General features: G+C 63.7%; 57 protein-coding genes (2 of these 57 cut by a window edge). 17 read left to right on the top strand and 40 right to left on the bottom strand.

Annotation, left to right across the window (positions count from 1 at the left end; all coding sequences use genetic code 11):
• The 4 genes from MU516_RS13880 to MU516_RS13865 form a co-directional block, all read left to right on the top strand.
• On the top strand, positions 1 to 24 hold the final stretch of the coding sequence (locus MU516_RS13880) for a L,D-transpeptidase (protein ID WP_260277834.1). Its footprint begins 783 nt before the window's first position; only the last 24 of its 807 coding nucleotides appear in the window; the start codon falls outside the window, past its left edge; it ends in the stop codon at positions 22 to 24.
• A 93-nt stretch (positions 25 to 117) separates the two neighbouring features.
• Entirely contained in the window at positions 118 to 954 is an 837-nt protein-coding gene (locus MU516_RS13875) for a hypothetical protein (protein ID WP_260277832.1), read from the top strand.
• A gap of 46 nt (positions 955 to 1000) precedes the next feature.
• Positions 1001 to 1924 (top strand): lytic transglycosylase domain-containing protein, encoded by a 924-nt coding sequence (locus MU516_RS13870; protein WP_260277831.1) that lies wholly within the window; start codon positions 1001 to 1003, stop codon positions 1922 to 1924.
• A 257-nt stretch (positions 1925 to 2181) separates the two neighbouring features.
• The gene (locus MU516_RS13865; protein WP_311319111.1) at positions 2182 to 4413 is read left to right on the top strand and encodes a calcium-binding protein; all 2232 of its coding nucleotides are present in this window, start codon (positions 2182 to 2184) and stop codon (positions 4411 to 4413) included.
• 63 nt (positions 4414 to 4476) lie between these two features.
• Here the strand turns inward: MU516_RS13865 and MU516_RS13855 are convergent, their stop codons facing one another.
• Positions 4477 to 5349, bottom strand: coding sequence for a 50S ribosomal protein L11 methyltransferase (locus tag MU516_RS13855; RefSeq protein WP_260277829.1), 873 nt, complete (start codon positions 5347 to 5349; stop codon positions 4477 to 4479).
• Positions 5349 to 5927 carry a peptide-methionine (S)-S-oxide reductase MsrA gene (gene msrA, locus MU516_RS13850; RefSeq protein ID WP_260277828.1) on the bottom strand — a complete coding sequence of 193 codons (579 nt, stop codon included), beginning with the start codon at positions 5925 to 5927 and terminating at the stop codon, positions 5349 to 5351. Before msrA ends, MU516_RS13855 begins: the two co-directional genes overlap by 1 nt.
• A gap of 115 nt (positions 5928 to 6042) precedes the next feature.
• Here msrA and MU516_RS13845 point away from each other — a divergent pair, with 115 nt between their 5' ends.
• Entirely contained in the window at positions 6043 to 7134 is a 1092-nt protein-coding gene (locus MU516_RS13845; protein ID WP_260277827.1) for a YeeE/YedE family protein, read from the top strand.
• A gap of 33 nt (positions 7135 to 7167) precedes the next feature.
• Here the strand turns inward: MU516_RS13845 and MU516_RS13840 are convergent, their stop codons facing one another.
• The 4 genes from MU516_RS13840 to MU516_RS13825 all read right to left on the bottom strand — a co-directional run bounded on the left by MU516_RS13840 (position 7168) and on the right by MU516_RS13825 (position 10197).
• Complete coding sequence (locus MU516_RS13840; RefSeq protein WP_260277825.1) at positions 7168 to 8103, bottom strand: tyrosine recombinase XerC; 936 nt, start codon at positions 8101 to 8103, stop codon at positions 7168 to 7170.
• Complete coding sequence (locus MU516_RS13835; protein WP_260277824.1) at positions 8100 to 8801, bottom strand: DUF484 family protein; 702 nt, start codon at positions 8799 to 8801, stop codon at positions 8100 to 8102. The genes MU516_RS13840 and MU516_RS13835 overlap by 4 nt, the downstream gene beginning before the upstream one ends.
• Before the next feature lie 33 nt (positions 8802 to 8834).
• Positions 8835 to 9488, bottom strand: coding sequence for a fructose-6-phosphate aldolase (gene fsa, locus MU516_RS13830; protein ID WP_209056245.1), 654 nt, complete (start codon positions 9486 to 9488; stop codon positions 8835 to 8837).
• Positions 9489 to 9609: 121 nt separating this feature from the next.
• On the bottom strand, positions 9610 to 10197 hold the full coding sequence (locus MU516_RS13825; RefSeq protein ID WP_260277822.1) for a hypothetical protein: 588 nt from the start codon (positions 10195 to 10197) through the stop codon (positions 9610 to 9612).
• 162 nt (positions 10198 to 10359) lie between these two features.
• Between MU516_RS13825 and MU516_RS13820 the strand changes: the two genes are divergently transcribed.
• Complete coding sequence (locus MU516_RS13820) at positions 10360 to 12564, top strand: primosomal protein N' (RefSeq protein ID WP_260277820.1); 2205 nt, start codon at positions 10360 to 10362, stop codon at positions 12562 to 12564.
• 74 nt (positions 12565 to 12638) lie between these two features.
• Here the strand turns inward: MU516_RS13820 and MU516_RS13815 are convergent, their stop codons facing one another.
• The 3 genes from MU516_RS13815 to MU516_RS13805 form a co-directional block, all read right to left on the bottom strand.
• Positions 12639 to 12833 (bottom strand): DUF1127 domain-containing protein, encoded by a 195-nt coding sequence (locus MU516_RS13815; RefSeq protein WP_209056242.1) that lies wholly within the window; start codon positions 12831 to 12833, stop codon positions 12639 to 12641.
• A 280-nt stretch (positions 12834 to 13113) separates the two neighbouring features.
• Entirely contained in the window at positions 13114 to 13299 is a 186-nt protein-coding gene (locus tag MU516_RS13810) for a DUF1127 domain-containing protein (protein ID WP_260277818.1), read from the bottom strand.
• A 168-nt stretch (positions 13300 to 13467) separates the two neighbouring features.
• Complete coding sequence (locus MU516_RS13805) at positions 13468 to 14187, bottom strand: 16S rRNA (uracil(1498)-N(3))-methyltransferase (protein WP_260277817.1); 720 nt, start codon at positions 14185 to 14187, stop codon at positions 13468 to 13470.
• 45 nt (positions 14188 to 14232) lie between these two features.
• On the opposite strand from MU516_RS13805, the gene ubiA reads away from it, so the two are divergent.
• The 3 genes from ubiA to MU516_RS13790 all read left to right on the top strand — a co-directional run bounded on the left by ubiA (position 14233) and on the right by MU516_RS13790 (position 17705).
• The gene (gene ubiA, locus MU516_RS13800; RefSeq protein WP_425606859.1) at positions 14233 to 15141 is read left to right on the top strand and encodes a 4-hydroxybenzoate octaprenyltransferase; all 909 of its coding nucleotides are present in this window, start codon (positions 14233 to 14235) and stop codon (positions 15139 to 15141) included.
• 63 nt (positions 15142 to 15204) lie between these two features.
• Entirely contained in the window at positions 15205 to 17379 is a 2175-nt protein-coding gene (locus MU516_RS13795) for an OmpA family protein (RefSeq protein ID WP_260277814.1), read from the top strand.
• Positions 17376 to 17705, top strand: a complete 330-nt coding sequence (locus tag MU516_RS13790; RefSeq protein ID WP_260277812.1) for a hypothetical protein — start codon at positions 17376 to 17378, stop codon at positions 17703 to 17705. Before MU516_RS13795 ends, MU516_RS13790 begins: the two co-directional genes overlap by 4 nt.
• Positions 17706 to 17825: 120 nt before the next feature.
• Here MU516_RS13790 and MU516_RS13785 read toward each other — a convergent pair whose 3' ends face one another.
• The 5 genes from MU516_RS13785 to MU516_RS13765 form a co-directional block, all read right to left on the bottom strand.
• Positions 17826 to 19007: an amino acid aminotransferase gene (locus tag MU516_RS13785; RefSeq protein ID WP_260277811.1), complete on the bottom strand. Its 1182-nt coding sequence runs from the start codon at positions 19005 to 19007 to the stop codon at positions 17826 to 17828.
• Position 19008: 1 nt separating this feature from the next.
• Positions 19009 to 19863, bottom strand: a complete 855-nt coding sequence (sseA, locus tag MU516_RS13780; protein ID WP_260277810.1) for a 3-mercaptopyruvate sulfurtransferase — start codon at positions 19861 to 19863, stop codon at positions 19009 to 19011.
• 82 nt (positions 19864 to 19945) lie between these two features.
• The gene (gene smpB / locus MU516_RS13775) at positions 19946 to 20419 is read right to left on the bottom strand and encodes an SsrA-binding protein SmpB (RefSeq protein WP_260277809.1); all 474 of its coding nucleotides are present in this window, start codon (positions 20417 to 20419) and stop codon (positions 19946 to 19948) included.
• A gap of 39 nt (positions 20420 to 20458) precedes the next feature.
• The gene (locus MU516_RS13770) at positions 20459 to 21253 is read right to left on the bottom strand and encodes a fructosamine kinase family protein (protein ID WP_260277808.1); all 795 of its coding nucleotides are present in this window, start codon (positions 21251 to 21253) and stop codon (positions 20459 to 20461) included.
• Positions 21250 to 21744 carry a low molecular weight protein-tyrosine-phosphatase gene (locus tag MU516_RS13765; RefSeq protein WP_260277807.1) on the bottom strand — a complete coding sequence of 165 codons (495 nt, stop codon included), beginning with the start codon at positions 21742 to 21744 and terminating at the stop codon, positions 21250 to 21252. Before MU516_RS13765 ends, MU516_RS13770 begins: the two co-directional genes overlap by 4 nt.
• A 60-nt stretch (positions 21745 to 21804) precedes the next feature.
• On the opposite strand from MU516_RS13765, the gene MU516_RS13760 reads away from it, so the two are divergent.
• From MU516_RS13760 to MU516_RS13750, 3 genes are all read left to right on the top strand, one after another.
• Positions 21805 to 22797, top strand: coding sequence for a P1 family peptidase (locus MU516_RS13760; protein WP_260277806.1), 993 nt, complete (start codon positions 21805 to 21807; stop codon positions 22795 to 22797).
• Positions 22798 to 23019: 222 nt separating this feature from the next.
• A complete protein-coding gene (locus MU516_RS13755) occupies positions 23020 to 24492 on the top strand; it encodes an NAD-dependent succinate-semialdehyde dehydrogenase (protein WP_260277805.1) in 1473 nt (490 codons plus the stop codon).
• A 116-nt stretch (positions 24493 to 24608) separates the two neighbouring features.
• The gene (locus MU516_RS13750; RefSeq protein WP_260277804.1) at positions 24609 to 24863 is read left to right on the top strand and encodes a GlsB/YeaQ/YmgE family stress response membrane protein; all 255 of its coding nucleotides are present in this window, start codon (positions 24609 to 24611) and stop codon (positions 24861 to 24863) included.
• Positions 24864 to 24953: 90 nt separating this feature from the next.
• Here the strand turns inward: MU516_RS13750 and MU516_RS13745 are convergent, their stop codons facing one another.
• The gene (locus MU516_RS13745) at positions 24954 to 25709 is read right to left on the bottom strand and encodes a DUF1013 domain-containing protein (RefSeq protein ID WP_260277803.1); all 756 of its coding nucleotides are present in this window, start codon (positions 25707 to 25709) and stop codon (positions 24954 to 24956) included.
• Positions 25710 to 25896: 187 nt separating this feature from the next.
• On the opposite strand from MU516_RS13745, the gene MU516_RS13740 reads away from it, so the two are divergent.
• Positions 25897 to 26532: a ribonuclease T2 family protein gene (locus tag MU516_RS13740; RefSeq protein WP_260277802.1), complete on the top strand. Its 636-nt coding sequence runs from the start codon at positions 25897 to 25899 to the stop codon at positions 26530 to 26532.
• Between the two features lie 26 nt (positions 26533 to 26558).
• On the opposite strand, the gene MU516_RS13735 is transcribed toward MU516_RS13740, so the two are convergent.
• From MU516_RS13735 to MU516_RS13715, 5 genes are all read right to left on the bottom strand, one after another.
• On the bottom strand, positions 26559 to 27284 hold the full coding sequence (locus MU516_RS13735; RefSeq protein ID WP_260277801.1) for a proteasome-type protease: 726 nt from the start codon (positions 27282 to 27284) through the stop codon (positions 26559 to 26561).
• Positions 27285 to 27439: 155 nt separating this feature from the next.
• Positions 27440 to 28270: a transglutaminase family protein gene (locus tag MU516_RS13730; RefSeq protein ID WP_260277800.1), complete on the bottom strand. Its 831-nt coding sequence runs from the start codon at positions 28268 to 28270 to the stop codon at positions 27440 to 27442.
• A gap of 4 nt (positions 28271 to 28274) precedes the next feature.
• Positions 28275 to 29231, bottom strand: coding sequence for an alpha-E domain-containing protein (locus tag MU516_RS13725; RefSeq protein WP_260277799.1), 957 nt, complete (start codon positions 29229 to 29231; stop codon positions 28275 to 28277).
• Positions 29232 to 29246: 15 nt separating this feature from the next.
• Entirely contained in the window at positions 29247 to 30656 is a 1410-nt protein-coding gene (locus MU516_RS13720; RefSeq protein ID WP_209056224.1) for a circularly permuted type 2 ATP-grasp protein, read from the bottom strand.
• Positions 30657 to 30838: 182 nt separating this feature from the next.
• Positions 30839 to 31999, bottom strand: coding sequence for an acetyl-CoA C-acyltransferase (locus tag MU516_RS13715; protein WP_260277798.1), 1161 nt, complete (start codon positions 31997 to 31999; stop codon positions 30839 to 30841).
• A gap of 95 nt (positions 32000 to 32094) precedes the next feature.
• Between MU516_RS13715 and MU516_RS13710 the strand changes: the two genes are divergently transcribed.
• Together MU516_RS13710 and MU516_RS13705 are read left to right on the top strand one after the other, a co-directional pair.
• Positions 32095 to 32427 carry an STAS domain-containing protein gene (locus tag MU516_RS13710; RefSeq protein ID WP_260277797.1) on the top strand — a complete coding sequence of 111 codons (333 nt, stop codon included), beginning with the start codon at positions 32095 to 32097 and terminating at the stop codon, positions 32425 to 32427.
• A complete protein-coding gene (locus tag MU516_RS13705) occupies positions 32424 to 32924 on the top strand; it encodes an ATP-binding protein (protein WP_260277796.1) in 501 nt (166 codons plus the stop codon). The genes MU516_RS13710 and MU516_RS13705 overlap by 4 nt, the downstream gene beginning before the upstream one ends.
• Positions 32925 to 32985: 61 nt before the next feature.
• On the opposite strand, the gene hspQ is transcribed toward MU516_RS13705, so the two are convergent.
• From hspQ to MU516_RS13625, 16 genes are all read right to left on the bottom strand, one after another.
• On the bottom strand, positions 32986 to 33342 hold the full coding sequence (hspQ, locus tag MU516_RS13700; RefSeq protein WP_425606858.1) for a heat shock protein HspQ: 357 nt from the start codon (positions 33340 to 33342) through the stop codon (positions 32986 to 32988).
• 113 nt (positions 33343 to 33455) lie between these two features.
• Positions 33456 to 33926, bottom strand: a complete 471-nt coding sequence (locus tag MU516_RS13695; RefSeq protein ID WP_260277795.1) for a CreA family protein — start codon at positions 33924 to 33926, stop codon at positions 33456 to 33458.
• 4 nt (positions 33927 to 33930) lie between these two features.
• Entirely contained in the window at positions 33931 to 34653 is a 723-nt protein-coding gene (locus MU516_RS13690; protein ID WP_260277794.1) for a metallophosphoesterase, read from the bottom strand.
• 85 nt (positions 34654 to 34738) lie between these two features.
• Positions 34739 to 36328 carry a phosphoglycerate dehydrogenase gene (serA, locus tag MU516_RS13685; protein WP_260277793.1) on the bottom strand — a complete coding sequence of 530 codons (1590 nt, stop codon included), beginning with the start codon at positions 36326 to 36328 and terminating at the stop codon, positions 34739 to 34741.
• 120 nt (positions 36329 to 36448) lie between these two features.
• On the bottom strand, positions 36449 to 37594 hold the full coding sequence (locus MU516_RS13680) for a phosphoserine transaminase (RefSeq protein WP_260277791.1): 1146 nt from the start codon (positions 37592 to 37594) through the stop codon (positions 36449 to 36451).
• A 170-nt stretch (positions 37595 to 37764) separates the two neighbouring features.
• Positions 37765 to 39930 (bottom strand): esterase-like activity of phytase family protein, encoded by a 2166-nt coding sequence (locus MU516_RS13675; protein ID WP_260277789.1) that lies wholly within the window; start codon positions 39928 to 39930, stop codon positions 37765 to 37767.
• 117 nt (positions 39931 to 40047) lie between these two features.
• Positions 40048 to 40383 carry a hypothetical protein gene (locus MU516_RS13670; RefSeq protein ID WP_260277787.1) on the bottom strand — a complete coding sequence of 112 codons (336 nt, stop codon included), beginning with the start codon at positions 40381 to 40383 and terminating at the stop codon, positions 40048 to 40050.
• Positions 40380 to 41306: a DnaJ C-terminal domain-containing protein gene (locus MU516_RS13665; protein ID WP_260277786.1), complete on the bottom strand. Its 927-nt coding sequence runs from the start codon at positions 41304 to 41306 to the stop codon at positions 40380 to 40382. Before MU516_RS13665 ends, MU516_RS13670 begins: the two co-directional genes overlap by 4 nt.
• A 111-nt stretch (positions 41307 to 41417) precedes the next feature.
• Positions 41418 to 42473, bottom strand: coding sequence for an aldo/keto reductase (locus MU516_RS13660; RefSeq protein WP_260277785.1), 1056 nt, complete (start codon positions 42471 to 42473; stop codon positions 41418 to 41420).
• A 71-nt stretch (positions 42474 to 42544) separates the two neighbouring features.
• Positions 42545 to 43297, bottom strand: a complete 753-nt coding sequence (locus tag MU516_RS13655) for an ABC transporter ATP-binding protein (protein WP_260277784.1) — start codon at positions 43295 to 43297, stop codon at positions 42545 to 42547.
• A 67-nt stretch (positions 43298 to 43364) separates the two neighbouring features.
• A complete protein-coding gene (locus tag MU516_RS13650) occupies positions 43365 to 44249 on the bottom strand; it encodes an ABC transporter ATP-binding protein (RefSeq protein WP_260277783.1) in 885 nt (294 codons plus the stop codon).
• A complete protein-coding gene (gene nikC / locus MU516_RS13645) occupies positions 44246 to 45151 on the bottom strand; it encodes a nickel transporter permease (protein WP_260277782.1) in 906 nt (301 codons plus the stop codon). The genes MU516_RS13650 and nikC overlap by 4 nt, the downstream gene beginning before the upstream one ends.
• A complete protein-coding gene (locus MU516_RS13640; RefSeq protein ID WP_260277845.1) occupies positions 45148 to 46149 on the bottom strand; it encodes an ABC transporter permease in 1002 nt (333 codons plus the stop codon). Before MU516_RS13640 ends, nikC begins: the two co-directional genes overlap by 4 nt.
• 90 nt (positions 46150 to 46239) lie before the next feature.
• Positions 46240 to 47838, bottom strand: coding sequence for an ABC transporter substrate-binding protein (locus MU516_RS13635; protein ID WP_260277781.1), 1599 nt, complete (start codon positions 47836 to 47838; stop codon positions 46240 to 46242).
• Between the two features lie 136 nt (positions 47839 to 47974).
• A complete protein-coding gene (locus tag MU516_RS13630) occupies positions 47975 to 49117 on the bottom strand; it encodes a CaiB/BaiF CoA transferase family protein (RefSeq protein WP_260277780.1) in 1143 nt (380 codons plus the stop codon).
• Positions 49110 to 50309, bottom strand: coding sequence for an acyl-CoA dehydrogenase (locus tag MU516_RS13625; protein WP_260277779.1), 1200 nt, complete (start codon positions 50307 to 50309; stop codon positions 49110 to 49112). Before MU516_RS13625 ends, MU516_RS13630 begins: the two co-directional genes overlap by 8 nt.
• A gap of 105 nt (positions 50310 to 50414) precedes the next feature.
• On the opposite strand from MU516_RS13625, the gene MU516_RS13620 reads away from it, so the two are divergent.
• Together MU516_RS13620 and MU516_RS13615 are read left to right on the top strand one after the other, a co-directional pair.
• The gene (locus tag MU516_RS13620; RefSeq protein ID WP_260277844.1) at positions 50415 to 51320 is read left to right on the top strand and encodes a LysR family transcriptional regulator; all 906 of its coding nucleotides are present in this window, start codon (positions 50415 to 50417) and stop codon (positions 51318 to 51320) included.
• A gap of 64 nt (positions 51321 to 51384) precedes the next feature.
• Positions 51385 to 52581, top strand: coding sequence for an amidohydrolase (locus tag MU516_RS13615; protein ID WP_260277778.1), 1197 nt, complete (start codon positions 51385 to 51387; stop codon positions 52579 to 52581).
• 55 nt (positions 52582 to 52636) lie between these two features.
• On the opposite strand, the gene MU516_RS13610 is transcribed toward MU516_RS13615, so the two are convergent.
• The 4 genes in view from MU516_RS13610 to MU516_RS13595 are tightly spaced (at most 12 nt apart) and all read right to left on the bottom strand, a layout consistent with a single transcriptional unit that may run on beyond the window.
• Positions 52637 to 53542, bottom strand: coding sequence for a sugar kinase (locus MU516_RS13610; protein ID WP_260277777.1), 906 nt, complete (start codon positions 53540 to 53542; stop codon positions 52637 to 52639).
• Entirely contained in the window at positions 53542 to 54999 is a 1458-nt protein-coding gene (locus MU516_RS13605) for a mannitol dehydrogenase family protein (protein ID WP_260277776.1), read from the bottom strand. The genes MU516_RS13610 and MU516_RS13605 overlap by 1 nt, the downstream gene beginning before the upstream one ends.
• Complete coding sequence (uxuA, locus tag MU516_RS13600) at positions 54996 to 56204, bottom strand: mannonate dehydratase (RefSeq protein WP_260277775.1); 1209 nt, start codon at positions 56202 to 56204, stop codon at positions 54996 to 54998. Before uxuA ends, MU516_RS13605 begins: the two co-directional genes overlap by 4 nt.
• Positions 56205 to 56216: 12 nt before the next feature.
• A protein-coding gene (locus MU516_RS13595) for an L-idonate 5-dehydrogenase (protein WP_260277774.1) crosses the window boundary here: on the bottom strand, positions 56217 to 56240 show its 3' portion. It continues 1017 nt past the right edge of the window; 24 of the gene's 1041 nt are visible here — the last part of the coding sequence; the start codon falls outside the window, past its right edge; the stop codon is at positions 56217 to 56219.

Raw genomic sequence — 56240 nt, 5'->3', positions numbered from 1 at the left:
GAAAGCGCCGTGCCCTCTCGCTAAGCGCTTGCAAGTCGATCACCTTGCCCGACACCGAAAGGCCCCCGCATCGCTTGCGGGGGCCTTTGCAATTGCAAATCGACACAAAGTCACGCAATGTTCCGCCTGATCATCGCCAGAGACAGGAACCAGATCGGAATGCCGAACCATGCCAATCGCGAACGGGAAATTCTGAACGCGCAACAGCAGAAGCTGGCGGACGCCAGCCGCCGCCCCTCTGTTGAAGTTCTGAGCGATGCCGATCTTCTGACGCTGATAAAAGCTCTGGACGACGCGCGGGCACGGGCCTCGGCGACCACGGCGGAAGACGGATTGTCGCCCCAGGGCCTGCTGAGCACGGCATTGAATCGTGCACAGGCCGAACGCCGCCGCCGCAAGCTGCCCCCTGCAAGTGGCGCACGCCAGCGGACCGGCAAGACAGTCGTAGCGAAAGCCGACAGCGCCAGCCCCGCTGCCAAGCGCGTCCCGGCTTCCACCCGCCGCAGCCCCGCCGATCGCAAGACGGCTGAGTCGCGCAAGACCGATCTGCGCACCGGTGTGCGGCGCGTCAAGAAACCCGCCAAAGCTGCCGCGTCTGACCAGACGGTGACCGCTGCTGCGGCACAAATTGCAGTGCCCCCGGTTGGGGCCAGGACCGAAGCTGCGCCCGAGGACGGCAAGACCCGCAAGAACACCGTCAAGAAAGCTGCAAAGCTGGCCGAGAAAGCCGCCGAAAAGGAAGCCAGGAAAGCCGCTCGCAAAGCCGAGAAAGAGGCCGTACGCGCAGCCCGCAAGGCGGCGCGCGTGGCGGCGAAAGAGGCCGAGAAGGCGCTGCGGAAGGCAGAGCGAAAGGCCGAACGCAAATCAAAGACGGCGGATGATGACAGCGCCGTCACGTCCAAGGACAAGTCCAAGAAAAAGAAGAAGAAAGACAAGTCCGGCAAGGCAGACTGAGACCCATCCACATGTCGCCGCATCGCCAAGACCGAAAGGATCCGGTTTGCGCCGCGTCCTTCTGATCCTGTCACTGATCGCGGGGATGGGTATCCAGCCCGCCGTATCGCGCCCCGCGGTCGATGCGTTCATGGGCCGTCCGCCCGCACATCAAAGCGACAAGATCCGCTGCACCGATGATGGCCGGGATTGCGTCCGGCTGGATCGCTATGCGTCAGATGTCTGCAAGCTGATCGAACGCAACGCATCGGAACGAGGGCTGGACCCCAGCTTCCTGGCTCGCCTGCTGTGGAAGGAAAGCCGGTTCGAACCGGGCGCCATCAGCCCGGCGGGTGCGCAGGGCATTGCCCAGTTCATGCCGGGGACGGCGGATCTGTATGATCTGGACGATCCGTTCAACCCGGCACAGGCGATCCACAAGGCGGCCTGGTATCTGGCCTATCTGTCGCAAAATTTCGGCAATATCGGGCTTGCCGCGATTGCGTATAACGGTGGCGAAAACCGCGCGGCGCGCTTTGTCGCCCGGCAGACCACCCTGCCCTACGAGACATTGGACTATGTCGAGGCGATTACCGGCCACAACGCGCTGCGCTGGCGCGACAACCCACCCCTGGCCAAGGAACTGCGACTGGCGCTGGACCCGGACCAGCCCTTCCGTCCGTCCTGCGAGGAGATGGCGGGCAATCGCAGCCTTCGCGAATTCATGGTGCAACCGCGTGTCTTCCCCTGGGGCGTCATCGTGGCCAGCCACCCCAGCAGGTCCGGGGCCGCTCAACAGGTCGCGCGTCTGAACCGCAGCCTGCGACCGATCCTTGGCGGCAAGCGTGTCGGCTATGTGCGCAAGAAGCTGAACGGAGTTCCCAAGCCGGTCTATACCGCACAGATCGGCTACGAGACCCGCAACGAGGCCGCCGCTTTCTGCGTCCGGCTGAAGCGGGTCGGCGGCCGCTGCATCGTCCTGCGGAACTGAGCCGCACGGCAAGAGGATCCACCGCCACGGATCGGCCGGCCATGGCGCGAAATCAGGTCATCGTCGCGTCGGCAAATCGCCCCGAGTCGCCTGCAGACATAATTATTGCGGCACGCGAAATCCGTGCAATCCCCTTGAGAAAGCAAGCGGGATGAAAGGCATATCGGCGTTCACGACGCTTTCACGCCAGCGAGCCTATCAGGAAAGCGGGACTTCCCCCGAAATCGAAACCTGAGACCTCGTGAAAGGAGAGCATCATGGCCACCCTTATTGGCAACAACAGCAACAACACGATTGCCGGGACATCGGCTGCGGACCTGATCTACGGATTGGGCGGCAACGACAGTCTTGGCGGTGGTGGTGGGACCGACACGATCTATGGCGGCACCGGCAACGATACCATCCGCTCCAGCGGTTCTGGCATCTATGACGGGCAGGACGGCAATGACTACATCTATGCCGGCCTCGGCACGCCCGAAACCCTGCGCGGCGGCACCGGCACCGACTGGCTGAACACCGCCAGCTTCAGCGGCAACTACACGGTCAACCTGACGACCGGGCTGACCAATTTCGCCGGTGAAAGCTTCACCCAGTTCGAGAACCTCTATTCCGGCAGCGGCAACGACCGGCTGACCGGCACATCCAGTGCCAACCGGATCTATGGCAATAACGGCAACGACACGATCGACGGGCTGGGCGGCAACGACTATATCAGCGGCGGCGCCGGCAATGACAGCCTGATCGGCGGCGGCGGAACCGACACCATCTATGGCGGCACCGGAAACGACACGATCCGATCCAGCGGGGCGGGTGTCTATGACGGCCAGGACGGCAACGACTATGTCTATGCCGGGAATGGCACCCCCGAGACGCTTCGCGGCGGAAACGGCACCGACTGGCTGAACACCACGCTGTGGTCGGGCAATTACAACATCAACATGACCACCGGCGTGACCAACTATGCCGGGGAAAGCTTTACCCAGTTCGAAAACCTCGTGACCGGGTCGGGCAACGACAATCTACTGGGAACGACCGGCAACAACGTCATCTACAGCGGCAGCGGTAACGACACGGTCAATGGCCTCGGCGGCAACGACTATATCTACGGCGATGCAGGCAACGACAGCCTGACCGGCGGCGGCGGAACCGATACGGTTTACGGCGGCACCGGCAACGACACGATCCGGTCCAGCGGCGCAGGCATCTATGACGGGCAGGACGGCAATGACTACATCTATGCCGGCCTCGGCACGCCCGAGACCCTGCGCGGCGGCACCGGCACCGACTGGCTGAACACCGCCAGCTTCAGCGGCAACTACACGGTCAACCTGACGACCGGGCTGACCAATTTCGCCGGTGAAAGCTTCACCCAGTTCGAGAACCTCTATTCCGGCAGCGGCAACGACCGGCTGACCGGCACATCCAGTGCCAACCGGATCTATGGCAATAACGGCAACGACACGATCGACGGGCTGGGCGGCAACGACTATATCAGCGGCGGCGCCGGCAATGACAGCCTGATCGGCGGCGGCGGAACCGACACCATCTATGGCGGCACCGGAAACGACACGATCCGATCCAGCGGTGCGGGTGTCTATGACGGCCAGGACGGCAACGACTATATTTTTGCGGGTCTTGGCACGCCCGAAACCCTGCGCGGCGGCACCGGCACCGACACGCTGAACACAACCAGCTTCGGCGGAGACTACAACGTCAACCTGACGACCGGACTGACCAACTTCGCCGGCGAAAGCTTCACCCAGTTCGAAAATCTCGTCTCGGGCAGCGGCAACGACGCGCTCAGCGGCACTTCCGGCGCGAATATCATTCGTGGCGGCAATGGCAACGACCGCATCTCTGGCCTTGGCGGAAACGACTCGCTTTACGGCGACAATGGCAACGACACGGTCTATGGCGGCAGCGGCAACGACTATATCCGCGGCGGCAACAACAATGACCGGCTTTACGGCGAAAGCGGCAATGATCGTGTCTATGGCGACGCGGGCAATGACTACCTGTCGGGAAGCACCGGCAACGACCTTCTGCACGGCGGCTCAGGCAATGACACCCTGAACGGCGGCAGCGGCAACGACGTGTTGATCGGCAGCACCGGGACCGACTATCTGACTGGCAGCAGCGGCGAGGATGTCTTCCGCTTCTACAGCACGTCGGATTCGCCCTTCGGGGTCAGCTCAAGCTATGATCGGATCACCGATTTCCAGGGGGCGGGCATCAACCTGGTCTCGGCGACAGAAGACCGGATCGATCTGTCGTCGATCGATGCCAACACCAATGTCGCCGGAAACCAGGCCTTCACGTTCAATGGCACCACGGCCGGCGGAGCGGGCACGATCTGGATGCAGAATGTCGGCAACGAAACTTGGCTGCGGGTCAATACAGACGCCGACGCAACACCCGAGATGACTGTTCGGATCTCGGATGGCGCGGACGATGCCAGTGACTACTGGGCGGGGGATTTCATCCTCTGACAGCAGCTTGGATACATACCGGGGCGCGGCTGGAAACGGCCGCGCCTTTCACGTGTCGGCCGCTCAGCTGCGACGGGTCATGGTCAACGTCGTCCACTCGCCCAGATCGTCGCGGCGATCCAGGTCGAATCCCTGATCCTGATATGCCTCGATCACGTCCTGACCCTGAGTGGTCAGGATTCCCGACAGGATGATCTTGCCGCCGGCGGCGACATGCCGCGCCATATCGGGGCCAAGGTCGATCAGCGGCTGTTTCAGGATATTGGCAAGGACCAGATCGAACGGCGCGGCCCTTTCGATCATCGGGTGATCAAAGCCCGCGGCCTCGACACATTCGACACGGCCATCCAAACCATTCGCGATCACATTCGCCGCGGCGGTGTCCACCGCGACCCGATCGATATCGCCTGCCAGTACCGTGACCGGCCAGATCCGCGCCGCACCCATGGCGAGAACCGCGGTGCCGCTGCCGATATCGGCGATCCGGTGCGCCTGATATCCGTCGTTCGCCAACCGGTCCAGCGCCTCGAGGCAGCCCTTGGTGGTGCCGTGATGACCCGTCCCGAAGGCCATCGCGGCCTCGATGCACAATGCCTCGACGCCGTCAGGCACCTGATCGATGTCGTGGCTTCCATGGACATAGAACCGGCCTGCCTCGACCGGGGTCAGTTCGCGGCGCACATGCGCGACCCAGTCAACCTCGGGCAATTCAGAGATGACGAAAGGCTCTGCCCCCCATGCTGCGGCCAGCAGGGCCAGCGCAACCTCGTCGGGGGTCTCGGTGAAATAGGCCGCGACCTCCCACCGGTTGGACCCGTCTTCGATCTCGAAGATCCCGGTGCCCACGGGCTCGGGTGTCAGATCCTCGCAGGCTTCGGCCAGCGCCTGGGCGGGCGGTTGGCCTGCAAGATGGGTCAGTGCGGTGAATGTCGGCATCAGATCGGGTCCGGATTGGGCATGGACGCCTCTACCCCGGTGCCCTTCAGCCCGCAATAACCGTCAGGATTCTTTTCCAGATACTGCTGATGCGCATCGTGCGCCGGCCAGAACGGGGCCTCTTCGACGATTTGGGTGGTGATCGCCCCGAACCCCTCGACTGCAAGTCGGTTTCCGTAATCGATCTTCGACGCCTCGGCGGCCGCACGCTGACTGTGGTTGAAAACCATGATCAGGCTGCGATACTGGCTGCCTACGTCGTTTCCTTGGCGGTCCCCCTGCGTGGGATCGTGGTTTTCCCAGAACATCTGCAGAAGATGGTCATAGCTGATCAGCGAGCTGTCGAAGACCACGCGCACGACCTCGGCATGCCCGGTGTCGCCCGCACGCACCTGATCGTATGTCGGGTTTTCGGTCTGGCCGCCCGCGAAACCGACTTGGGTCAGCCAGACGCCGTGCTGCTGCCAGAACAGCCGCTCGGGCCCCCAATAGCAGCCCATTCCGAAAATCGCCTGATCCATGCCCTGCGGCATCTCCTCATCCAGCGGGCGGTTGAAGATCGCATGTGTTGTGGTCATCGTGAGATCCTTGTTTGCTTGACCATGAAACGCACGAAGCGTCGCTTGGTTCGCCTTGAGATTCAGTCCCGCAGACGACATGCTGATCACCGTCTGGACACGACGGAGTGAGGCGATGGATCTGCTGACAGTTCTGACCGGAATATCCGAGCGTGTCGGCGATCTTGCAACCGCATTGCTGGTCGGACTGCTGATCGGCGTCATCTTCGGATTTGCGGCGCAGCGTTCGGCATTCTGCCTGCGTTCGGCCGCGGTCGAATTCGCGCGAAGGCGCGCGGGCCGGGCGATGGCGATCTGGCTGCTGACGTTTTCGACCGCGATGGTCTGGGTGCAGGGCGCGCAGATGGCGGGCCTGTTCCGCCCCGACACCGCGCGCATCATGTCGGTCACCGGAAGCTGGTCGGGGGCAATCATCGGCGGGCTGGTGTTCGGCATCGGCATGGTGATGGCGCGGGGCTGTTCGGGGCGGCTGCTGGTGCTGGCGGGCACCGGCAATCTGCGGACGGTCACGGCGGGAATGGTGTTCGCGCTGACCGCGCAGATGACCCTGTCGGGGGCGCTGTCGCCGCTGCGCCAGTCACTGGCTGGGATATGGGTGACGCCGGGCGGACGCAACGTGAACCTGCTGGATGCGGCGGGCCTGCCACAACGGGCGGGTCTGGTGATCGGCCTGATCTTCGCGGTGGTGGCGATCTGGTTGGCAGTTCGGGCAAGGACCGGGGCGCGCGTGCTGATCTGGGCCTGCGGCGCGGGTTTTGCCGTCGCGCTTGGCTGGGTGCTGACCTATGCCTTGTCGCAGGTCGCGTTCGATCCGGTAACAGTGACATCGGCCACCTTCGCCGGACCGTCGGCACAGGTCGCGATGGCGGTGCTGACCACCGATGCTGGACTCAGTTTCGATATCGGCTTGATCCCGGGCGTTTTCATCGGCGCGTTTCTGGGTGCGCTGGCCGGACGCGAATTGCGGTTCGAGGGGTACCGCGACGCGCCGCAGATGTTGCGCTCGATGGGCGGTGGCGCGCTGATGGGCTTTGGCGGGATGCTGGCAGGCGGCTGCGCGATCGGTGCCGGCCTGACCGGCACCTCGGTCTTCAACGCAACGCTGTGGCTGGCTGCCGTCATGTTCTTCGTCGGCGCATGGATCGGTGATCGCATCTTCGACCGGAGCGCCGCCGAGGCCGAGGCACCAGTTCAGGTGCAACACTGAGGCGGAACACCTGCTCCTGTCGCGGCATCGCCCCTATCCGCGCGGATGCGCCGCGCGATAGACAGCCATCAGACGGACGTCGTCAACACCGGTATAGACCTGCGTCGTGGACAGGCTGGAATGACCCAGAAGTTCCTGAATGGTGCGCAGATCGCCGCCGGCGGCCAGCAGATGGGTCGCGAAGGAATGGCGCAGCGCGTGAGGGGTCGCCGAAGGCGGCAGACCCAATGCGGCGCGGGCCCGACGCAGCGCCGCGGCGATCTGATCGCCCCCCAGCCGGCCGCCGCGCATCCCGCGAAACAGCGGCTGATCCGGCGCCTGTCGCCATGGGCACTGCGCAAGATAGGCCGCGACCGCATCGCGCGCGACCGGCAGCATCGGCACATTGCGCTGTTTGCCGCCCTTGCCGGTGATCGTCAGGCTGTCGCGAAACGGCCAGTCCGCACCGTTCAGCGACAGCGCCTCGGATATCCGCAATCCGCAACCCCACAGCAGCGTCATCACCGCGACGTCGCGGGCGGCGACCCAGGGCGTGTCATGACCGACCGACACCATCTCCAACGCCTGCCGGGCCTGATCGGGGGTCAGCGGGCGGGGTAAGGACCGCGCGTATTTCGGGCTGCGCGCCGCCAGTGCGGCGCTGAGATCATGGCCCTCGCGATCTGAAAGCCAGCGCAGAAAGCTGCGCACCGCGGATTGCCGCCGGGCCAGTGACCGCGCGCCCAGACCCCGCGCGCGTTCGGCAGCCGCAAATGCGCGCATGTCGGCCTGCCGCAGGTCGCCAAGCGTTTTCGGGGTCGCGGCTTCACCGTGATGACCGCCCAGAAACGACAGAAAGGCCAGCAGGTCGGCACGATAGGCGGTGATCGTGTGGGGCGAGCGGTCGCGCGTGGCGGCCTCGACCTCCAGCCAGCGTGCCAGCGCGTCCGCCGTCGCGGGTGCAAGGGCCAGCGGGCTGGGACCGCTCATGACCGCAGTTTGGCCAGCAGCACCAGGCGAAAGACCTGCCCGAAGAAGCGCAGCAGATCGGTGCCGTGCGCGGGCGCAAAGCGGTTGCCGTCGGCACTGCCCATGACCAGCAGGGCGCGCGGATGACGCGCCCCCAGATCCAGCGGCAGCAGCGCCTCGGACGTGACCGAACGGCCATGAATCGGCTGCGTGATCGGAGAGGCAGGACGCAGCACGATGTCGTCGCCACGCGGCGCGCGACGCCCTGCTGCGATGATACGGCCCACGGCGCCTTCGGGCGCAATGACCACGTCTTCCGGAAGATTGGGGATGACGGGATCGGCCTCGATCACCAGGCGAAGCGTCTCGATCCGAAGAAGCGGCGCGATATCGGCCTGAAGGCTGTCGATGAAATCGGTCAGATCGGCGGCTTCCAGCAGACCGATCACCGCGCGATGCACCACCGCCGTTCCCGACTGATTGTCATAGGCGGCGGCGATCACGCTTTCATGCTGCGATTCCAGCCTGTCCAAGCGATGTTCAAGCGCCTCCATCGCACGGCCGCGAATGTCGATCACGTTGTCGCCGATCTCGGCCTCGCGCGCGGCAACCAGCGCGCGCATGACATCGCGATCACCAAGAATGGCCGCGGGATCGGCCAGCAGCTTTTCCCGCATTGCCGGATCAAGCCCGGTTTCTTCCTTCGGTTCGGCGGTCATCCTGCCCCTTTCCGCCGCCTGTCGCGGCTTGTGTCAGCCGATCTTCTGACCGGTCTTTGCCCAGTCCGAAGTGAACTGCTCAAGCCCCTTGTCCGTCAAGATGTGCTTTGCCATCGACTTGATGACGGCAGGGGGCGAGGTGATCACGTCGGTGCCGATCTTGCCGACCTCGATGATGTGGTTCACCGTCCGGATCGAGGCCGCAAGGATCTGCGTCTCGTAGCCGTAATTGTCATAGATCTCGCGGATATCGGCGATCAGTTCAACGCCGTCCAGATGAATGTCGTCAAGGCGGCCGATGAACGGGCTGATGAAGGTCGCACCGGCCTTGGCGGCCAGAATGGCCTGGGCGGGGCTGAAGCACAGCGTCACGTTGACCATGTGGCCGTCATTCGACAGCGCCCGGCAGGCTTTCAGTCCGTCCCAGGTCAGCGGAACCTTGACGGTGATGTTGTCGGCGATCTTCGCCAGATGCTTGCCCTCGCGGATCATGTCTTCGGCCTTGTCGGCCACGACCTCGGCGGACACGGGACCGTCGACCATTTCGCAGATCTCGCGGGTCACCTCTTCGATGTTGCGTCCGGCCTTCAGGATCAGCGATGGGTTGGTGGTCACACCGTCCACCATGCCCAGGTCGTTCAGTTCGCGGATTGCGTCCACATCGGCGGTATCGACGAAGAATTTCATGGCCCGGCTCCTCTTAGGCGGTTTCGCTGGGGTGATAGCGCAAAACATGGAACCCGGAAAGGGGTAAGCCCGGATGCGGAGGGAAGCTGCCGGGATCGGCGATCACGCGCGGATCCCGCGGTCAGGGAGACAGGTAGAAGCCGAAGCCGACGCCGATGCACCAGTCCATGCCTCCGGGGCAGTCGGTCACCCGTCCCGGCCGGCCGGTGATTCGATCCGGCTGGGTCAGGGTCGAGACGGGACCGGCGATCATGCCCGTCATGACCGGACAAACGGCCTGATTGATCCAGAAAACGATGTTGAACTTGATGTCATAGCAGTTCGGGTCGCCCGAATTGTCAAACTGGCGCACGCTGAAGGTGTTCGCCAGATTGTTGGCATCCTGATAGGTGATGCCATGCGGCGTCGCATAGCAGTTGTCCACGCCCTGATCGTAGTGCCGCTGGATGACCGTAGCAGACCAAGTCTCGCCCGGATTGACGGTGAAATAGGGTGGAGCGCCTTCAATGCAGGTATCCTCGATCAGCGCGAAGACCGCCGGCTTGTCGGTGCCGTTCTTCAGCGCCAGCCGCATCGGATAGGTCATGTTGCCATCCATGACGTTGATCACGTCGGGATCTTCGTTGGCATGTCCCGGCAGCGGCCACGCCGCAAGCCAGAACGCCAGCGCGCCTGAAGCCGACATGCATCGAAGAGCCGCAAGATCCATGGTGAAGATCCATTTCCGGTCGGGGTTCCGCAAAAAAAAGTTTAACATGCCCGGCATAACTTCCCTAGCCGTAAGTCCGCGACACAAGGGAAACAGAAAGATCTACCACCCCCACGCCGGGGGCCTTGCAACCGCGCCCGGCGCGCGTCTTTATCTGGGCCGATGCGTGACAACCTGCCCGCCTTCTTCCCTGCCCGCACCCGGATCGCCGTGCTGACCTGCGAACCCGTGGGTGTTCTGGACTATCTGGCGCCCGAACAGGGCGTCCGGCAAGGTCAGCTTGTCTTGGTGCCGCTGGGGCCGCGACGCGTGCTGGGCCTGGTCTGGGGCGACGGGACGGGCGATTTCGACCTGGCGAAGCTGCGCCCCGTGGCCAAGGTGCTTGATGCCGAACCCTTTCAGCCCGGATTTCTGGAATTCCTGACCCGCGCGGCGGACTATACGCTGACCGCGCCCCCTTTGATGCTGCGCATGGCGACCCGTGCCCCGGATCTGGACCAACCCCCGGCCGCCCGTCGCGTGATCGTTCCCGGCACCGGTGCCCCGCAGCGCATGACCGAGGCACGCCAGCGCGTGCTGGACGTGATCGCCGATCATGGCGGGGCCAGCTTTGCGCCATCGGAACTGGCCCAGCTTGCCGGCGTCGGCACCTCGGTCGTCAAGGGCCTTGTGGCGCAAGGCGCGCTGGCCGAGATCGAGGCGCCGCGCGACACGCCCTATCCGCGCCTTGATCCGTCCCTGCCCGGCAAGCCGTTGGCCCCGGATCAAGAAGCCGCCGCCAATACCCTGCGCGCCGCGATCCGCGAGGGCAGCTATGGCACGACCTTGCTGCGCGGCGTGACCGGTTCCGGCAAGACCGAGGTCTATCTGGAGGCCGTGGCGGAATGCATGGCGCGCGGCCGGCAGGCGCTGGTGCTGCTGCCTGAAATCGCGCTGTCGGCCGAATTTCTGGACAGGGTCGAGGCGCGATTCGGCGCGCGCCCCGGCGAATGGCACAGCGGCATCACCAGAACCGAACGGCGGCGCCTGTGGCACATGGCAGGCCGGGGCGAAGTCGGCCTTGTCGTCGGCGCGCGATCCGCCCTGTTTCTGCCGTTCCGCGATCTTGGGCTGATCGTCGTCGATGAAGAACATGACAGCAGCTACAAGCAGGAAGATGTCGTGTTCTACAGCGCCCGCGACATGGCAGTGCTGCGTGCCTCGATCACAAGCGCGCATGTGGTGCTGGCCTCGGCGACGCCCAGCCTTGAAAGCTGGGTAAACGCCACCAGCGGCAAATATACCCGGCTTGACCTGCGCAGCCGATACGGCGAGGCGGAACTGCCAGACATGGCCGCGATCGATTTGAGGGCCGAAGACATGCCCTCTGGTCGGTGGATTTCGCCCACACTTGAAAATGCCGTGCGGGCGCGTCTGGAGAAGGGCGAACAATCGCTTCTGTTCCTCAACCGCCGTGGCTTCGCACCTGTAACCGTGTGCCGCGCCTGCGGCGAGCAGATCGGCTGCCACCAATGCGACGCCCGGATGGTGGAACACCGGTTCCAGAACCGCCTTGTGTGCCACCAATGCGGCGAAACACGTGCGATCCCGGACGCCTGCCCGTCCTGCGGCGTGGAGGGGAAACTGGCCCCGGTCGGCCCCGGTGTGGAACGCATCGCCGAAGAGGTCGCCGCGCGATTTCCCGAAGCCAAGGCCACGGTGCTGTCGTCCGACCTGTTCCATTCGGCCCGCGCGCTGAAGGAAACCATCGCACAGATCGCGGCGGGCGATACGGACATCATAATCGGCACCCAGATCGTAGCGAAGGGTCACAATTTCCCGCGTCTGACGCTGGTGGGCGTGATCGACGCCGATCTGGGGCTGCAGGGGGCGGATCTGCGCGCCGCCGAGCGATCGTTCCAGCTGATGCGTCAGGTTGCTGGCCGCGCGGGGCGTCAGTCGGGACAGGCCCCGGGGATCGCGTTGCTGCAGACCCATCAGCCCGATCATCCGGTGATCCGTGCCATCATCTCGGGGCAGGACGAATCGTTCTGGGACGCCGAGGCCGCAGGCCGACAGGCGACCGGCATGCCACCCTTCGGAAGGCTTGCGGGGATCATCCTGTCGCATCCGGATCTGACGGTGGTCAGCGATTTCGCGCGGCACCTGGCCGCCAATGCGACCCCGTTAGAGGATGCCGGTGCCGAATTATGGGGGCCGGCGCCAGCGCCCATCGCGCGGATCAGGGGCAGGCACCGGATGCGGATGCTGATCCACGCACCGCGACAAGCCCCCGTACAATCTGCGATCGCCGACTGGCTGGCGCCGCACCGGCTGCCCGCGAACCTGCGGCTGGCGATCGACATCGATCCGCAAAGCTTCCTGTGAGGCCCGAGTCAAAAAGAAAAACCCCCGCAGCGACCGCTCGGGGGTTCGTCTCGTCTGGTCTGGTGGCGATGGCCTCAGTGGCCGCGCGCAATCCGTTCGATGTCGCCGCGGCACAGCCCGATATCATCAAGCTCGCGGTCCGACAGAACGCTCAGTTCGCGGCGGGTCCGGCGCGTATCGCTCCAGGACGCCAGCAGCGAGACAAGATTTGCAACGACGCTGCCAAGGCCTCCGACAGCAAAGCTGCGGTTCGTTTCAATGGCGGACATCTTTTCACCCATTCTCATGTTGCCCGGTTCATGGGCATGTTTCTGACAAGGCAGCATGTAGATTGTGCAGGTGCAGAAAACCACGGACATTCCAGCAAGGCCGGCATGCGTGGGATGCATGAATTCGCATTCTGTCGGGGCAAATGAAACCGGTCAGCGCGACGTCATGCTGGGACGGTCGGCGTCTCAGCCGCCAGACTGCCGCGCAGCAAAGAAAAACCCCCAGTTGCCGTGGCAAATGGGGGTTCGGTCGACTTGGGTCTTGCGTGCGTCCAACATGTCAGATGCTGGCCACAACACCGTCAATGTCGGCACGGTTCAGGCCGATATCTTCCAGCTCGCGCTCGCTCAGGCGGTTCAGTTCGGCGCGCGTCTCGCGGCGCTTGAGCCAGTCGGCGAAATCGGCGCGCAGATCGGCGAAGAATTCCTTCAGGCCAAAACCTTCGTTCAGGGCGATGGTGGTCATGTCAACGTTTCCTTTGCGTTCCGGGCGCGGCCCATCCGCGGCCCTTCCACGCAAATGAATCTAGGTCCATGCCGCACCGGATACATCCCCGGAAAAAGTCAACGCCGCATTGCAGCATCGTCATAACCCACGGCCGAGGCTGGCGTTAGCGCCAACCTTGATCCCGGATCATGACCAATCACCCAAGGCAGCCTGCCACAATGTCAGCGCGGCGACAGCGGCCGTATCGGCGCGCAGGACGCGCGGACCAAGGCTTATGCGCGTCACATGGCGCAGCCGCGAAAGACGGTTGCGCTCTGCATCCGAGAAACCGCCTTCCGGCCCGATCAGAATCGCCCATCGTCCTCGGGACAGGCCCGCCAGGGTCTGGGCCGGTCCGGCCATCGCCTCGTCCGCCCAGAGGATCGAGCGAGACGGATCCCAGCCATCCAGCAGACGCGACAGCGGCGACAGATCCTCGACCGGCGGGACGAAGGTGCCGCCACATTGTTCCGCGGCCTCGACGGCATGCGCCTGCAACCGGTCCTGACGAATGCGTTCCGCGTTGGTAAAATCGGTCTGCACCGGCACGATACGCGCAGCCCCCATCTCGGTCGCCTTCTCGACGATGAAATCCGTCCTCGCCTTCTTGATCGGTGCGAAGATCAGCCAAAGATCGGGCGGGTCACGCTGCGGCGCGGTCTGTTCCTGAACCTCGATATGGCCGCCGCGCTTGCCGGCAGACGTGATCAGTGCGGACCATTCGCCATCCCTGCCGTTGAAGATCGTGATTCCGTCGCCCGGCTTCAGCCGCATGACGCCCGATAGATAATGTGCCTGCGCCGGAATCAGGAGCACGTCTTGTCCCGACGCCAAGGGGTGATCTATGAACAGTCTGATCTTCGCCATGATGGGCACGACGCTATGCAAAGCCGGACCGAAAGGCCAGATACCGTGATTGACGCACCCAGGGGCAATTGGGTGGACCGATATGCGCCGCATGGCTGGCGGCCTTTTCTGCACATGTCCCGCGCCGACCGTCCGATCGGTACCTGGTTGCTGCTTCTGCCATGCTGGTGGGGGATAGGGCTTGCGATGATGGCGGATGGACCCCGCCCCTTCGATCTGTGGATCGCGGTCGCCTGCGCCATTGGCGCCCTTGTGATGCGCGGCGCGGGCTGCACCTGGAACGACATCACCGATCGCGACATCGACGCCCAGGTTGCGCGGACCAGATCGCGGCCCCTGCCATCGGGCCGGATCGGCCTGCGGGCCGCATATCTGTGGCTGGTCGCGCAGGGGATGACGGGATTGGTGATCCTGCTGACGCTGGGACAGGCCGCGACCTGGATGGGGGTGGCATCGTTGGCGTTGGTCGCGATCTACCCGTTCGCCAAACGCTTCACCTGGTGGCCGCAGATCTTTCTGGGCTTCGCCTTCAACTGGGGCGTCATGCTGGCCTATGCCGCGCATATGGGCCGGGTGGATCTGGCGCCGGTCGTTGCATGGCTTGCGGGGATCGCCTGGACGATCTTTTACGACACGATCTATGCCCATCAGGACGCCGAAGACGACGCACTTATCGGTGTGAAATCCACAGCGCTTCTGTTCGGCGACAACAGCCCGCGCATCCTTGCCGGGTTCGCGGCGCTGGCGGTCGCACTGCTGGCCATCGCGATCTCACTGACCGGTCGCAATCTGTTGATAGGGGGGGCAGGGCTGGCCGGTTTCGCCGCTCACCTGATCTGGCAATTGCGTTTATTCCAACCGGATCAGAATGATAGCTGCCTTCGCCTGTTTCGGTCGAACCGGGATGCCGGGCTGATCCTTGCGCTGTTTCTTGCCATCGCGGGGCTGGCATGATTGCGCGGCCCGCACCGCACGGCTAGACCGGCGCGACTTGCCACAGACGAGGATCCCGCACGCATGGCACAGTCCCGCCGCCGCATTTCCACCGCATTCGCATCGGTCATCGTTTTGGGCGCCGCGGGCGGTCTGTGCTGGTGGGGCGCACAATCCGCCGCACAGTTCATCGAGAACCGGGCGCGTCAGGATGTGCAACTGGCCTTCAGCACCAGCGGCCAGGACTGGGTGCGCGTCACCACCGACGGGCTTCGGGTGCATCTTTCAGGGACCGCCCCCAGCGAGGTCGAGCGATTTCGTGCGAAGACGCGCGCAGAGACGGCCGTTGATCCGTCCAGGGTCATCGACGACATGACCGTGGCTTCAACCGAGACTCTGACCCCCCCCGATTTCAAGGTTGAATTGCTGCGCGACGACGACGGCATTTCGCTGATCGGGCTGGTGCCATCGAAGACGGACAGGGCCAGCCTTGTCCGTGGATTGAAGGACGAGACCGCAGCCCCGCAGATCACCGATCTTCTGGAAAGCGCCGATTACCCGGTGCCCAAGGACTGGGATCAAGCGATCGCCTTCGGGCTTCGCGCCGCGCAGATGGCCGCCAGCGCAAAGATCTCGGTCAGTCCGGGACAGGTGACGGTGACGGCGATCACCGACAGTCGCGCGGAAAAGGGGCGGCTGGAGACGGAACTGAAGCGCGCCGTGCCCGAGAATGTGCGCCTTACGACGCGGGTATCGGCACCGCGTCCGGTCATCGCGCCGTTCACGCTGCGGTTCCTGATCGACGAGGATGGTCCCCGCTTCGATGCGTGCTCTGCCGATAACGAGGACGGTCGCGCACGGATTCTGGATGCGGCGGTAAAGGCAGGTGTCAGCGGCAAGCCCGGCTGCACGCTGGGTCTGGGTGCGCCGACACCCGACTGGGCCGATGCCGCTGTTCCGGCCATCGAGGCGGTCGCGGCGATCGGCGAAGGGGCGGTCACGATTTCGGACGCTGATATCGCGTTGATCGCGCCTGCCTCGGTCGATCAGGCGCTGTTCGATCAGGCTGTGGGACGGCTGGAACAGGCCGTTCCGCGTGTCTTTTCCATCCAGGCGCGTCGCGAAAACCCGGACAACGGCGACCAGGGGCCAGCCGAATTCGTGGCGGCACTGTCGGGTCAGCGCAGCCTGTCGATGCGCGGCAGGATCACGGATACCCGCATGCGCGAGGCAGTGGACAGTTTCGCGCGGTCGCGCTTTGCCACGGTCCAAAGCAGCCTGCGCAGTGACGAAGACGTGCCCGGCGGCTGGACCGTGCAGGTGATCGCCGCGCTGGAATCCATGGATATTCTTGAAAGCGGCACGGTCGATGTGACCCCGGAACGCATCCGGCTGGTCGGCACGTCCGGCGACCCCAACGCGGCCGAGCGTGTTGCAGCGACGCTGTCGGAGCGCCTTGGTCCGGGTGCGCGCTACGATCTTTCGGTTCGCTATGACAGACGCCTGGATCCCGCGCTTGCGCTGCCCGACGGCGACGAATGCGTGCGCCGCCTCAACATCATCATGTCGGAATCCGAGATCGGCTTCGAACCCAATAAATCCGCGATCGCGGGTGATCCCGCGGCCACGCTGGGGCGGATGGCCGAGGTTATGACCGACTGCGCCGACTTCCAACTGGAGGCCGGTGGTCACACCGATTCACAGGGTTCGGAAGGGTTCAACGCCGATCTTTCGCGCTCTCGCGCTCAGGCGCTGGTCGCCGCCATGAAGGAGGCCGGGATCGACACCAGCAACATGTCCGCCCGCGGCTATGGTGAAAGCCGGCCGATCGCCAGCAACGACAGCGAAGAGGGTCGCGAGGAAAACCGCCGGATCGAATTCAGCCTGTTGTCGGATCGCCCCGTGCATAGCGCCCCGCTGCCAGAGCCGGTCACGTTGACGGGCGTCACACGCGAACCGGTCCCGGAGGGCGAGAACGCCAAAGCTGCGAAGGCCCCGCAACCGGTTCAGGCACCACAGGGCCCCACGGCGCCGGACGCGCCGATGCAGGGACCACAACTGCCGCAGATCAGCGTTGGCCCCGGCATGGCCCCCGCCACCGTCGGCGTCAGCGAAGAGTTCCAGACGCTGGACGCGCGCGAGGAAAGCATTAGGCTGCCGGTACAGACCCCGACCGAGGATACGCCCCGCCCCGAACGTCGTCCTGAAACAGAAGGCGGCACGCCCGAGGCAGACGAAAGCACGATCGTTTCAGAATGAACCGCACCGAATTCATCACCGTTACCGCCATAATCCTGTTCGCGGCCTTTGTGCTGGGATGGATCGCAAGCTGGATCGTGCATCGGCTGACCCGCCCGACGCGTGCGGGCATGACCGAACTGGACCGCATGGCACAACAACTGCACGAAGCGGAGGAAGCCCGCGACGCGGCGGTTGCGCAGTTGGAGGAGCGCGAGGCGGACTTGGCAAGCCGCCTGGCCGGCACCGAGGTCGAGCTGCAGGCCGCAATGGATGGGCTGCGTGAAAGCCGCACCGAGGTCGAGGAATTGCGAGACTATATCGAGAAAAAGCTGGTCCGCCGCTGACCGAGCATACCGCGGCGAAAAGCGCGCTCCGCCGTATTTTTCTACGGCTGCTTCACCTCTGCGTTAATTCCTGCAAGCAGGAGGCCCTGTTCAGGCCTCCTGCCTTGTCCGGGATTGGTTTCAGATCCCTGCATCGATGATCGCGCGGGCCAGCACTGGAACGCTGTCGCGATTCAGTCCGGCAATGTTCAGGCGCGAATCACCGACCATGTAGATCGCCGAATCGTCCTTGACCTTCTGAACCTGCTCGGGCGTGGCACCAAGGCGCGAGAACATGCCACGATGGCGGGCGACGAAGTCGAAGCGGTCGCTGCCCGACAGGTCGCGCAACTCGGATGCCAACTGATCGCGCAGCCCCAGCATGGTGTTACGCACGTCCTCCAGTTCTGATTGCCAATCGGCGCGCAGCGCGTCGTCGTCAAGGATCGTGGACACGATCCGTGCGCCATGATCGGGCGGGAAGGAATAGGTCTGACGGTTCAGGAAGGTCATCGACCCCTGCGCCATGTCGCGCGCGCCGGTATTCTCGGCCAGGGTCATCAGGATGCCGGTGCGCTCGCGGTAGATGCCGAAGTTCTTCGAGCAGGAGGCCGCGATCAGCACCTCGGGCAGCGAGGCCGCGACCAGCCGAGTCGCCTCGGCATCCGCGTCCAGCCCGTCGCCAAAGCCCTGATAGGCCAGGTCGATCAGCGGCACCGCACCGGATTTCTCCAGCATGGCGATGACCTCGCGCCACTGATCCGTCGTCAGATTGGCGCCGGTCGGGTTGTGGCAGCAGCCGTGCAGAAGCACGATGTCACCCTTGGTGGCCTTCGCGATATCGGCCTTCATCCCGTCGAAATCGACGCCGCGCGTGTCATTGTCGAAATAGCGATACTGAACGAAGGGCAGCCCCATGAATTTCATGATGGACAGGTGGTTCGGCCAGGTCGGGTCCGAAACATGCACGGTCAGGTCCGGATTGGCCATCCGCGCCAGTTCCAGAGCCTGCCGGATCGCCCCGGTGCCCCCAACGGTCGCGACCGAAGCCAGCCGGTCCGCCGGAACGTCCTTAAGGACCATGCGCGCCATGGCGTTGCGATATTCCGGCGTCCCGGCAAGGCCGGTATAGGCCTTGGTGGTCTGGGCTTCCCAGATCCGCTGCTCGGCGGCCTTGACCGCGCGCATCACCGGCGTGACGCCTTGCGGATCCTTGTAGACGCCGACACCCAGGTCGACCTTGCCCTGACGGGTATCGGCCCTGAACTCCTCCATCAGCATCAGGATCTTGTCGGGGGCTTGCGGTTTCAGGTTCGACAGCATCTCAGGCGTCTCCGGTTGCGATATTCAGGTCGTCGAAGCTGCCCCATTCGGTCCAGCTTCCATCGTAAAGCGAATGGTGGCGGTGTCCGATCCGTTCCAGCGCAAGGCTGAGAATTGCGGCGGTCACGCCGCTGCCGCAGCTTGTGATGGCCGGTTTGGACAGATCGACGCCGGCGGCTTCGAATTCGGCACGCAGCGCATCGGGATCCTTCATGGTCCCGTCGCCATTCAGAAGCCGGCCAAAGGGCAGGTTCTTCGAACCGGGGATATGCCCCGATCGAAGGCCGGGGCGCGGTTCTTCCATTTCGCCGCGGAACCGTTCCGGGCTGCGGGCATCGATGATTTCGTGATCGCCCAGCTTTGATGCGGCGGCAACCTGCGTCACGTCGCGGACCAGACCGGCCTGTCGTTGCACCGTGATGTGGCGGTCGCGCAGCACCGGCGGCATGTCCTCGATCTCGCGCCCTTCGGACTGCCACTTGGCAAAGCCGCCATCCAGCACAGCGACATCGGTCTTGCCCATCAGGCGGAAGGTCCACCAGACGCGCGCGGCACTGCGGACATCCGAGTTGTCATAGATCACTACCTGATGACCGTCGCCGATACCCTGCGCGCGCATCCGGCTGATGAACAACTCGGTCGGGGGCGCCATATGCGGCAGCGCGCTGCGGCTGTCAGAGACCGCGTCGATGTCGAAAAACCGTGCGCCGGGGATATGGGCGGCCTCGTATTCGGCGCGGGCATCGCGTCCGGTGGCGGGCATGTGCCAGCTTGCGTCGATCAAGCGAAGATCAGGATCATTCAGATGCGCGGCAAGCCATTCGGTCGAGACCAGCGTCTTCGGATCGTCCTGCATCGTCGTCCCCCTTTGTCGGCCCGCCCTGTCGGCACGTCGCCCGATTTACAGGGGGAACGGCGCGGCTGCAACGCCGCTTGGCCTATCCCTGCTTTAACAGGCGCTGTTTCTGACGGTTCCAGTCGCGCTTGGCACTGGTTTCGCGCTTGTCGGCAACCTTCTTGCCCTTGGCGACGCCGATTTTCAGCTTCACCAACCCCTTGTGGTTGAAATACATCACCAGCGGCACGAGCGTCATGCCTTCGCGCCCTACCGCCTGCCACAGCCGCGACAATTCGCGCCTGCTGACCAGCAGTTTGCGCTTGCGCCGTTCGTCATGGCCGAACACCCCCGCATTCAACAGCGTGGCGATATAGCCGTTGATCAGCCACAACTCACCACCCTCGATGCTGGCATAGCTTTCGGCGATGTTGGACTGTCCTGTGCGCAAGGACTTGACCTCGGATCCGGTCAGCACGATGCCAACCTCGAGATCGCTTTCGATGAAGTAATCGAAGCGCGCCCGCCGGTTCTCGGCGATGATCTTGTAGTTCTTGTTTTCCGGTTCGTTGGCCATGACGGCGTTAGATAGGCGCGTGAACTGCCGCTGTAAAGGTCACGCGAAGGGCGCCACGCAGCGTTCGACCAACCCAAGATATCCGGGTCCGAACAGACGCAGATGCACCAGCGCCGGAAATAGCTGATAGATCGGGCGACGATCCGCAAGGCCGGGATCGGGCCGGTAGGCATCCCAGAACGACCCGTCCGGGGTGCCGAACAGGCACAGCATCGCCAGATCCACCTCGGCATGACCGTGATAGCAGGCCGGATCGATCAACCCGGTCACATGGCCATCGCGCGCCATGATGTTGCCGGTCCAAAGATCGCCGTGCAGCAGTGCGGGCAAGGGACGCACGGGCAGCAGATTGTGCAAGCGCGCGGCCAGCGCCTCGATCCTGCGGGCAACGTCGCGGGGCAGATGCGGCAGGAACGGCAGCAGGCGACGGCGCGCCCAGAAATCCGGCCAGCTTTCGACTGGCGCGTTCTGCACAGGCACCGGCCCAAATGCATGGTCGCAGTTCCAGCCATAAGCCGCGCCCCGTGTCGCATGCAGCCGCCGCAATTGCCGGCCCAGATCGGCCCACGCGACCGACGGCCCCTGATCGCGCCCCAGATCCTGCATCAGAAGCATATCGCCCGACACCGCCAGAACCCCCGGCGATGAAGCGCCGCTGGCAGCGATGGCGCTCAACATCCGGGCTTCGGCCGCTGCCGTCGCCGCGATCTTCAGCACGACGGTTGTGCCATCGACAAAATGCAGCCGCTGAACCACGGACAGGTCGCCGCCATGCAGGTTCTGCGCTGAAGACAGTTCCTTTCCGATCAGCGCTGCCGCGGTTTCCGCGTTCATGCGCGCAAGCGTTCCAGAATGCCACCAGCCGCCTCGGTTGCATCCGCCCAAGCCGTCCGAAACCCTTCCGGGCCGCCATAGTAGGGATCGCCGACCTGTTGCCCTTCGCGCCCCGGCACATGGTCCAGAAGCAGAGCCAGTTCGGCGCCCGATCCCGGGGGCCGCATCCGGCGCAGATGTGCAAGATTGTCCCGGTCCATCGCCACGATCAGATCGAAGCGGTCGAAATCTGCAATGTTGATCTGCCGTGCCCGCTGATCCGAGATATCCACGCCGTGACGTGCGGCCTCGGCCCGGGACCGGGGATCGGGCGGTTCGCCAACGTGCCAAGGCCCGGTACCGGCCGAATCGACGGACAGGTCAACGCCCCGCGAAGATGCCAGCGCCCGCAAAGCCGCCTCGGCCAGAGGTGATCGACAGATATTGCCCATGCAGACGAACAGCACTGACGGCCGGTCCGCGATCCGCGGATTGGTGATTGCCATGCTCATACGGCTCAGGCTACGCCAGAGATCACCGAGACGGAAGGGCGCTTGCAGGGGGGAACGGGAATGCGGCCCGGAACACGGAATCTGATTACCGATGTGGAAGGCTTGCGGGTGGGCAATGCCCATGACGCGGCGCTGAAATCCGGCACAACGGTGCTGACGTCGGACCGGCCCTTCGCGGCCGGAGTGCATGTGATGGGCGGCGCGCCCGGCACCCGTGAAACCGACGCGCTGGCGCCTGACAAGCTGGTCAGTCAGGTGGATGCGCTGGTGCTGTCGGGCGGTTCGGCCTATGGGCTGGCGGCGTGCGATGGCGTGATGGCCGGATTGGCCGCCGGCGGGCGCGGCTTTGCGGTCGGCGACGTCCGGGTGCCGATCGTGCCCGGCGCAATCGTCTTCGACCTGCTGAACGGCGGCGACAAGCGGTGGGACGCAAACCCCTACCCCGGCCTTGGCCTGGCCGCCCATGCGGCAGCAAGCGCGGATTTCGCCATCGGCAGCGCCGGCGCAGGCACGGGGGCCACCACGGCCTTGCTGAAGGGGGGGCTGGGCTCTGCCTCTGCCGTGCTGGAGAACGGGCTGACCGTCGGGGCGCTGGTGGTGGTCAACGCGCTTGGCTCCGCCACGATCGGCGACACGAACCGGTTCTGGGCAGCGCCGTGGGAATTGAACGGCGAGTTTGGCGGCCTTGGAATGCCCGCGACATTCCCGGCCATGCAAGAGCCACAACCGATGAAGCGGCAAGCAGAGGCCACCACGATCGCCGTCGTCGCCACCGACGCGGCGCTGGACAAGGCTGCACTGACCCGGCTTGCCACCGTCGCGCATGACGGGCTGGCGCGCGCGCTGGTACCCAGCCACACGCCTTTCGACGGCGATCTGGTCTTTGCGGTTTCGACCGGAGAAAAGCCCCTGCCCGATCCTGGTGCGGGCACGTTCGGTCTTGGCCATGCGGCGGCAACTGCGCTGGCGCGGGCCGTGGCACGCGCGGTTTACGCCGCCACCCCGGCGCCCGGCGATCTGCAGCCATGCTGGAGCGACACGCGAAGGGACTGAACGAAGGGCGGTGCGACCTGCGCACCGCCCCCGAGAGATCGCCAAGAGGGACAACTTAGCGACGCAATGGAACGATCCAAGGGGCGATCCGGTTCAATCCGGGGGGTTCGCCTTGGACGCATCGGCGGCCAAACGCCGGAAAAACCGTGAAGATGGCCGCCTTTGACAAACGCTAAGCGAACTGATCAATATATTAACCGAATCCAAGCAGGAGAGGCTGCCGTGACCAAACATTCCACCGATCTCAAGACCCTGCTGCGCGATCCCTCGCTGCTGGAAACCCGCGCCTTCGTGGGTGGCGAGTGGGTCGATGCCGCCGACGGCGCCACCTTCGACGTGCTGAACCCGGCCCGCGGCGACGTGATCGCCAAGGTTGCCGATCTCAGCCGCGCCGAAGTCGCGGACGCGATCGACGCCGCGGCACAGGCAATGAAGGGTTGGGCTGCCAGAACCGCCAAGGAACGCGCGCAGGTCATGCGCAAATGGTTCGACCTGATGATGGAGAACCAGGACGATCTGGCCCGCATCCTGACCGCCGAGATGGGCAAGCCCTTCGCCGAGGCGAAAGGCGAAATCGCCTATGGCGCCAGCTTCATCGAATGGTTCGGCGAAGAGGCCAAGCGTGTCTATGGCGAAACCATCCCAGGCCACCAGTCCGACAAACGCCTGACGGTGATCCGCCAACCGATCGGCGTGGTCGGCAGCATCACGCCCTGGAACTTCCCCAATGCGATGATCGCGCGCAAGGCGGGTCCGGCACTGGCGGTCGGTTGCGGCTTCGTCGCCCGCCCCGCCGCCGAAACGCCGCTGTCGGCCTTGGCCATGGCGGTGCTGGGCGAACGCGCCGGGTTGCCCAAGGGCATCCTGTCGGTCGTCACATCGTCGCGATCGTCGGAAGTCGGCAAGGAATTCTGCGAGAACCATCTGGTCCGCAAGCTTACCTTCACCGGCTCGACCGAGGTGGGCCGCATCCTTCTGCGCCAGGCCGCGGACCAGGTGATGAAATGTTCCATGGAACTGGGTGGGAACGCCCCCTTCATCGTGTTCGACGACGCCGATCTGGATGCGGCGGTCGAGGGGGCGATGGCATCGAAGTTCCGCAACAACGGCCAGACCTGCGTCTGCGCCAACCGGATCTATGTGCAGGCCGGGGTCTACGACGAATTCGCGCGCCGTCTGGCCGCAGCGGTCGACAAGCTGAATGTCGGCGACGGCCTTGAGGATGGGATCACCACCGGCCCGCTGATCAACGAAAGCGCCGTCGAGAAAGTCGAAGAGCATATCCAGGACGTGCTGGACGGCGGGGGCCAGGTCGTGACCGGCGGCGACAGGCTTGGCGGGCTGTTCTTCCAGCCGACGGTCGTGAAGGGCGTGACCGACAACATGAAGGTCGCCACCGAAGAAACCTTCGGCCCGCTGGCCCCGTTGTTCAGGTTCGAAACCGAAGAAGAGGTTGTCGAAAAAGCCAATGCCACGATCTTCGGGCTGGCTTCGTATTTCTACGCCCGCGACGTGGGTCGGATCACCCGCGTTCAGGAAGGGCTGGAGTACGGGATCGTCGGCGTGAATACCGGCATCATCTCGACAGAGGTCGCGCCCTTCGGCGGCGTCAAACAGTCCGGGCTGGGCCGCGAAGGCAGCCGCCATGGCATCGAGGATTTCCTGGAAATGAAATATATCTGCCTGTCGATCTAGGTCGCGCAGGGCCAGGAAATCAATGCGCGGCGGGAACGATGTGCAGCCGCCGTGCATTTGTCTGCAGAGCCGCCGTGGTAGCGGCGGCAAGACATTGACGTAAAGGGACAAGAACCATGGAAGGTTTCGGCTGGATTCTTTCGATCATTCTCGGCGCGATCGCCGGTTGGATCGCCGAAAAGATCATGAATAGCGATCATGGCCTGCTGATGAACATCATTCTGGGCATCGTGGGCGCGCTGGTCGGTAACTGGCTGTTCAGATTGATTCTGGGCGGCACCGCCGGTGGTGCCATCGGCCAGCTGGTCGTCGCCGTCATCGGTGCCTGCATCCTGATCTGGCTGGGTCGCCTGATCCGCAGCAAGACCTGATCAGGGCATCACTGACAAGGACGAACAGAAAATGTATAGCCGGCGCAACCAATGTTGCGCCGGCTATTTCATACGGTCAGGGTCGCCCGATCAGCGGCCGGTGTCATCCTCGTCTTCGTCGTCGGAATCGGGCAGGTTGAAGAAGGTATCGGCATCCAGATCACGCCGGGGCTTCTCCTCTTCGCTATCATCCTTGGACAACGAGAAATTCTCAAGCCCGGCAATCGCGGTGGGCAGGCGCGGCTCGTCTGTCATTGACAGCGAGGTTTCGGTGCTGACCAGCTTGCGACGCTCGTCATCCGACATTACCTCGCCTTCCGTTCCGCGCTTCTTCGCAGCTTTCTGAACAGCGGCATCCAGTTCGGTCTGACGGCACAGCCCCAGCGCAACCGGGTCAATCGGCTGAATGTTCTGGATGTTCCAATGCGTCCGTTCGCGGATCGAGTTGATAGTCGGCTTGGTTGTCCCGACCAGCTTGGCGATCTGCGCATCCGCAAGTTCGGGGTGGAACTTGACCAGCCACAGGATCGCGGCCGGACGGTCCTGACGCTTGGACAGCGGGGTATAGCGCGGGCCACGGCGCTTTTCCTCACCCTCGGCGGCAGGGTTGTATTTCAGCTTCAACCTGTAGGCAGGATCGGCTTCGCCCTTCTTGATCTCGGCGGGGTCCAGTTGGCTAGAGGCAACGGGGTCATAGCCCTTGACCCCCGCAGCCACATCGCCATCGGCGATGCCCTGCACCTCAAGTTCGTGCAGACCGCAGAAATCACCGATCTGCTTGAAGCTCAGCGTGGTGTTGTCGACCAGCCATACGGCGGTGGCCTTGGCCATCAGCGGCTTGTTCATGTCTGTCTCCTTCGCGTCTCTGCCCCTGCGCCACGGCCTGTCCGGGCCGGGAAAACGGCTTTCGGCGGTCGCCATTCCTCGTTTTCGGGGGGAATTGGGCGTGGATATAGCGTTTCCCGGCGTCAGAGAAAAGGGGATTCGCGCAATGGGCATGGACGTTCCGTCCGCGCGCGCTAGGTTGTCGGACATGAAACGCATGCTCTTCGCTGCACTGATGACCCTGTCGCCCCTGCCCGCCGTCGCCCAGGATGTCGCCGGGCGGTTCGATTATTATATCCTGTCGCTAAGCTGGTCGCCCTCGTGGTGCCGCGCCGAGGGCGACAACCGGAACGCGGCGCAATGCGCGACCGGAGGCGGGATCGATTTCGTGGTGCATGGGCTGTGGCCGCAATATGAACGCGGCTGGCCGCAGGATTGCCGGACGGACAAGCGCGATCCATCGCGCCGCGACAGCGCCGCGATGGCAGACCTGATGGGGTCGGGCGGGCTGGCCTGGTATCAGTGGCAAAAGCATGGCCGATGCTCTGGCCTGACGGCTGACGGTTATTACGCCGCCACGCGCGAAGCCGCCGGACGGATCGACATTCCAGATGTGTTCGAGCGTCTGGACCGCAGCGTCCGCCTGCCCGCAAACGTGGTCGAGGACGCCTTTATCGAGGCCAATCCCGAACTGACGCGCAACGGGATTACCGTCACCTGTCGCGGCGAGGCACTGCAAGAGGTTCGGATCTGTTTGACGCGCGATCTGCAGCCGCGTGATTGCGCGCCGGATGTCCGTCGCGACTGCCCACGCAACGACATGCTGATGGAACAGCCTCGCTGACCGGAACACGGCAGGTCCGGGTGACGCTAGATCGCCACCTTGCCGAAACTGTCGCGCAGGGCAGCCGACCACGCCGCGCTCATTTCCATGAAATCGGGATCGCCCTCCTGGATCCGGCGGCGCGCAGACACCGCGCAGGCATCCCTTTCGATCACGGCAAGATCCAGGGGCATTCCCACGGAAAGATTGGACCGCAGCGTGGAATCCATAGACAGCAGAACGGCCTTCTGCGCATCGGCGAGGTTGGTTTCGGGTGTCACAACGCGGTCAAGGATGGGCTTACCGTATTTATGTTCGCCGATCTGCAGGAAGGGCGTGTCTTCGGTTGCCTCGATGAAGTTGCCTTCGGGATAGATCAGGAACATTCGCATGTCGCCGCCCGCGCGCTGCCCCGCGACGATCATGCTGGCCGACGCCTGTTGGCGCAATTCCCGGCATTGTTCGGCGATCTCGCGCCGGGTGCGCGACAGCGTATCGCCGATGATCGTGGCAACCTGCAGCATCGTATGCGCGTGCAGGATCGACGTCGTTTCGTCGGCCATTTCGTCCTGTGTCGCCTCTTCCAGCCGTGCAAGCGCGGTTTGCGTAACCGACAGCGAACCGGCCGTCATGATGGCGATCACCCGTTCACCCGGATTCTGGAAGAAGAACATCTTCCGATAGCAGGCAATATTGTCCAGCCCGGCATTGGTGCGCGTATCGGACAACAGCACCAGCCCGGCATTCAGTTTCAAACCGACACAATAGGTCATCTTAAAAGGCGGTCCCGACATGAAAATCGTCGCCACCTTAGTTCTGGCGTCGATACTCTGCAATCTGCATTGAAATACAGGCTTCGGGCCAAGCCGACGACCGCGCCCTGCGTCCCCTTCGCGACGCGCAGCCACCTGACAATGGCGCGGGCGTTTCAGCTTTGTGTCTGACTTTGACTTTGTTCGGCTTCCTGCACCTGCACGGAGACATCCATCTGCTCCGCACCCCTGCCCGATGAGATCCCACGGATCGGGGCCGCGTCGGCGGCATCCAGCCCCGATCCCAGACGGACATAGCGATCATCAGGACAGCAGGCATTGGCCGCATCGAATCCAACCCAGCCCAAGCCGCGCACATGGATTTCGGCCCACGCATGTGCGGCATCATGCGCCTCTCCGTCGATGGTCGAGTGCAGATAGCCCGACACATATCGCGCCGGCAGATCGCGCAGCCGGGCCACGGCGATAAGCGCATGTGCGTGATCCTGGCAGACCCCCTCGCCCAGTTTCAGGGCTTCGGCTGCGGTCGTGCTAGCCTCGGTCACGCCGGGACGATAGGCGATCGCCTCGCCAACGGCGGCCGCCAACCCATGCGCAAGATCAAGAATATCGGTGCGGTCCGTCACGCTGTTGGCCAGCTTGGTCAGGTTGGCGGCCGGTGCCGTCGATCGCGTGTCACGCAGATAGGTCAGCGGGTTGATCATCTCTCGATGGCCGCGCAGGACGCCGGCAAGATCGCGCGTTTCGACATTTCCGGTGATACTGACGGTGATCTGATCCGTTGGCCCGCGAACCGTCCAGCCCTCGATCCAGTCACCTGCCCCGTCGCGAAAACCCGGACCGCGAATGCCGTCGGTCACATCGATGCGCCATTCCTGCGTTTTCTGGCCTTCGAAGACGGAAGGTGTCAGCCGCAGGCTTTGTACGACGTTCCTGACCTGATGATCATAGCGATAGACCGTCTGATGCGAGATGCTCAGTTTCATTGGGTCAGGATCCTCCCAGCAGATAGTCTTCGTGGACCAGCATCGAGATTGCGCCGATCTCGCCGATGAACCACGACAGGAATTCGTGCAGCCCCTCATCGAAGATCATGTCGATATCGCGGCCCTGCAACGCGGCCAGCACTTCGCGCGCCTTGTCGCGCGCGGCTGCGGGCACCGCCTCGCCGTACCGCCGGGCGATGCCTTCCAGATGCCACACAGCCTCGTAGAGCGAGGTGATCAGCGACCGGGGGCTTTCGCCATTCAGAATCAGGAAATCCGCCACCCTGCCTGCCGACACGTCGCCGCCATAGGCCCAGTGATATGCCCGGTGCGCCGACAGTGCCCGCAGGATCACCTGCCACTGATAGCTGTCCAGCCCCGAGCCGACAAATTCGATCCGTGGCAGCAGGACGAAATATTTGACATCCAACAGCCTCGCCGTGGCGTCGGCGCGTTCCAGACCATAGCCAAGATGCATGAAGTGCCAGCCATCGTTGCGCAGCTGGGTCGAGTTGATCGCGCCCCGCACGGTGGCGGTATGGCCTGTGGTGAATTCCGTCAGCGAAGCCGTGTCCAGCTTGGATCGCGACTTTCGTTCGATCTTGCGCAGTTCCTGATAAGCGACGTTCAGCGCGTCCCAGACCTCGCTGGTCAATGCGGTCCGGACGATCCGCCCGCTTTCGCGCGCTTTCTCGATGCAGGACGCGACCGAGGACGGGTTGTCACGATCGAAGAAGACGAACTCCTCGATCTTCTCTTGCGTGACCTCGCCGTATTTCTCGGCGAAGACACCCGACGTGCCCGAGGCCTGCAGCAGAGAATTCCATTCGTTCTGATATCCTGCCTCGGTATTGGGCAACAAGGTGATGCGCTGGCCCACGTCCAGCAGACGTGCGGCGGTTTCGGCGCGTTCAAGATGGCGGCCCATCCAGAAGAGGTTCGAGGCTGTGCGGCTGAGCATGGCTATTCCCCTTCCTTATTCCGACAGAACCCAGGTGTCCTTGACACCGCCACCTTGTGACGAGTTCACGACCAGCGACCCCTCGCGCAGCGCTACCCGCGTCAATCCGCCCGGGACAAGTTCGATCCGGTCGCCGCAAAGGCAGAAAGGCCGCAAGTCGACGTGTCGCGGGGCGATACCTTCCTCGACGAAGGTCGGGCAAGTGGACAGCGACAATGTTGGCTGGGCGATGTAGTTCGAGGGGTTTGCCTCGATCTTCTTGCGGAACAGCTCGATCTCTTCGGTCGTGGCACGGGGCCCGACCAGCATGCCGTAGCCCCCCGATCCGTGGACTTCCTTGACCACAAGGTCCGGCAGATTGGCCATGACGTGCTTGTAATCGTCCTCTTTCCACAACGTCCAGGTCTGGACATTCTGCAGCAGCGGCTCTTCCCCCAGATAGAAGCGCACCATTTCAGGAACGAAGGTATAGATCGCCTTGTCGTCCGCGACGCCGGCACCGGGCGCCGAACAGATCGACACCCCGCCCGAACGATAGACGTCCAGCAGACCGGGCACGCCCAACATCGAATCGGGCCGGAAGCACAAGGGGTCAAGGAACGGGTCGTCTATCCGTCGATAGATGACATCGACGCGCTTCGGCCCTTGCGTGGTCCTCATGTAGACGAATTCGCCATCCACAAACAGATCCGCGCCTTCGACCAGTTCGACCCCCATCAAATTGGCCAGGAAACTGTGTTCGTAATACGCGCTGTTGTAATGGCCGGGCGTCAGGATGACACAGGTCGGACGATCGTTGCATTTGGGCGGAGCGACCGATTCCAGTGTGCGCCGCAGCAGGGCGGGATACTGATCCACCGGCTCGATCCGGTTCTTGCGGAACAGCTGCGGGAACATCCGCATCATGATCTCGCGGTTTTCCAGCATGTAGCTGACGCCCGAAGGGGTACGACAATTGTCTTCCAGAACGAAGAACTCGTCCTTTCCGGTCCGGACCAGGTCGATGCCGATGATATGCGAATAGACGCCGCGCGGGGGAACCACACCGACCACGGCCTTTTCATACGCATCATTGCGATAGACCAGCCGTGCGGGAATGCGCCCCGCACGAATGATCTCGCCGCGGCCATAGACGTCGCGCAGGAATGCGTTCAACGCGCGGGCGCGCTGCTTGACCCCTCGTTCCAGGCGTCGCCATTCGGCCTGCTCGAAGACGCGTGGCATCATGTCGAACGGAATCAGCCGGTCGGGATCGCCGCCTTCTCCATAAACCGCGAAGGTAATGCCGATCCTGCGAAACAGCGCCTCGGCCTCGGCCTGCTTCATTTGCCGGAAATCATCCGGCATCGTTTCAATCCAGTCATTCAGGCGCGCATATGGGTCACGGACCCGCTCACCTTCGAACATCTCGTTATAATATTTCATCTTCCCCCCGTTCAGGACGGCACCCGCTCTGAGGCTGGCTTGGTGTTCGTCGATGATCGGAAACCGAACCATCGAAGTCCACAAGGGAACGGGGCTTCATGCGCGAAAGTTCCGCAAAACACGGGGTTTGCTGGCGTTTAGTGGGGCATCAAGCGTTCGGTCTGCCAAAGAATCGGGCAGGTTCAGACGATCTCGACCGCGAGCGCGGTCCCCTCGCCACCCCCGATACAGATCGCCGCGACTCCGCGGGATCCGCCACGCGCACGAAGTGCGTGGATCAGCGTGACGATGATGCGGGCCCCGGACGCGCCGATCGGATGACCCAGCGCGCAAGCACCGCCATTCACGTTGACCCTGTCGTGATCCAGCCCAAGCCGTGCCATGAAGGCCATCGGCACGACGGCGAATGCCTCGTTCACCTCCCACAGATCGACGCTGGCCTTGTCCCAGCCGATCTTTTGCAACAGTTTTTCCGCCGCCGGCACCGGCGCGGTCGGAAACTGGCCGGGTTCCTGCGCGTGACTGGCGTAGCCCACGATCCGCGCGATTGCACCGCCGCTGTCCGCACCAACGATCAGCGCCGCCGCCCCGTCCGAGATGGAGCTGGAATTCGCGGCTGTCACGGTGCCGTCCTTGCGGAACGCAGGCTTCAGATGCGGGATCTTGTCGGGCCGCGCATTTCCGGGCTGTTCATCCAGGTCAACCACGACATCGCCGCCCCGCGACGGGATCGTGACCGGCGCGATCTCGGCCGAAAACGCGCCCGATCTGATGGCGTCGGTCGCGCGCGACAGGCTGGCCAGCGCATAGGCATCCTGAGCCTCGCGGGTGAACGCGAATTCAGTCGCGCAATCTTCGGCGAAAGTGCCCATCAGGCGGCCCTTGTCATAGGCGTCTTCCAGACCGTCCAGAAACATGTGGTCGATGACCTGTCCATGGCCAAGCCTTGCCCCAGACCGCATCTTCGGAAGCAGATAGGGCGCGTTGGACATGCTTTCCATGCCGCCGGCGACGACGATACCCGCGCTGCCTGCGCGGATCGCATCGGCTGCCATCATCACCGCCTGCATCCCCGAGCCGCACATCTTGTTCAGGGTCGTCGCGGGCAGGCCGGACGGCAGCCCCGCCGCGAACCCCGCCTGCCGGGCGGGGGCTTGGCCCAGGCCCGCAGGCAGCACGCAGCCCATGAAAAGCGCATCCGGACTGTCGGGCCCAGATCCCGCCCGATCCAACGCCGCGCGGATCGCGACCCCGCCCAGTTCCGGCGCTGTCCGGCCCGACAGTGCCCCCTGCAATCCGCCCATCGGCGTGCGCGCCGCGGCATGGATATAGACTTCTTGCATCCTCGATTTCTCCCCCGGCTTTGCTGAGCACGCTTACCGGATCGTAACCTTTTGCGTCTAGTCGTGACAGCAGGAACGCAAAGCGAGGGACGTATATGCAGTTGCTGGTCACCGACACCGACACCCATCTTGTCATCACGGTGAACGAGGCCCGGATCGACGCGGCGATCGCGACGCGCTTCAAGGACAAGCTGCGCGAGACCATCGTCCGGCACCGAAAGCCGGTCGAAATGCGGATGCGCGCGGTTGAGTTCATGGACAGTTCCGGCCTGGGCGCGATGATCGCCCTGCGCAAGGCCCTGCCCGAGGACATGCCGCTGATCCTGAAAGGACTGACACCCAATGTCGAACGCGTATTCCGGCTGACACGCATGGACACGGTCTTCGACATCCGCCCCGAAACCGAGAACGAGGAAAAAAGGGAATGACCTCCAACCCACGGCAGAACGCCGAAATCCAGGGCCGCGCCACGGCGCGCACGCAGCCAATGTTTCATCGCGTGCTGAGGGCGCATCCACAGACGGTCCGCGATACGCTTGGGGATATCCGTCAGCGGTTCCGCGAAGACGTCAGCGAGGACACGTTGGGTCGGCTGGAACTGGTTCTGGCCGAGGTGCTGAACAATGTCACCGAGCATGCCGGGACCGGCGACGCCGTTCGGTCGCGTACACCGTCCATCCATCTCTGCATCGTCAGGCACGACAGCGGGCTTGCCTGCGCGATCACCGATGACGGCGCATCGCTGCCGGATGATTGCATCCTGCCGCGCATCTTGCCCACAGCGGAATTCCCCGACCTGCCCGAGGGCGGCTTCGGCTGGTATCTGATCCAGGATCTGACGCAGGCGCTTTGCTACTATCGTGAAGAAAGCCGAAACTTTCTGGCCTTCAGCGTACCCTTTGCCTACGATGAAGCGTCGCACTGAACCGCCAGGAACGCATTTGCATCGGACAACGAACCGGCGCTGACCGACCGCCAAGGAAGGCTCAGTTCAGATGGCCGACCAGCGGATAGCGACCGTCCCTGAAGTCACCGAACATGTCCGGCACATCGGGATGTTCCAGGGGTTCGCCTGACGCATCGGGCACAAGGTTCTGCTCGGACACGTAAGCGACGTAATAGGTGGCCTCCGTCTCGGCATAAAGATGATAGAAGGGCTGGTCCTTGTCAGGCCGCACATCTTCGGGGATCGATTCGTACCATTCCTCGGTATTGGCGAATTCGGGGTCCACATCGAAGATCACGCCGCGGAACGGCCTGTCCCGATGCCGGACGACCTGACCAAGACTGAATTTCGCTATGCGATTATGTGTCTGCATCCCGATATTTCCATAACCAGACATGACATGTCGCCTGACTGGACGCGGTTCTAATCCCGCGCGGCGATTCTGTCCACCGGATCGCCCGTATTTTGCATCAAACGCAGGCAGATTGCGATGTCTCGCTCGGCGCGCGCCTATTCCGAGGGCGCGTTCGAAACAGTCGCATCAAACAGCGGCACCGTCGATATCGCCATTTTCGCCGAGCCCTCGGTCACCTCGTTGGCGTGGGCGAGATAGATCAGAACGCGATTTTCCTCGTCATAGATCCGCTTGACGCGCAGCGACTTGAAGATCAACGACCGACCTTCCCTGAACACGTCCTCACCGTCCTCGCCGCGTTGGATCTGGCTCAGATCGATGGGTCCGGTCTGCGCGCATTCGATGGCGCTGTTCGACGGGTCCTCGAACCAGTTTCCCTGGCTGAGACGATCCAGCACCGAGCGTTCGAAATAGGCCAGATGACAGGTCACCCCGCCAACCTTGGGATCGCGGATCGCCTCGACAACGATGTCGTTTCCGACCCAGTCCACCCCGACCTTGCCGACTTCCTGTCCACTTGCGGCAAAGGGAACAAGACACATCGAAAGGATGAAAGATCGCAGCATCGGCTTACTCCGGCAGGACGGGCACGCGCCCGTCATCAGTCAACAGATGCACCGTCCGGTCTTCGATCGCAACGGCACAAAGCGGTCGTCCATATGCGGCCCCGCCGTCGATGTTCAGCCGGTTGCCATGATGGCTTGCGGTATCGATCGCCGTGTGGCCATGCACGACCAAGGGTCCGTGATCGGCCTTGCTGTCCAGAAAGCCTTCGCGGATCCAGACCAGATCCTGCTCGACCTGCTGCTGCAGATCCCTGCCCGGCCGGATACCCGCGTGAACGACCAGCGCCTCGCGATGCAGGAACCAGAGTGGCAACGCGGCCAGAAAGTCCGCATGACGTTCCGGCACGGCGCGCCTTGCCTCGGCCAGCAGACGATCGCGCGGCATCGTCGGGTCCAGCCCATAGGATGCCAGCGTCGCCGCGGCCCCCAGCCCAGAATGATCGACCCAGTGCCGACCAGAGCTTAGACCGGGATCGACCCAGTCCGGGCTGCGCAGGAACGCCGGCAGGAAACGGTCGTGATTGCCACGGGTGACGATCCACGGACGACCCGAAAGACTGCCCTGAAGCAGATATTCGACAACGCCACACGAATCGGGGCCACGGTCGATCAGATCGCCCACATGCGCGATCAGGGCGTCACGTCCGCCATCGCGAAAGACCCGCTCATGCGCCGCCTTCAGAAGGTCAAGCTGACCGTGGACATCGCCGATCGCATAAAGTGTCATGCCGCCTCATCCGTCATGTGTGCATAACGCAATTGCCGCCCCATGGGTTGCGCGCCGCCAGAACCAGCGGCGCGCGAACGCGCTCTCAGACCTCGAATTGAAGCCTGCGGGCCTGCAGGAACTTGCCCGTCGCCTGCAGCGCAGCCAGCGCCTCGTCGCTGATCGCCGCATCCAGATACAGGATTGCGATGGCATCGTCGCCGTTCGCGGCCCGACCCAGCGTGAAGTTCGCGATATTCACCCCCAGATCGCCCAATGTTCCGCCAAGCGCGCCGATGACCCCCGGCACGTCCTTGTTGCGCGTATACAGCATATGCTCGCCCACTTCGGCGTCGATGTTGATGCCACGGATCTGGATGAAGCGCGGCTTTCCGTCGCTGAAAACGGTCCCGGCAATCGACCGTTCGCGCTCGGCCGTGACAACGGTCAGCTTGATATAGCCTTCAAACACCCCCGCCTGATCCTGACGCGTCGTGGCGATCTGGATGCCGCGATCCTTGGCGATGACCGGTGCCGAAACGGTGTTCACATCCGGATTGGTCGCCTTCATTACGCCCGCGATGACCGAGGCGTTCAGCGCATTCAGGTTCATCTCGGACACGACGCCGTCATAAAGAACGTTGATTGCCTTGATCGGCTCGTCCGTCATCTGCCCGACGAAGGCGCCCAGATGGCTGGCCAGCTTGATCCACGGCCCCATGACGGCGGCTTCCTCGGCGGTGACCGAAGGCATGTTCAGCGCGTTCTGCACCGCACCGGTCAGCAGGTAGTCCGACATCTGCTCGGCCACCTGCAGCGCCACGTTTTCCTGCGCTTCGGTGGTCGAGGCGCCCAGATGCGGCGTCACGACGACATTCGGCAGATTGAACAGCGGGCTTTCGGTCGCAGGCTCGACCGCGAACACGTCGAACGCGGCGCCTGCAACGCGGCCATCCTTCAGCGCCTCGGCCAGGGCCTCTTCGTCGACAAGGCCACCACGGGCGCAGTTCACAACGCGCACGCCCTTTTTCAGCTTGGCGATATTCTCGCGCGACAGGATATTTTTCGTCTTGTCGGTCAGCGGTACGTGGAAGGTGATGAAATCCGATTTGCCCAGAAGATCGTCCAGCTCGACCTTGGTCACGCCCATCTCCTTGGCGCGCTCTTCCGACAGGAAGGGATCGAAGGCCAGAACCTTCATGTGCAGCCCCAGCGCCCGGTCGATCACGATGGAACCGATATTGCCCGCCCCGATCACGCCAAGCGTCTTGTTGAACAACTCGACCCCCATGAAGCGACTCTTTTCCCATTTGCCGGCATGGGTGCTGGCGCTGGCTTCAGGCAATTGCCGCGCCACCGCGAACATCATCGCGATGGCATGTTCCGCCGTGGTGATCGAGTTGCCGAAGGGCGTATTCATCACGATCACCCCCTTCTTCGAGGCGGCCGGAATATCGACATTGTCGACCCCGATCCCCGCGCGGCCCACGACCTTCAGATTGGTCGCGTTCGCCAGCAGCTTGTCCGTAACCTTCGTGGCCGAACGGATCGCCAGACCGTCATACTGGCCGATCACCTCGGCCAGCTTTTCCTTGTCCTTGCCCAGATCGGGCAGGTAATCCACCTCGACCCCACGGTCGCGAAAGATCTGGACGGCGGTTTCCGACAGCTTGTCCGATACAAGAACCTTCGGCATGTGATTCATCCTCATATACTGCACCCGGGCCCGTGCCTCGCAGGTGACTGATCATCTTCTTTGAAGAAATATCCTCGGGGGTCCGGGGGCAGACAGCCCCCGGCGGTCGCGGGACGCGATTTACTGCGCGGCCAGTTCCGCGCGATAGGCATATTCGATCCACGGCATCAGCGCCGCGACATCGGCCGCCTCGACGGTCGATCCGCACCAGATCCGCAGCCCGGCAGGCGCATCACGATATGCACCGGCATCCAGCGCCACGCCCTCTTTTTCCAGCCGCTTTGCCACGGCTTTGGCAAAGCTGGCACCGTCCTTGATCGCCGGATCGGTGAATTTCAGGCAGACGCTGGTCGTCGATGCCGTCGCCGGATCATCAGCCAGATCGGCGATCCAATCCTTGTCGGCGATGAAATCGCGAACAGCTTTCGCATTGGCATCGGCACGCGCGATCAGGCCTTTCAACCCACCGATCTGCTGTGCCCAGTTCAGGGCCGCCAGATAGTCTTCAACCGCCAGCATCGAGGGCGTGTTGATGGTCTCGCCACGGAAGATGCCTTCGATCAGCTTGCTGCCCTTCGTCAGGCGAAAGATCTTGGGCAGCGGACGGTCGGGGGTAAAGCTTTCCAGCCGCTCGACAGCGCGGGGTGACAGGATCAGCATTCCATGCGCGGCCTCGCCGCCCAGCACTTTCTGCCAGCTGAAGGTCACGACATCCAGCTTGTCAAAGGGCAGATCCATGGCGAACGCGGCGCTGGTGGCGTCGCAGATAGTCAGGCCATCGCGGTCGGCCGGAATGGCATCCCCATTCGGCACACGCACGCCGCTGGTCGTGCCGTTCCAGGTGAAGACGACGTCCTTGTCGAAATCGACTTCGGCGAAATCGACGATCTGGCCGTAATCGGCCTTGCGGATGGTGGCGTCCAGCTTCAGCTGCTTGACCGCGTCGGTGACCCAGCCTTCGCCGAAGCTTTCCCAAGCCAGCATCTCGACGGGGCGGGCGCCCAGCATGGTCCACATGGCCATCTCGACCGCGCCGGTATCCGAGGCCGGAACGATGCCGATGCGGTAATCTGCGGGAACGCCCAGAACCTCGCGCGTCTTGTCGATTGCCTCGGCCAGCTTCGCCTTGCCGACAGCGGCGCGGTGCGAGCGCCCCAGAGGAGCGTCGGACAGCAGGTTCAGATCATATTCGGGGAATTTGGCGCATGGGCCAGACGAAAAGCGCGGATTTGCCGGCCGCGCGGCCGGGATCGTCAGATCAGTCATGTGACTCAGCCTTCCAGCTAAAAGCCCTTCGTTGGGGAAGGGTGTCCCGCCGCACGGGATAGGGTGTCACGGCTTGGACTGCAACTGAAAAATCGGCTCCCGGCGATTCCGGTCCGGCACCGATGCCGCGGCGACCTCTGGGCCGCCGCGGCAGATATTGCCGTTAATGTTCAGTCCAGCTTGAAGGACCAGAACATCGTCTCGCCCGAACTGTCATCGACACCATCATTGTCGGTCGCGACATAGACCGTCCCGTCTGGGGCGATGGCCAGGCCCTCGACCTTGTCCACGACATAACCCCCGGCCGATTTCAGATCCGGCAGCAGATCGCGAACGACGTCCTTGGTGAGGACCGGCAGCTCGGCGTCCAGCGGGGCCGGGGTCATTTCTGCAAGGGAAATCCGGGTGATCTGTTTCAGCGCCGCCTTGTCGCCGATCAGGTTGTCGCGCTCGATCACGTACAAAGCGCCATCATGGGCGGCGAGGTCCGACAGGCCGACCCAACCTTCCCCCGATTCGATCGGATAGTGCACGCCGGACCAATCGCCGCTCGACGGATCCAGCTGCAGCAGCTTCACATGTCCTTCCGGGTCGTCGCCCCATTCTCGCTGAACGGCCAGCCACAGCTTGCCATCGACCATCTCGATACCTTCGAAGCCGAAGCGCCTTTCATGCGCGGCCAGCGCATTGGGCAATCCGATTTCCTGAATGATCGCGCCGGATGTATCGACGTGCAGAACGGCATGCGGCACCTCTTTTTCAGTGTTCCCCTCCGAGGCAAGCCAGAACCCGCCCTGCCCGTCCGAGACGATACCTTCCAGATCAAGCTTCTCTGCCGGTTGTCCGTCGCGGGTGACGATGGTGCGTGCGGTGATCCGCGCAGGCTGCTGCGATGCGTCGATGGTGAAAATCGCAGGTGCGGCGGAATAGACGCTGTCGCTGACTGCATAAAGCCGCGTTGGATCTGCCGGATCGATCGTCAGTGCCGACAACGCCCCCCATGGGATCAGTTCATCGGCGCCGGCCGAGGTGATCTGGGGATAGGCCGCCGGTGCCTGCTGGCGCTGATAGATCATGACATGCGCGCGCGCCGCGCCGTCCGCGCCCAGATCGGTTTCGTTCGCGGTGGCGAACAGGTCGCGCTGCGGGATCGCCACCAGACCTTCCGGCCCGATCCCCGAAGGCAGCGCCTGAATCAGTTGCGGGTTGGCGGGGTCCGTCGCGTCGAAGGCAAAGACGATGCTGCCGCGCTCGGACGCGACGAAGATCATCGGCGTGCCATCATAGGTCGCGGTGATGACCGCCTCGGGCTCGCCACCCTTCTTGCCCGCGCGCTTGTCGGGGTAATGACCAAGCTCGATCAGCTTCTGCTCCAGCAGATTGCCGCTGTCATAAACGACGCTGCCATCTTTGGACCAGATCGTGAAACCACGGCTGCCGCCGTTCCAGTCGCCTTCGTTCGCGGTCACCAGATGGTCGTTGTCCAGCCACGCCACCGCATCGGGTTCGCGCGGGATGCCCGCAAGACTGCCGGTGGGGTCGATCTGACCGTCGCTTTCGGTGTCGATGCCGTTCAGATCGACGCTTCCGGCGCTGAAATGACTTGCGACCTGACCGTTCGAAACGATGACGATGTGGTTGTTTTCCTGCAACGTGACCGCCAGATCGCCGGCCTCGTTATAGGACAGGTATTCCGGCTCGGGATCGTCGCCCGCGACCTCGGCAAGACCGGTTATGTCGATCTTCTGCAGCCCGGCACAGTCGGCGGCGCCGGCATCGACCGGGATGGTCACCACGAAACCGGCAGGCATCTGCGGGATTGCGCCATCATTCAGATCCTCGTCGCGTTCGTTCTCGATCGCGATCGCGATCTGGGTGCCATCCTTGTTGACCGCAACCGAGTCTGGCTGTCCGCCGATCTCGCAGCTGTCGGTGATGGTCTTGCTGTCCAGATTCACGCTGCGCAGAACGCCTGACGGATCGGTAAAGCTGTCCGAAGTGTTCACCCCGACGAACGCGGTCGATCCGACGACAACGGCGGTCGTGGGCTCGCCCCCCATCGCGATATGACCCAAAGGCATCGGCGCGGCAGGATCGCTGATGTCGATCATCCCCAACGATTCCAGCGGGCTGTCGGAATAGATCAGCCTGTTGCCGTCTTCGGTCGCGACCATGATCTCGGCGCTGTTTTCGGCGGCGCGATCTTCGCCCTCGGCGATGTTCATCGCGGTGGCGAAGCTGGCGATGCGGTTGAAGACGGAACTGCCAGCATCTTGTGACAGGGCGGCCGGCGCCGCGGCCGTCAGCGCGATCAGGGACGTCAGCATCAGACGCATGGGAAATAACCTCCGGATTTCAGGGTGTCCCATGCGTTCTGGCGTGACCAGGCGACGCTTTCGCGACATTCGCGTGACGATTCCGTGACCTGTGACTGCGCCCGCAACCGGCGGATGTCAGTCCCTGACCTGCCGCACGCTGTGATGGATGCGGATGCGCACCTCGTCGGGTTCACTTGCGACGGCGCGCATCAGCGCGCGCATGTCGCCGCGCGCGGTGTTCAACTGATCGATCAGCGACATCACCAGTTGCAGCGAATCCTCGGGCAACTGATAGCCCTCGCTGAGATCGCACAGCAGTTGCAACCGCGCCACGTCCGCCTCTCGGAAACCCGGACCTTCGGGCGTCACGACGGGCTGCACGATTCGGGCGTGCAGGAATGTCCGCAATCTGGGCTGGGTCAGATCGTCGATCAGGGTGACGACCTCGGCTTCGGAATAATAGCGGGTCATGACGTCATTCCCCGGCGCGGATCATAGCCATGAGACCGGCGCCATTCTTCCATGAAACGGGACAGATCTTCATCCACCGTGGGCGGCATCACGATCTTCAGTTCGACCTGCTGATCGCCGCCATTGATCCCGCGCCCGCGAAGGCGCAGCTTCTGTCCACTGCTGGCGCCTTTCGGAATCGTCAGGTTCACCGGCCCGTCGATGGTCGGGGCGGCGATCTTGCCGCCCAGCACCGCCTCGTCGATCCCGATGGGCAGGATCAGGAAGATGTCATCACCCTCGCGCCGGAAATCGGGATGGTCGGCGACGGAAACGGTCAGATAGGCGTCGCCCGGACCGCCCTGCCCCATGCCCGCACCGCCCTTGCCCTTCAGCCGGATCGTCTGGCCATCGCGGACGCCTTTCGGGATCGTCACCTCAAGGCCGCCGCCGTCGGGCAGTGTGATGCGCGTCTTGCCACCCTTGGCGGCAGTCATGAAATCGACTTCCAGCGAGAAGCGATAATCCTGCCCGCGCATGTGGAAGTCGCGGCCGGTCCCCTGCTGGAAACCACCCTGCCGGAACCCCGCCCCCGCGCGGCCACCGAACAGATCCGAAAAGACGTCCGACAGATCCGGATCGCCGTCGAAGCCATAGCTGCGCGCATAAGGATTTCCCGCGGCTTCGGCATGTTCACGATAGGTGCGGCGCTGCGGACGCTCTTGCCCCTGTTCGTCGATTTCGCCAGCGTCGAAGCGGCGGCGCTGTTCTGGATCCTTCAGCAGGTCATAGGCCGACGACGCGGCCTTGAACCGCTCTGTCGCGGCGGCATCCGGGTTCAGGTCCGGATGGTCTGTCTTGGCGATCTTGCGATACGCCTTCTTGATATCGGCGTCGGTGGCCGATCTGGTCAGCCCCAGCGCCGCATATGGATCGCCAGCCATTCACGGCCCCCATCACTTGCCTTGCTTGTCAACAAGATAAGCGCAGTGTCGATTTCATCAATGCCCGTCTGGACCAAAGCCGCGGAAACCATGCCGCAACCCGAAAAGCGCCTAGTAAGGCAGCGGGTGTTCCTTGTGCAGACGGTCGATCGCCTTGACCAGATCCTGCGACATGGATCGATCCAGCCCGGCGATCAGATGATCAAGCTGGTCGATATCCGTTGCCCCGATGATCGGGATATTCTTGAACGGCCTGGTCAGCTGCCAGGCGATGGCCATGTGCACCGGATCCCACCCATGTTCCGCCGCCAGCCTGTGATATGCCTCGGTCGCCGCGATTGCCCGCGTGGTCTTGCGCCCGCCCAGATTGCCCATCCCGCCGGTCTGCTTGTCCACCGCCGCGCGACTGCCATCGGGCAACGCCCCTCCCGCGTATTTTCCCGTCAACAGACCGGCGGCAAGCGGCGAGAATCCCAGCAGCGTCACATCCTCCTGCAACGCAGTTTCGGCAAGATCCGTGTCGTATAGCCGGTAAAGCAGGGAATATTCGTTCTGGATCGCGGCAACACGCGGCCCGCCCACGCGATCGGCAACGTCGCACCAGCGCGCCAGCCCCCATGCCGTTTCGTTGGACAGTCCGAAAGCCCGCAGCTTGCCGGACGACACGGCCTCGCCCACCGCATCAAGGATATCAGCCATGTGATCCAGAGCCTGCTGCTTGCCGGGGGTCGGCGCATAGGTCCAGTTCTGCCGGAATGCCCATGTGCCGCGAACCGGCCAGTGAAGCTGATAGAGATCGATCCGGTCGGTCTGCAGCCTGCGCAGCGAGGCATCGATGCAAGACCTCACCGTGGCGCCGTCATAGGGCGAACTGTCGCGCACCATCTGGCTGGGGCCGGTGATCTTGGTGGCGATCTGAACCCGGTCACGATTGCCGTCGCGCGCCATCCAGCGGCCGATGATCTCTTCGGTGACGCCGATCGTCTCGCGACGCACGGGATTGACGGGATACATCTCGGCGGTGTCGATGAACGATATGCCCGCATCGGCGGCCCGGTCCAGCTGTGCATGCGCGTCGGGTTCCGCCGTCTGGCTGCCGAAGGTCATGGTGCCAAGACAGATTTCGCTGACCTCGACATCGCTGCCGCCAAGTTTCACATGCTTCATCGCTGTCCCCGAAAAAGTTGAGCCGCGCCCGACGCTAGCGATAACGCCGCGCGGCGCAACCCCGGCCGGGCTCAGTCTCGCCGATACCCGGAAGACGCCGCGATGAGGTGTCGGGTATAGTCCTGCCGCCCCGCCCCGCGGCGCAGCGCCGCGACATCCATCGTCTCGACGATCCGGCCATGCTGCATCACCGCCAGCCGGTCGCACATGTGGCCGATGACGGCCAGATCGTGGCTGACCATCAGATAGGTCAGCCCATGCTCGGCGCGCAGATCGGTCAGCAGGTTCAGGATTTCGGCCTGAACGCTGACATCCAGCGCGCTGGTCGGTTCATCCAGCAGCAACAGGCGCGGCTGGCCGGCAAGGGCACGGGCGATGGCAACGCGCTGACGCTGACCTCCGGAAAGCTGGTGCGGATAGCGGAACCGGAACCCGCGCCCCAGCCCGACATCGTCCAGAAGCTGCGGAATGCGACCGTCGATATCGTCCATTCCCTGCAGCTTCAGCGCCTCGCTGAGAACGGCATCGACGGAATGGCGCGGATGCAGGCTGGCGTAGGGGTCCTGAAAGACCATCTGGACGGATCTGTAGAAGTCGCGATCGCGGCGATGGCCTTCAAGTTGCTGCCCGTCCACTTCGATCCGGCCTGTCCAACTGTCCACCAGCCCTGCGATGGCCCGCAGGATCGTGGACTTTCCCGAACCGGATTCGCCCACAAGGCCGAAGCTTTCCCCCGCGGTCACGTTGAAACCGGCATCCTTCACGGCGTCCACGCGATCCGGCGGCAGCCCAAACCACACATCGAGATGTTCGATCTTCAGCATTGCGGCACCACTGGCATCAGGTGATCTGCCGCTGCCCGCATGATATCCTTGCAAGGAAGACGTCGCATCAAAGTCCCCCCGGAAATTCGGTTTCCAGGCTTTCGGTGATCGTGTCAGCGTCGCGCCAGCTGTCCTGACGCTGCAGCACCGGCAGGCGGCTGGTCGGGGCATCAAGGCGCGGCAGGCTGTTCAGCAAGCCCTGCGTATAGGGGTGCCGCGCGTCATGCAGGTTCTTCGCGGTCAACGTCTCGACGACACGTCCGGCATACATGATCAGCACCCGATCGCAGAACTGGGCGACAAGATTCAGGTCGTGGCTGATGAAGATCAGCCCCATGCCGCGATCGGTGACCAGACGATCCATGATATTCAGAACCTCGGTCCGCACAGACACGTCCAGCGCCGATGTCGGCTCGTCCGCGATCAGGATCTCGGGGTCGGGTGCCAGCATCATCGCGATCATGATGCGTTGCCCCATCCCGCCCGACACTTCGTGAGGATAGGCCTGCATCACCCGTTCGGGATCGCGGATCTGGACCGCGTTCAGCATGTCCAGCGCCTTTTGGCGTCCTGAATCCTTGCCACCGCCGGCATGCAGGCGATAGGCCTCGATGATCTGGTCGCCGATGCTCATCACCGGGTTCAGGCTGAATTTCGGATCCTGCATCACCATGCTGATGCGGCTGCCGCGGATCTTGCGCATCTTGCGTTCGGGCAGGTTGAGGATCGGCTGACCGTCCAGATCCATGCGGTCGGCGGTGACCCGGCCGGGCGGACGGACAAGGCCCAGGATCGCACGGCCGGTCATCGACTTGCCGCTGCCGGATTCGCCCACGACACCCAGACGTTCGCGCCCCAGATCGAAGCTGACGCCGCGCACGGCCTCGAAGACGCCCTGTCGCGTCGGAAAGGCCACGCGCAAATCGCGCACCGAAAGCAAGGGATCGGTCATTCCTTGCCTCCTTTCGGGTCCAGCACGTCGCGCAGCCCGTCACCCAGCAGGTTGAAAGACAGCGACACGATGAAGATGGCCAGCCCCGGCATGGCGGCAACCCACCAGAAATCAAGAATATAGGTCCGTCCGTCCGAGATCATCGCCCCCCATTCCGGCATCGGCGGCTGCGCACCCAGACCAAGAAAGCCAAGTCCCGCCGCCGAGAGGATGATCCCCGCCATGTCCAGCGCCACCCGCACGATCAGCGAGCTGATGCACAGCGGCCAGATATGCCGGATCAGAAGACGCATCGGGCCCGCACCCTGCAGCCTGGCGGCGGCGATATAGTCGGCATTGCGGATGGTCAGCGTCTCGGCCCGCGCCAGCCGGGCATAGGGCGGCCACGCCGTCAGCGCCAACGCCAGGACCGCGTTGCCGATACTGGCGCCAAGTGCGGCCACGAAAGCCAGCGCAAGGATCAGCTTGGGAAAGGCCAGAAAGATGTCGGTGATCCGCATCAGCACCTGATCCAGCCAGCCGCCGGCGAAGCCCGCCACCGTGCCGATGAACAGCCCGATGATCGGCGCGATCAGCGCGACGGTTCCGACGATGAACAGGGTGATGCGCGCGCCATGTATCAACCGCGACAGGATATCCCGCCCCAGCGCGTCGGTACCCAGAAAATGTTCCGCAGAAGGCGGCGCCAGCCGACCGCCCAGATCTTGCGAGAACGGGTTTTGCGGCGCGATCCAGGGCGCGAAGATCGCCGTGAAGATCAGGATCACAAGGATGATCAGCCCGAACATCGCCAGCTTGTTGGCACGAAAGGTCAGCCACCCCTGATAGATCGCCCCCAGTCGCGCCTGCCGGCGGGTCTGCGGCGCATCCGAAAGCAGCCAGTCGCGTCTCGTCTGGCTCATTTCGACCTCGGATCAAGCACGCGGTACAGAATGTCGCTGAGCAGGTTCAGCGCGATGAAGCAGGTCCCGATGACGATGGTGCCGCCCAGAACCGCGCTCATGTCACCGGCCAGCAGCGCCTTGGTGACGTATTGGCCAAGACCCGGCCATGAAAAGATGATCTCGGTCAGCACCGAGCCTTCAAGAAGCGACCCGAAGGACAGCGCGATGACCGTGACCAGCGGGATCGCGATATTGCGAAAGGCGTGCCGCCAGATCACCGCCGTCTCGGACAGCCCCTTGACGCGAGCGGTCGTGACGTATTCCGAACCCAGCTGTTCAAGCATGAAGCTGCGCGTCATGCGGCTGATATAGGCAAGGCTGAAGTAGCCCAGAAGCGATGCGGGCAGGATGATGTGCGAAAACGCGTCCTTGAATGCGGCCCAGTCCCCCGCCAGCAGGGAGTCGACAAGGATCAACCCGGTCACGTCAGGCACCATGCCGTCATAGATGATGCCCTGCCGGCCCGGCCCGCCGACCCAGCCGAGAATGCCGTAGAACAGCAGCAGCCCCATCAGACCCAGCCAGAAGATCGGCATGGAATAGCCCACCAGCGCCACCACCCGCGCGACCTGATCGATGATCCCGCCGCGCTTGGCGGCCGCGATCACGCCCAGGGGCACGCCGATGCTGACACCGATCAGCGTTCCCAGCGTCGCCAGTTCCAGCGTCGCGGGAAACACATGCTTGATGTCGTCGATGACCAGTTGCCCCGTCGAGATCGACCGGCCAAGGTCGCCGGTCAGCACGTCGCCGATATAGCCGATGAACTGGATCACCAACGGCCGGTCCAGTCCCATCGCCTGATAGGCGGCGTCGTATTGCGCCTGGCTGGCGCGGTCGCCGACGACCTTCAGCACCGGGTCGATCGGCATGACGCGCCCGATGATGAAGGTCACAAGCAGCAAGCCCAGAAGGGTCAGCGCCAGTGACAGCAGCGTGCCAGCGACGCTGCGCAATCGTCTGCGCCGGGCCGCGTTGCGGTCCGCGCGCGAGGGGGGCGGGGTCTGTCCCCGCCCGCCCGGATCGGTGTCGGTCACGGCCAAGCGCTATTCGCCCTTGGTGACCTGATGATACATGACCGAGGTGACCGAGCCGCCGGCGTTCCAGTTCTGGACATTTTCCTGCAGGCCGGTGTTCTCGACCCGCTGGAACAGCGGGATGATCGGTGCCTCTTGCTGATATTGCGTCTGGATGTCGCGATACATCTGGGCGCGCTTTTCGCCGTCCTGTTCCAGGGTGGCTGCAACCGTGGCCTTGTTCATCTCGTCGGGCACCGCATAGGAATTGCGCCATGCGAGCAGCCCGGTGGCCTGCGCCTCGTCGCTGTTGTCGGGATTATAGGCAAAGGTCGCCGCATTGGTGTTCGGATCCGAATAATCCGGACCCCATTCGCCCAGGAAGATCGGCACCTCGCGTGCGCGATAAGCGTCCAGCACCTGCGCCCCGGTCATCTGTTCGATGTTCAGGGTCAGGCCGGCCTCGGCCATGCTGGCCTGCAAGGCCTGAGCGGTATCCACATATTCGCGCAGATCGCGGATCTTCGTGGTGATCGTTCCGCCCTCGATCCCCGCATCCGCCAGGATCTGCTTGGCCTTTTCGACGTCATAGCTCCAGGGATTGTCCTCAAGCGCGCCCAGATACCCCTCGGGCAGGAACGCCTGATGGGTCTTGAACATACCCTTCAGGAAACTGCCGGTGATCCCCTCGTAATCCACCAGATGCTTCATCGCCTGAACCACGGCGGGGTTGGACAGAAGTTCATCCTTCTGGCTCAGCCCCATGTAAAGGATGCGTCCGCGGGGTTCATCCTGGATCTTGACGCCATCGGCACTGCCCAGCGCGTCCACGTCGGTGGGCGTCAGGTTTCGTGCGGCATCGATGTCGCCCTGTTCCAGCAGCAGACGCTGCGCGCTGGATTCTGCCACGTTGCGCACGATGACGCGCTTCATTTCGGACGCGCCCTGATAATAATCCTCGTAGGCGGTCAGCTGCACGGCCTCGTTCGGTCGCCAGGCGGCCAGCTGGAACGCGCCCGAACCTGCCTCGTTCGTGTTCAGCCAGGTGTTGCCCATGTCCTCGCCCTGCACGTTCGCCATCACGGTTTCCTTGTCCACCACGCTGGCGATCATCGCGGTCAGGCAGTTCAGGACGAAGGACGGTGCATAGGGCTGATCGAGGTTCAGGGTCAGCGAATCGCCGTCGAAGGTGATCTTTTCCTCGACATTTTCTGGGGTGAAGCCGAACTGGGTCAGGATGAACGCGGGCGTCTTGTTCAGCTTGACGGCCCGCTGCAGCGACCAGGCCGCATCCTCGGCGCGCACCGGATTGCCGGAATGGAACGTCACGCCCTCGCGCATGGTGAAGGTGATCGACATGCCGTCTTCGGCCACTTCCCAGCTTTCGGCAAGCGCGGGCTTGAACCCCGCCTCCATGTCCAGCGGGTCGAAATCGACCAGCCGGTCATAGGTGTTGCGATTGACGTCATTGCCCGAGAATTCGAAGGTCTGCGCCGGATCAAGACTGATGATGTCGCTGATGTCGGTGGCGATGACCAGTGTGTCGGCCGGGGTTTCCGCATAGGCGGCGGGTGCAATTGCCAGTGCAGAGGCAAGAAGCAGCGCGCGCGGTGTCAGCAAATGTTTCATGAGGTTGTTCCCTGTCGTTTTGGGTCCGGCCCCGTTCCGAGGGGCTTCATTTTGTGCAGGTTGGCGCATGGCCGCGCGGCTGGCAAGGGGCCTTACCGTGGCCAGGACCGGGATCGGCGCGAATACGACCTCAAGCTTACTCGAACCCCCATTCGCCGTCGCCCAGGGCGGGTGCGGCACGTTCGCTGCCGATCCGACTGCGTGACATGGCGATCGGGCTGCGCAGTCCTGTGATGCCTTCGGGCGCGATCTGCAGGCCGCGGGCAACAACCTGAGGGTCGGCCAGCGCTTCGGCCACGTCGTTGACCGGTCCGGCCGGCACGCCCCGGCCCTCGAACGCGGCGATCAGATCGGCACGGCTGCGCCTTCGGGTGGCCGCGGCAAGACGCGGCACCAGCCGGTCGCGATTCGCCACCCGCGCCGGATTCGTTGCGAAATCAGGGTTTGTCGCCAGATCCGACAGATCCAGTATGTCACACAGCGCGGCGAATTGCCGGTCATTTCCGCAGGCGATGATCAGATGCCCGTCGGCGGCTGGAAACAGCTGATAGGGCACGATGTTGGGATGCGCGTTGCCCAGACGATGCGGCACCGTGCCGCCCAGCAGGTAATTCGTGGCCTGGTTCGCCAGCACCGCCACGCCGCAATCCAGCAGCGACAGATCCAGTCGCTGCCCCAGCCCCCCGCGCGCGCGTTCTGCCAATGCGGCCTGCACCGCGATCACGCCGTAAAGCCCGGTGAAGATGTCGATCCACGCGACGCCGACCTTTTGCGGCTCTGCGTCCGGTTCGCCGGTCAGATCCATGATCCCCGACATGCCCTGGATCAGGAAATCGTAGCCCGGCTGGCTGGCCCGCGGCCCGTCCTGACCAAACCCGGTGATCGACGCATAGACAAGACCCGGATTGCGGGCCGAAAGGGTTTCGTAGTCCAGCCCGAATTTGCGCAGGCCGCCCAGCTTGAAGTTTTCGATCACCACATCGGCGCTGTCGATCAGCGTTTTCAGTCGTTCCAGGTCCTGCGGATCGCGGAAATCACAGATGACAGAGCTTTTGCCCCGGTTGGCGGCATGGAAATAGGCCGCGACACGTTCGCTGGTGCCATCGGCGCGGGGCCGGTCGATGAAGGGTGGCCCCCAGCGCCGTGTGTCGTCACCCTCGGGCGCCTCGACCTTTATGACTTCGGCGCCCAGATCGGCCAAGGTCTGGCCCAGCCACGGGCCCGCAAGGATGCGGGCCAGTTCGACGACCTTCAGCCCCTTCAGCGGCGCGTCAGCCAAAGGCCTGCAATCCGGTCTGCGCACGGCCAAGGATCAAGGCGTGGACGTCATGCGTGCCCTCGTAGGTGTTCACGGTCTCAAGGTTCTGCGCATGGCGCATCACGTGATATTCGATCTGGATGCCGTTGCCACCATGCATGTCGCGGGCCATACGCGCGATATCCAACGCCTTGCCGCAGTTGTTGCGCTTGACGATCGAGATCATCTCGGGCGCGAACTTGCCTTCGTCGAACAGCCGGCCCACGCGCAGGCTGGCCTGCAGGCCAAGCGCGATCTCGGTCTGCATGTCGGCCAGCTTCTTCTGGTACAGTTGGGTGGCGGCCAGCGGCCTGTTGAACTGATGGCGGTCCAGACCGTATTGGCGGGCGCGGAACCAGCAATCCTCGGCCGCGCCCATCACGCCCCAGCTGATCCCGTAGCGCGCACGGTTCAGACAGCCGAAGGGACCGCCCATCCCTTCGATATTGGGCAGCAGCGCATCTTCGCCGACCTCGACATCCTCCATGACGATCTCGCCGGTGATGGAGGCGCGCAGGGACAGCTTGCCGCCGATTTTCGGTGCGGAAAGGCCCTTCATCCCCTTTTCCAGGACAAAGCCGCGCACCTTGCCGCCATGCGCCTCGGATTTGGCCCAGACGACGAAGACATCGGCGATTGGGGCGTTGCTGATCCACATCTTCGCCCCGTTCAGGACATAGCCGCCTTCGGTCTTCCTGGCGCGTGTCTTCATGCCGGCGGGATCGGATCCGGCATCGGGTTCGGTCAGGCCGAAACAGCCGATGAATTCGCCCGAGGCCAGCTTGGGCAGGAATTTCTGCTTCTGCTCCTCGCTGCCATAGGCTTCGATCGGGAACATCACCAGCGACGACTGGACCGACGCCATGCTGCGATAGCCGCTGTCGATGCGTTCGATTTCCCGCGCAACAAGGCCATAAGACACGTAGGACGCGCCGACGCCGCCATATTCCTCGGCTACGGTGACACCCAGCATTCCGGCGGCGCCCATCTCGCGGAAGATCTCGGGGTCGGTATGTTCGTTCAAATAGGCGTCCTGCACGCGCGGGGCCAGACTTTCGGCGGCAAAGGCGGCCGCACTGTCGCGGATCATGCGTTCTTCTTCGCCAAGCTGGTCCGACAGCAGGAACGGATCTTCCCAGGTGAAAGCTGCGCCATTGTGCGATTTCGTGGACATCTGAATCCTCCTTGACGGGTCACGTCATTCTGGGGGCAACTTGTAACGCTTGGCAACCGGCGCGGAAAACGGATAATCCGCATCAGTTCATGCATGGGATGAATGATGCGCGCCAGACGGTTCCTGCCCAATCTCAGTCTTCTGCTGGCCTTCGATGCGGTGATGCGCACAGGATCCGTGACCGCGGCAGCACATGATCTGTCGTTGACCCAAAGCACGGTCAGTCGCCTGATCCAGACGCTTGAGACGCAGCTGGGACAGCAACTGTTCTTACGTCAGCGCAAACGTCTTGTTCCGACCGACGCGGCGCGACGATATTTCGGGCAGATTTCGTCCGCGCTGGACATCGTGCAGCGCGCCAGCATGTCGCTGATCGCCAATCCGGATGGCGGCACCCTGACGTTGGCGGTTCTGCCGACCTTCGGCACACGCTGGCTGGCGCCCCGGCTGCCCGATTTCCTGTCGGCCAATCCCGGCGTCTCGGTCAATCTTGCGACACGCTTCGCGCGGTTCAATTTCGATGCCGAGCCGTTCGACGCGATGATCTGCTTCGGTCATGACGACTGGCCCGATGCACGCCACCTGAAGCTTTTCGACGAACGGATGACGGCATGCGCTGCGCCCGACTACCTGAAAAACCGACCCATCACCGGTCCCACCGATCTGCATGACAGGGTGCTGTTGCAACTTGAGACGCGTCCTGGCGCGTGGCCGGCATGGTTCGCCGGACAGGGTGCCGCAGCCCCCGCCCGTCCCGACGGGATGATGATGGACCAGTTCTCGATGATGATTCAGGCGGCGATCTCGGGCCTGGGGATCGCACTGCTGCCCGACTATCTTGCGCAGATCGAGATTGCCGAAAACAGACTTCAACCGATCCTGCGACCCGCGGTGCCGGGGCCAGGGGCGTATTGGCTGGTCTGGCCCAAGGCCAAGGACGACCTTGCCGCCCTGAAGGCGTTTCGTGCGTGGCTGACCGCGACCTTGTCAGAGGCCGAGCATGCTTCCTGAGACGCTCTGACCTCGGCCAGCGTCTTGACCCGCCGCCAAACCCGCGCAATCCAGCAACTGACCGATGAACCTGTTGACGAGGATCGCGATGGACCTGACCGACGACATGCAGATGGTGCCGGACCGCGACGTTGCCGAGATGACGGAATGGCGCTGGCAGCTGCATCGCCACCCCGAACTGTCGGGACAAGAGGTCGAAACCGCGAATCGCGTGATCGCGATGCTGTCACCGACGCAGCCGGACGAAATCCTGACCGGGTTGGGCGGGCACGGTGTCGCGGCGGTCTATGACAGCGCGAATGCGGGCACGACGCTGATGCTGCGCTGCGAACTGGACGCTCTGCCGATCCAGGAAATATCGTCGCGTCCCTATCGTTCGACGGTGCCGGGCAAGGCACATCTGTGCGGTCATGACGGGCATATGGCGATTCTGGCCACGGTCGCGCGCTGGCTGGGGCGCAACCGACCCCGGCAGGGGCGTGTGATCCTGATGTTTCAGCCCGCCGAAGAAGACGGTTCGGGTGCGGCAAAGGTGATCGCCGATCCTCGCTTTGCGAAGATAAGGCCGGATGTGGCGCTGGCGTTGCACAATTATCCGGGCCTTGCGCGCGGCATGGCCATGCTGGCGGAAGGACCGATGAACTGTGCCTCGCGCGGCATGAAGATCATCCTGACCGGGCGGACGGCACACGCATCGCAACCCGAACACGGGATCTCGCCCGCGAATGCGCTGGCCGAGCTGATTCCGCGCCTGACCGCGCTTGGCACCGGCGGGGCCGTCTCTGATCCGGATTTCTCGTTGGTCACGATCACCCATGCGTCGATGGGCGAACAGGCATTCGGCATCGCGCCCGGCGAGGCGCAGATCTGGGCCACACTGCGAACCCGGCAGGACAGCGGCATGGACAGGCTGGTCACCGAGGCAAGCCGGGCCGTTGCCGACGCAGCGCGGGAAAGCACGCTGGAGTTCGCGATCAGCTGGCACGACGTGTTTCAGCATTGCGAGAACGACCCCGAGGCGACGGAGATTCTGCGCAACGCACTGCTCGCCGAGGACATCGCGATCCGGGCCGACGGCCTTCCCATGCGCGCGTCCGAGGATTTCGGCCGTTTCGGCGGCGGCGCCCGTGCGGCGATGTTCCTGCTTGGGGCGGGACAGGACGTCGCCAGCCTGCACAACCCGGACTACGATTTCCCCGACGCGCTGATCGCACCCGCCGCTCGTGTCTTCATCCGCTGCGTCGCGCAGGTGACGGGCTAGCCTGTCACCTGCGTTTGTTCGCATGCACGCATCACGGTTTCATGCGCCTGAACCATCAGACGGCCTCGACCACCAGTGCGCCCCGGTGACTGATCACCTTGCGGCTCAGATCATGGGCGCTGCGTATGGATGCCTCGATCCCGGCACCCTGCAATCGCGCGGCCAGGTAGCCCGCATTGAAGCTGTCGCCCGCCGATGTCGTGTCCACGGGCACCGCGCGTTCCAGCCCGTCCACCACACCTGCGCCTTCGGCACCGCCGAAATGGATCGCCGCGCCACCCGCCTTGACGATCACCTGACGCGATCCGCAGGACAGATAGCGCGCGACCGTGGCCAGCGGATCGGCGTCGCCGAAATGATCGCGTTCATCGTCATGGCTGGGCAGGATCAGATCGGCCAGCGCGGCAGCGGTTTGGGTCTGGTCGCACATCGTGTGGGCGTCCGACCACAAGCGTGGACGCAAATTCGGGTCGAACACGATCTGTGTGCCCTGCGCGCGCGCCTGCCGCAGCGCTTCGAACAGCGCCGCGCGTCCACCGGGTGACAGGATCGCGACGGTAATTCCCGAAAGATAGGCGATGCCGCAACCCTGCAAGGCGTCGGCCAGCACCTGCGGATCGTCGGCAAGCCGACGCGCCGCCGAATTGTCGCGCCAATAGCTGAAGCTGCGTTCACCATCGGCCAGCGATATCGCATAGAGACCGATCTCGTGCCGGGGATCCTGTCCGACATGACGCGTCAGTATGCCTTCGGCGGCCAGAAAATCGACAGCCTTGCGCGAGAACTCTCCGGTCCCGACACGGGTGAAATAGCCGATCTGCCAATCTGCGGGCAGCAGGCGGCGCAGATACCAGGCGGTGTTCAGCGTGTCGCCAGCGATACCTAGCTGCCACAACCCGGCTTGCGGGGATTGCGACAGCTCGACCATGCATTCACCGATCGAAAGGACGGATTTATGCATCACGCGACCGCCTCTTGCTTCATGACCTCGCGCAGGCCGAGACTGCGGATCTCGGTCAGCTTTCGGACGACAGTCCGCATGAAGTCAGTGCTGCCTGTCACGCCTGTCGGCACCAGGCCGGGCAATGCCAGTACCGATCCGGCAAGCGTCCCGGAATCGCCCCCTGCCTCGCGAGTCAATTTCAGCAGCGCAGGCCCACGCGGGTCGTTCGGGGTCTCGTCCCGGTCGGCAAGCGCGGCCAGCCAAGCCAGCCAGGTTGCCACGGCGAACGCGAAGGGGCGCGTATCGCCGCCCGTCTTCAGGGTATCGGCGGTCGGTGCGAACCAGCGCTGCGGCAGCTTCTCGGTCCCGTCCATGGCGATCTGTCGCGTCTGATGGGCAATCGCAGGGTTGGCGAAGCGGTCCATCAGTGCCCGTGCATAGCGGTCGGGATCAAGCCCCGCGCCCCTTGGCAATGTCTCACCGGCGGCCTGCATGTGCCGCAAGATCAGCGGTGCCAACTGAGGATCGGCGACCGCGTCGCGGACATGTGGCAGGTCCAGCAGTTGCCCTGCATAGGCGATCAGCGAATGCGCGCCGTTCAGCATTCGCAGCTTCATCGCCTCGTGCGAGCGAACGTCGCGGACAAATTCGGCGCCGCCCGCCTCCCATGTCGGGCGGCCTTGGGGGAAATGATCCTCGATCACCCATTGGCTGAACGGTTCGGTCTCAACAGCAGCAAGATCGTCACGCCCGGTCAGATCCCGCACATCCTGCAGCGTCTTGTCGGTCGTGGCGGGGGTGATGCGATCCACCATCGTCGCCGGAAAAGCAACCTCGTCTTCGATCCAGCCCCCCAGTGCCTTGTCGGTGCGCCGCGCGAAGCCAAGAACGCCTGCGCGCAACAGGGGACCGTTATCGGGCAGATTGTCGCAGGACAGGACCGTGAAGGGGCTGATACCGTTCGATCGGCGCTTCGACAGCGCCGCCGTGATGATCCCCAGAACCCCCTGCGGCGCATCTGGCCTTTGCAGGTCGGCCGCCACGGCGGGGTGGTCGTCGTCGACATCCATCGCGGCCCGGTCGATGCCATAGGCCTTTTCCGATACTGTCAGTGACAGAATGCGGATCGCCGGATCGCACGCCGCGCGCAGGATCGCGGCAGGATCGCCGCCAAGCGCCGCGCTGTGCGCGCCGATGATTCGGGCTTGGTCCTGCCGGTCACGGATCAACACCGTATAAAGCCCATCCTGTTCCCCCATGGCCTGTGACACGTCGCGGCTGCGCAGATTTGCGCCCAGGATGCGCCAGTCTCCGCCCGCATCGGCCAACGCATCATCGGTTGCCACCGCCTGATGCGCGCGATGAAAGGCGCCAAGCCCAAGATGCAGGATCCCGGTTCCGTGCGCAGTACGGTCATAGCGCGGGGTCAGGACGTTGGCAGGCAGGTCGTCAAGATCGGTCAGGCGCGTCGTCATGCGACCCCCTTGTGGCTTAGGGCGGCCTCGATCCCGCGCAGTTCGGCAAGACCTTTCAGCCGGCCGATGGCGGGATAACCTGGCTGTCCGCCGCGGCCGATATCGTCAAGAATGTCCTGCCCATGGTCGGGCCGCATGGGGATTGACGCATCCGCGCGTCCGGCGCGGCGCCTGCGCGCCTCTTCCCGCAGGACGGACGCCACCAGCGCAACCATGTCAGTCTGTCCGCCCAGATGTTCGTCCTCGAAGAAGCTGCCGCGAATATCATCGCCGTCGCGCCGGACATTGCGCAGATGCAGGAAATGCACCCGATCCCCCAACCGGTCCATCATGCCCGGCAGGTCGTTGTCGGGACGCGCACCCAGCGACCCCGAACACAGCGTGATGCCGTTTGCCGGCAGATCGACCGCCGCCACGCGTTCCGCATAGTCGGCCTCGGTCGACATGACGCGCGGCAGACCCAGAAGGCCGAAGGGCGGATCGTCGGGATGACAGCACAGCCGCACACCGATTTCCTGCGCGACCGGCACGACCAATTCAAGAAAATCGTGGAAGTTCCGGCGCAGGACCGCATCCGTCACCGGCGCATAGCTGTCCAGCAGGTCACGGACATCCTGAAGGCTGAAGCGTTCGGCAGCGCCGGGCAGGCCGAAAATCACGTTCCCGGCAAGCTGTTCACGGCGAGGGTCATCCATTTCGGCGTAACGGCGTGCGGCCTCGGATCGGATCTCGTCGGAAAAATCCTCGGCCGCGCCGCGGCGCTGCAGGATGTGGATGTCGAACGCCGCGAAATCGATGAAATCAAAACGCATGCAGGTCGCCCCGGACGGGCGCTTCCACGCCAGATCGGTCCGCGTCCAGTCCAGAACGGGCATGAAATTGTAGCAGATCACGTCGATGCCGGATGCATTGAGGTTGCGCATCGAGGCGATCCAGCTTTCTACATGAGCGCGCCATTCGCCGGTCTGGGTCTTGATCGCCTCGCTGACCGGCAGGCTTTCGACCACCTCCCACGCCAGCCCGGATGGCGTGCCGTCCTTCATCATCGCCAGCTCGTCCTGCCTGCGGGCGATCTGGTCCATTGGCCAGACAGCACCGGTCGGCAACTGGTGAAGCGCCGTCACGACACCTTGCACACCGGCCTGACGCATGTCGTCAATGGAAACCCTGTCTTGCTTCCCGAACCAGCGCCACGTGTGTCGCATCCACCCCTCCTGTTATGCCGTGAAATCAAGTTGGAC

The sequence above is a fragment of the Paracoccus maritimus genome (assembly GCF_025195095.1).
GTDB lineage: Bacteria > Pseudomonadota > Alphaproteobacteria > Rhodobacterales > Rhodobacteraceae > Paracoccus > Paracoccus maritimus.
This window is presented reverse-complemented; position numbering and strand designations above follow the sequence as displayed.

Excerpts from the sequence above, each read along its gene's own strand:
- MU516_RS13875 (WP_260277832.1), top strand. The coding sequence starts at position 118 with ATGTTCCGCCTGATCATCGCCAGAGACAGGAACCAGATCGGAATGCCG.
- MU516_RS13865 (WP_311319111.1), top strand. The coding sequence starts at position 2,182 with ATGGCCACCCTTATTGGCAACAACAGCAACAACACGATTGCCGGGACA.
- MU516_RS13855 (WP_260277829.1), bottom strand. The coding sequence starts at position 5,349 with ATGCCGACATTCACCGCACTGACCCATCTTGCAGGCCAACCGCCCGCC.
- msrA (WP_260277828.1), bottom strand. The coding sequence starts at position 5,927 with ATGACCACAACACATGCGATCTTCAACCGCCCGCTGGATGAGGAGATG.
- MU516_RS13845 (WP_260277827.1), top strand. The coding sequence starts at position 6,043 with ATGGATCTGCTGACAGTTCTGACCGGAATATCCGAGCGTGTCGGCGAT.
- MU516_RS13840 (WP_260277825.1), bottom strand. The coding sequence starts at position 8,103 with ATGAGCGGTCCCAGCCCGCTGGCCCTTGCACCCGCGACGGCGGACGCG.
- MU516_RS13835 (WP_260277824.1), bottom strand. The coding sequence starts at position 8,801 with ATGACCGCCGAACCGAAGGAAGAAACCGGGCTTGATCCGGCAATGCGG.
- fsa (WP_209056245.1), bottom strand. The coding sequence starts at position 9,488 with ATGAAATTCTTCGTCGATACCGCCGATGTGGACGCAATCCGCGAACTG.
- MU516_RS13825 (WP_260277822.1), bottom strand. The coding sequence starts at position 10,197 with ATGGATCTTGCGGCTCTTCGATGCATGTCGGCTTCAGGCGCGCTGGCG.
- MU516_RS13820 (WP_260277820.1), top strand. The coding sequence starts at position 10,360 with ATGCGTGACAACCTGCCCGCCTTCTTCCCTGCCCGCACCCGGATCGCC.
- MU516_RS13815 (WP_209056242.1), bottom strand. The coding sequence starts at position 12,833 with ATGTCCGCCATTGAAACGAACCGCAGCTTTGCTGTCGGAGGCCTTGGC.
- MU516_RS13810 (WP_260277818.1), bottom strand. The coding sequence starts at position 13,299 with ATGACCACCATCGCCCTGAACGAAGGTTTTGGCCTGAAGGAATTCTTC.
- MU516_RS13805 (WP_260277817.1), bottom strand. The coding sequence starts at position 14,187 with ATGGCGAAGATCAGACTGTTCATAGATCACCCCTTGGCGTCGGGACAA.
- MU516_RS13795 (WP_260277814.1), top strand. The coding sequence starts at position 15,205 with ATGGCACAGTCCCGCCGCCGCATTTCCACCGCATTCGCATCGGTCATC.
- MU516_RS13790 (WP_260277812.1), top strand. The coding sequence starts at position 17,376 with ATGAACCGCACCGAATTCATCACCGTTACCGCCATAATCCTGTTCGCG.
- MU516_RS13785 (WP_260277811.1), bottom strand. The coding sequence starts at position 19,007 with ATGCTGTCGAACCTGAAACCGCAAGCCCCCGACAAGATCCTGATGCTG.
- sseA (WP_260277810.1), bottom strand. The coding sequence starts at position 19,863 with ATGCAGGACGATCCGAAGACGCTGGTCTCGACCGAATGGCTTGCCGCG.
- smpB (WP_260277809.1), bottom strand. The coding sequence starts at position 20,419 with ATGGCCAACGAACCGGAAAACAAGAACTACAAGATCATCGCCGAGAAC.
- MU516_RS13770 (WP_260277808.1), bottom strand. The coding sequence starts at position 21,253 with ATGAACGCGGAAACCGCGGCAGCGCTGATCGGAAAGGAACTGTCTTCA.
- MU516_RS13765 (WP_260277807.1), bottom strand. The coding sequence starts at position 21,744 with ATGAGCATGGCAATCACCAATCCGCGGATCGCGGACCGGCCGTCAGTG.
- MU516_RS13760 (WP_260277806.1), top strand. The coding sequence starts at position 21,805 with ATGCGGCCCGGAACACGGAATCTGATTACCGATGTGGAAGGCTTGCGG.
- MU516_RS13750 (WP_260277804.1), top strand. The coding sequence starts at position 24,609 with ATGGAAGGTTTCGGCTGGATTCTTTCGATCATTCTCGGCGCGATCGCC.
- MU516_RS13745 (WP_260277803.1), bottom strand. The coding sequence starts at position 25,709 with ATGAACAAGCCGCTGATGGCCAAGGCCACCGCCGTATGGCTGGTCGAC.
- MU516_RS13740 (WP_260277802.1), top strand. The coding sequence starts at position 25,897 with ATGAAACGCATGCTCTTCGCTGCACTGATGACCCTGTCGCCCCTGCCC.
- MU516_RS13735 (WP_260277801.1), bottom strand. The coding sequence starts at position 27,284 with ATGACCTATTGTGTCGGTTTGAAACTGAATGCCGGGCTGGTGCTGTTG.
- MU516_RS13730 (WP_260277800.1), bottom strand. The coding sequence starts at position 28,270 with ATGAAACTGAGCATCTCGCATCAGACGGTCTATCGCTATGATCATCAG.
- MU516_RS13725 (WP_260277799.1), bottom strand. The coding sequence starts at position 29,231 with ATGCTCAGCCGCACAGCCTCGAACCTCTTCTGGATGGGCCGCCATCTT.
- MU516_RS13720 (WP_209056224.1), bottom strand. The coding sequence starts at position 30,656 with ATGAAATATTATAACGAGATGTTCGAAGGTGAGCGGGTCCGTGACCCA.
- MU516_RS13715 (WP_260277798.1), bottom strand. The coding sequence starts at position 31,999 with ATGCAAGAAGTCTATATCCATGCCGCGGCGCGCACGCCGATGGGCGGA.
- MU516_RS13710 (WP_260277797.1), top strand. The coding sequence starts at position 32,095 with ATGCAGTTGCTGGTCACCGACACCGACACCCATCTTGTCATCACGGTG.
- MU516_RS13705 (WP_260277796.1), top strand. The coding sequence starts at position 32,424 with ATGACCTCCAACCCACGGCAGAACGCCGAAATCCAGGGCCGCGCCACG.
- hspQ (WP_425606858.1), bottom strand. The coding sequence starts at position 33,342 with ATGTCTGGTTATGGAAATATCGGGATGCAGACACATAATCGCATAGCG.
- MU516_RS13695 (WP_260277795.1), bottom strand. The coding sequence starts at position 33,926 with ATGCTGCGATCTTTCATCCTTTCGATGTGTCTTGTTCCCTTTGCCGCA.
- MU516_RS13690 (WP_260277794.1), bottom strand. The coding sequence starts at position 34,653 with ATGACACTTTATGCGATCGGCGATGTCCACGGTCAGCTTGACCTTCTG.
- serA (WP_260277793.1), bottom strand. The coding sequence starts at position 36,328 with ATGCCGAAGGTTCTTGTATCGGACAAGCTGTCGGAAACCGCCGTCCAG.
- MU516_RS13680 (WP_260277791.1), bottom strand. The coding sequence starts at position 37,594 with ATGACTGATCTGACGATCCCGGCCGCGCGGCCGGCAAATCCGCGCTTT.
- MU516_RS13675 (WP_260277789.1), bottom strand. The coding sequence starts at position 39,930 with ATGCGTCTGATGCTGACGTCCCTGATCGCGCTGACGGCCGCGGCGCCG.
- MU516_RS13670 (WP_260277787.1), bottom strand. The coding sequence starts at position 40,383 with ATGACCCGCTATTATTCCGAAGCCGAGGTCGTCACCCTGATCGACGAT.
- MU516_RS13665 (WP_260277786.1), bottom strand. The coding sequence starts at position 41,306 with ATGGCTGGCGATCCATATGCGGCGCTGGGGCTGACCAGATCGGCCACC.
- MU516_RS13660 (WP_260277785.1), bottom strand. The coding sequence starts at position 42,473 with ATGAAGCATGTGAAACTTGGCGGCAGCGATGTCGAGGTCAGCGAAATC.
- MU516_RS13655 (WP_260277784.1), bottom strand. The coding sequence starts at position 43,297 with ATGCTGAAGATCGAACATCTCGATGTGTGGTTTGGGCTGCCGCCGGAT.
- MU516_RS13650 (WP_260277783.1), bottom strand. The coding sequence starts at position 44,249 with ATGACCGATCCCTTGCTTTCGGTGCGCGATTTGCGCGTGGCCTTTCCG.
- nikC (WP_260277782.1), bottom strand. The coding sequence starts at position 45,151 with ATGAGCCAGACGAGACGCGACTGGCTGCTTTCGGATGCGCCGCAGACC.
- MU516_RS13635 (WP_260277781.1), bottom strand. The coding sequence starts at position 47,838 with ATGAAACATTTGCTGACACCGCGCGCGCTGCTTCTTGCCTCTGCACTG.
- MU516_RS13625 (WP_260277779.1), bottom strand. The coding sequence starts at position 50,309 with ATGTCCACGAAATCGCACAATGGCGCAGCTTTCACCTGGGAAGATCCG.
- MU516_RS13620 (WP_260277844.1), top strand. The coding sequence starts at position 50,415 with ATGCGCGCCAGACGGTTCCTGCCCAATCTCAGTCTTCTGCTGGCCTTC.
- MU516_RS13615 (WP_260277778.1), top strand. The coding sequence starts at position 51,385 with ATGAACCTGTTGACGAGGATCGCGATGGACCTGACCGACGACATGCAG.
- MU516_RS13610 (WP_260277777.1), bottom strand. The coding sequence starts at position 53,542 with ATGCATAAATCCGTCCTTTCGATCGGTGAATGCATGGTCGAGCTGTCG.
- MU516_RS13605 (WP_260277776.1), bottom strand. The coding sequence starts at position 54,999 with ATGACGACGCGCCTGACCGATCTTGACGACCTGCCTGCCAACGTCCTG.
- uxuA (WP_260277775.1), bottom strand. The coding sequence starts at position 56,204 with ATGCGACACACGTGGCGCTGGTTCGGGAAGCAAGACAGGGTTTCCATT.